The 48719-nt window shown below is 40.2% G+C and carries 53 protein-coding genes and 1 pseudogene (1 of these 54 cut by a window edge); 35 read left to right on the top strand and 19 right to left on the bottom strand.

The genetic code is table 11. From position 1 onward, the window contains the following. From WD019_RS08560 to WD019_RS08575, 4 genes and pseudogenes are all read left to right on the top strand, one after another. Positions 1–362 carry the 3' end of a hypothetical protein gene (locus WD019_RS08560; protein ID WP_425711216.1) on the top strand. It extends 562 nt beyond the left edge of the window, so the window shows 362 of its 924 coding nt (coding positions 563–924); the start codon falls outside the window, past its left edge; it ends in the stop codon at positions 360–362. Between the two features lie 238 nt (positions 363–600). Next, on the top strand, positions 601–2952 hold the full coding sequence (locus tag WD019_RS08565) for an immune inhibitor A domain-containing protein (RefSeq protein WP_425711239.1): 2352 nt from the start codon (positions 601–603) through the stop codon (positions 2950–2952). Positions 2953–3317: 365 nt separating this feature from the next. Continuing rightward, positions 3318–4377 (top strand): annotated as a pseudogene (gene rsgA / locus WD019_RS08570) (ribosome small subunit-dependent GTPase A). A 186-nt stretch (positions 4378–4563) separates the two neighbouring features. Next, a complete protein-coding gene (locus tag WD019_RS08575) occupies positions 4564–5064 on the top strand; it encodes a hypothetical protein (protein ID WP_051291593.1) in 501 nt (166 codons plus the stop codon). A 36-nt stretch (positions 5065–5100) separates the two neighbouring features. Here WD019_RS08575 and WD019_RS08580 read toward each other — a convergent pair whose 3' ends face one another. Next, positions 5101–6207 carry a hypothetical protein gene (locus WD019_RS08580; protein ID WP_425711217.1) on the bottom strand — a complete coding sequence of 369 codons (1107 nt, stop codon included), beginning with the start codon at positions 6205–6207 and terminating at the stop codon, positions 5101–5103. Positions 6208–6435: 228 nt separating this feature from the next. Between WD019_RS08580 and WD019_RS08585 the strand changes: the two genes are divergently transcribed. Next, positions 6436–6906, top strand: coding sequence for a low molecular weight protein-tyrosine-phosphatase (locus tag WD019_RS08585; RefSeq protein ID WP_425711218.1), 471 nt, complete (start codon positions 6436–6438; stop codon positions 6904–6906). 42 nt (positions 6907–6948) lie between these two features. Here WD019_RS08585 and WD019_RS08590 read toward each other — a convergent pair whose 3' ends face one another. Then, on the bottom strand, positions 6949–7215 hold the full coding sequence (locus WD019_RS08590; protein WP_026679093.1) for a GlsB/YeaQ/YmgE family stress response membrane protein: 267 nt from the start codon (positions 7213–7215) through the stop codon (positions 6949–6951). A gap of 208 nt (positions 7216–7423) precedes the next feature. On the opposite strand from WD019_RS08590, the gene WD019_RS08595 reads away from it, so the two are divergent. From WD019_RS08595 to queC, 6 genes are all read left to right on the top strand, one after another. After that, on the top strand, positions 7424–8299 hold the full coding sequence (locus WD019_RS08595; protein WP_425711219.1) for a YihY/virulence factor BrkB family protein: 876 nt from the start codon (positions 7424–7426) through the stop codon (positions 8297–8299). Positions 8300–8529: 230 nt separating this feature from the next. Then, entirely contained in the window at positions 8530–10161 is a 1632-nt protein-coding gene (locus WD019_RS08600) for an acetolactate synthase large subunit (protein ID WP_425711220.1), read from the top strand. A 123-nt stretch (positions 10162–10284) separates the two neighbouring features. Beyond that, the gene (locus WD019_RS08605) at positions 10285–10773 is read left to right on the top strand and encodes a VanZ family protein (RefSeq protein ID WP_081412740.1); all 489 of its coding nucleotides are present in this window, start codon (positions 10285–10287) and stop codon (positions 10771–10773) included. Positions 10774–11009: 236 nt separating this feature from the next. Beyond that, entirely contained in the window at positions 11010–11489 is a 480-nt protein-coding gene (gene queD / locus WD019_RS08610) for a 6-carboxytetrahydropterin synthase QueD (protein ID WP_026679096.1), read from the top strand. Beyond that, a complete protein-coding gene (locus tag WD019_RS08615; RefSeq protein ID WP_425711221.1) occupies positions 11479–12210 on the top strand; it encodes a 7-carboxy-7-deazaguanine synthase QueE in 732 nt (243 codons plus the stop codon). The genes queD and WD019_RS08615 overlap by 11 nt, the downstream gene beginning before the upstream one ends. 3 nt (positions 12211–12213) lie before the next feature. Next, a complete protein-coding gene (queC, locus tag WD019_RS08620; RefSeq protein WP_425711222.1) occupies positions 12214–12885 on the top strand; it encodes a 7-cyano-7-deazaguanine synthase QueC in 672 nt (223 codons plus the stop codon). A gap of 102 nt (positions 12886–12987) precedes the next feature. Here queC and WD019_RS08625 read toward each other — a convergent pair whose 3' ends face one another. Together WD019_RS08625 and WD019_RS08630 are read right to left on the bottom strand one after the other, a co-directional pair. After that, positions 12988–13437: a TlpA disulfide reductase family protein gene (locus WD019_RS08625; protein ID WP_026679099.1), complete on the bottom strand. Its 450-nt coding sequence runs from the start codon at positions 13435–13437 to the stop codon at positions 12988–12990. Positions 13438–13565: 128 nt separating this feature from the next. Continuing rightward, a complete protein-coding gene (locus WD019_RS08630) occupies positions 13566–14768 on the bottom strand; it encodes an MFS transporter (RefSeq protein ID WP_035351768.1) in 1203 nt (400 codons plus the stop codon). A 124-nt stretch (positions 14769–14892) separates the two neighbouring features. Between WD019_RS08630 and WD019_RS08635 the strand changes: the two genes are divergently transcribed. Next, positions 14893–15690, top strand: coding sequence for a YfkD famly protein (locus WD019_RS08635; protein WP_026679101.1), 798 nt, complete (start codon positions 14893–14895; stop codon positions 15688–15690). A 34-nt stretch (positions 15691–15724) separates the two neighbouring features. On the opposite strand, the gene WD019_RS08640 is transcribed toward WD019_RS08635, so the two are convergent. Continuing rightward, entirely contained in the window at positions 15725–16045 is a 321-nt protein-coding gene (locus WD019_RS08640) for a winged helix-turn-helix transcriptional regulator (protein ID WP_026679102.1), read from the bottom strand. A 119-nt stretch (positions 16046–16164) separates the two neighbouring features. Continuing rightward, positions 16165–17274 carry a radical SAM/CxCxxxxC motif protein YfkAB gene (gene yfkAB / locus WD019_RS08645; RefSeq protein ID WP_026679103.1) on the bottom strand — a complete coding sequence of 370 codons (1110 nt, stop codon included), beginning with the start codon at positions 17272–17274 and terminating at the stop codon, positions 16165–16167. Positions 17275–17462: 188 nt separating this feature from the next. Between yfkAB and WD019_RS08650 the strand changes: the two genes are divergently transcribed. The 4 genes from WD019_RS08650 to rlmD all read left to right on the top strand — a co-directional run bounded on the left by WD019_RS08650 (position 17463) and on the right by rlmD (position 21934). Continuing rightward, positions 17463–17672, top strand: coding sequence for an SE1561 family protein (locus tag WD019_RS08650; protein WP_026679104.1), 210 nt, complete (start codon positions 17463–17465; stop codon positions 17670–17672). A gap of 134 nt (positions 17673–17806) precedes the next feature. Further along, positions 17807–19348: a fumarate hydratase gene (locus WD019_RS08655; RefSeq protein ID WP_425711223.1), complete on the top strand. Its 1542-nt coding sequence runs from the start codon at positions 17807–17809 to the stop codon at positions 19346–19348. 289 nt (positions 19349–19637) lie between these two features. Beyond that, positions 19638–20444: a delta-lactam-biosynthetic de-N-acetylase gene (gene pdaA, locus WD019_RS08660; RefSeq protein WP_026679106.1), complete on the top strand. Its 807-nt coding sequence runs from the start codon at positions 19638–19640 to the stop codon at positions 20442–20444. A gap of 98 nt (positions 20445–20542) precedes the next feature. Then, the gene (gene rlmD / locus WD019_RS08665; RefSeq protein WP_245595286.1) at positions 20543–21934 is read left to right on the top strand and encodes a 23S rRNA (uracil(1939)-C(5))-methyltransferase RlmD; all 1392 of its coding nucleotides are present in this window, start codon (positions 20543–20545) and stop codon (positions 21932–21934) included. Between the two features lie 271 nt (positions 21935–22205). Here rlmD and WD019_RS08670 read toward each other — a convergent pair whose 3' ends face one another. The 5 genes from WD019_RS08670 to WD019_RS08690 all read right to left on the bottom strand — a co-directional run bounded on the left by WD019_RS08670 (position 22206) and on the right by WD019_RS08690 (position 25413). Next, positions 22206–22379 (bottom strand): YfhD family protein, encoded by a 174-nt coding sequence (locus tag WD019_RS08670; protein ID WP_154658046.1) that lies wholly within the window; start codon positions 22377–22379, stop codon positions 22206–22208. Positions 22380–22404: 25 nt separating this feature from the next. Continuing rightward, complete coding sequence (locus WD019_RS08675; RefSeq protein ID WP_425711224.1) at positions 22405–22527, bottom strand: hypothetical protein; 123 nt, start codon at positions 22525–22527, stop codon at positions 22405–22407. Positions 22528–22596: 69 nt separating this feature from the next. After that, positions 22597–23157, bottom strand: coding sequence for a GNAT family N-acetyltransferase (locus WD019_RS08680; RefSeq protein WP_425711225.1), 561 nt, complete (start codon positions 23155–23157; stop codon positions 22597–22599). Between the two features lie 227 nt (positions 23158–23384). Then, a complete protein-coding gene (locus WD019_RS08685; RefSeq protein ID WP_425711226.1) occupies positions 23385–24503 on the bottom strand; it encodes an amidohydrolase in 1119 nt (372 codons plus the stop codon). After that, the gene (locus WD019_RS08690) at positions 24439–25413 is read right to left on the bottom strand and encodes a TIGR01777 family oxidoreductase (protein ID WP_425711227.1); all 975 of its coding nucleotides are present in this window, start codon (positions 25411–25413) and stop codon (positions 24439–24441) included. Before WD019_RS08690 ends, WD019_RS08685 begins: the two co-directional genes overlap by 65 nt. Positions 25414–25521: 108 nt before the next feature. Between WD019_RS08690 and WD019_RS08695 the strand changes: the two genes are divergently transcribed. From WD019_RS08695 to WD019_RS08710, 4 genes are all read left to right on the top strand, one after another. Next, complete coding sequence (locus WD019_RS08695) at positions 25522–27621, top strand: carbon starvation CstA family protein (protein WP_425711228.1); 2100 nt, start codon at positions 25522–25524, stop codon at positions 27619–27621. Positions 27622–27625: 4 nt separating this feature from the next. After that, positions 27626–27829, top strand: coding sequence for a YbdD/YjiX family protein (locus WD019_RS08700; RefSeq protein WP_425711229.1), 204 nt, complete (start codon positions 27626–27628; stop codon positions 27827–27829). Positions 27830–27922: 93 nt separating this feature from the next. Further along, complete coding sequence (gene recX / locus WD019_RS08705) at positions 27923–28735, top strand: recombination regulator RecX (RefSeq protein ID WP_425711230.1); 813 nt, start codon at positions 27923–27925, stop codon at positions 28733–28735. 78 nt (positions 28736–28813) lie between these two features. Further along, a complete protein-coding gene (locus WD019_RS08710) occupies positions 28814–29125 on the top strand; it encodes a YfhH family protein (RefSeq protein WP_026679114.1) in 312 nt (103 codons plus the stop codon). Positions 29126–29163: 38 nt separating this feature from the next. Here the strand turns inward: WD019_RS08710 and WD019_RS08715 are convergent, their stop codons facing one another. From WD019_RS08715 to WD019_RS08725, 3 genes are all read right to left on the bottom strand, one after another. Beyond that, positions 29164–29331 carry a YpzG family protein gene (locus WD019_RS08715; protein WP_081412743.1) on the bottom strand — a complete coding sequence of 56 codons (168 nt, stop codon included), beginning with the start codon at positions 29329–29331 and terminating at the stop codon, positions 29164–29166. 38 nt (positions 29332–29369) lie between these two features. Beyond that, positions 29370–29525: a small, acid-soluble spore protein K gene (sspK, locus tag WD019_RS08720; RefSeq protein WP_026679115.1), complete on the bottom strand. Its 156-nt coding sequence runs from the start codon at positions 29523–29525 to the stop codon at positions 29370–29372. A gap of 151 nt (positions 29526–29676) precedes the next feature. After that, on the bottom strand, positions 29677–30663 hold the full coding sequence (locus WD019_RS08725; protein ID WP_425711231.1) for a metal-dependent hydrolase: 987 nt from the start codon (positions 30661–30663) through the stop codon (positions 29677–29679). 57 nt (positions 30664–30720) lie between these two features. Between WD019_RS08725 and WD019_RS08730 the strand changes: the two genes are divergently transcribed. Next, entirely contained in the window at positions 30721–31044 is a 324-nt protein-coding gene (locus WD019_RS08730; protein ID WP_425711232.1) for a hypothetical protein, read from the top strand. Further along, positions 31041–32153 carry an A/G-specific adenine glycosylase gene (gene mutY, locus WD019_RS08735; RefSeq protein ID WP_425711233.1) on the top strand — a complete coding sequence of 371 codons (1113 nt, stop codon included), beginning with the start codon at positions 31041–31043 and terminating at the stop codon, positions 32151–32153. Before WD019_RS08730 ends, mutY begins: the two co-directional genes overlap by 4 nt. On the opposite strand, the gene WD019_RS08740 is transcribed toward mutY, so the two are convergent. Next, positions 32150–32344, bottom strand: coding sequence for a hypothetical protein (locus tag WD019_RS08740; RefSeq protein WP_425711234.1), 195 nt, complete (start codon positions 32342–32344; stop codon positions 32150–32152). The two genes, mutY and WD019_RS08740, sit on opposite strands and share 4 nt — an antisense overlap. A 139-nt stretch (positions 32345–32483) precedes the next feature. On the opposite strand from WD019_RS08740, the gene WD019_RS08745 reads away from it, so the two are divergent. From WD019_RS08745 to WD019_RS08780, 8 genes are all read left to right on the top strand, one after another. Then, positions 32484–32672 (top strand): gamma-type small acid-soluble spore protein, encoded by a 189-nt coding sequence (locus WD019_RS08745; protein ID WP_026679120.1) that lies wholly within the window; start codon positions 32484–32486, stop codon positions 32670–32672. A gap of 411 nt (positions 32673–33083) precedes the next feature. Beyond that, positions 33084–33611, top strand: a complete 528-nt coding sequence (gene ntdP, locus WD019_RS08750; RefSeq protein WP_026679121.1) for a nucleoside tri-diphosphate phosphatase — start codon at positions 33084–33086, stop codon at positions 33609–33611. A 373-nt stretch (positions 33612–33984) separates the two neighbouring features. Then, positions 33985–35736 carry an ABC transporter ATP-binding protein gene (locus tag WD019_RS08755; protein WP_026679123.1) on the top strand — a complete coding sequence of 584 codons (1752 nt, stop codon included), beginning with the start codon at positions 33985–33987 and terminating at the stop codon, positions 35734–35736. 180 nt (positions 35737–35916) lie between these two features. Next, positions 35917–36927 carry an ABC transporter ATP-binding protein gene (locus WD019_RS08760; protein WP_026679137.1) on the top strand — a complete coding sequence of 337 codons (1011 nt, stop codon included), beginning with the start codon at positions 35917–35919 and terminating at the stop codon, positions 36925–36927. Next, the gene (locus WD019_RS08765) at positions 36902–37870 is read left to right on the top strand and encodes an ABC transporter ATP-binding protein (RefSeq protein WP_026679124.1); all 969 of its coding nucleotides are present in this window, start codon (positions 36902–36904) and stop codon (positions 37868–37870) included. Before WD019_RS08760 ends, WD019_RS08765 begins: the two co-directional genes overlap by 26 nt. Before the next feature lie 64 nt (positions 37871–37934). Then, positions 37935–39539, top strand: coding sequence for an ABC transporter substrate-binding protein (locus tag WD019_RS08770; RefSeq protein ID WP_425711235.1), 1605 nt, complete (start codon positions 37935–37937; stop codon positions 39537–39539). An 81-nt stretch (positions 39540–39620) separates the two neighbouring features. Then, complete coding sequence (locus tag WD019_RS08775; protein ID WP_026679126.1) at positions 39621–40625, top strand: ABC transporter permease; 1005 nt, start codon at positions 39621–39623, stop codon at positions 40623–40625. 12 nt (positions 40626–40637) lie between these two features. After that, positions 40638–41543 (top strand): ABC transporter permease, encoded by a 906-nt coding sequence (locus WD019_RS08780; protein WP_026679127.1) that lies wholly within the window; start codon positions 40638–40640, stop codon positions 41541–41543. A 31-nt stretch (positions 41544–41574) separates the two neighbouring features. On the opposite strand, the gene WD019_RS08785 is transcribed toward WD019_RS08780, so the two are convergent. Both WD019_RS08785 and WD019_RS08790 read right to left on the bottom strand, forming a co-directional pair. After that, the gene (locus tag WD019_RS08785; RefSeq protein ID WP_026679128.1) at positions 41575–42645 is read right to left on the bottom strand and encodes an FUSC family protein; all 1071 of its coding nucleotides are present in this window, start codon (positions 42643–42645) and stop codon (positions 41575–41577) included. A 122-nt stretch (positions 42646–42767) separates the two neighbouring features. Next, positions 42768–44057, bottom strand: coding sequence for a glutamate-1-semialdehyde 2,1-aminomutase (locus WD019_RS08790; protein ID WP_425711236.1), 1290 nt, complete (start codon positions 44055–44057; stop codon positions 42768–42770). Between the two features lie 136 nt (positions 44058–44193). Between WD019_RS08790 and WD019_RS08795 the strand changes: the two genes are divergently transcribed. Together WD019_RS08795 and bcp are read left to right on the top strand one after the other, a co-directional pair. Then, positions 44194–44613, top strand: coding sequence for a potassium channel family protein (locus WD019_RS08795; RefSeq protein ID WP_051291596.1), 420 nt, complete (start codon positions 44194–44196; stop codon positions 44611–44613). Positions 44614–44677: 64 nt separating this feature from the next. Next, on the top strand, positions 44678–45148 hold the full coding sequence (gene bcp / locus WD019_RS08800) for a thioredoxin-dependent thiol peroxidase (protein WP_026679131.1): 471 nt from the start codon (positions 44678–44680) through the stop codon (positions 45146–45148). Between the two features lie 24 nt (positions 45149–45172). Here bcp and WD019_RS08805 read toward each other — a convergent pair whose 3' ends face one another. After that, positions 45173–45352 (bottom strand): H-type small acid-soluble spore protein, encoded by a 180-nt coding sequence (locus WD019_RS08805; protein ID WP_026679132.1) that lies wholly within the window; start codon positions 45350–45352, stop codon positions 45173–45175. Between the two features lie 248 nt (positions 45353–45600). On the opposite strand from WD019_RS08805, the gene WD019_RS08810 reads away from it, so the two are divergent. Together WD019_RS08810 and perR are read left to right on the top strand one after the other, a co-directional pair. Next, the gene (locus tag WD019_RS08810; RefSeq protein ID WP_425711237.1) at positions 45601–46548 is read left to right on the top strand and encodes a D-2-hydroxyacid dehydrogenase; all 948 of its coding nucleotides are present in this window, start codon (positions 45601–45603) and stop codon (positions 46546–46548) included. A 105-nt stretch (positions 46549–46653) separates the two neighbouring features. After that, positions 46654–47091, top strand: a complete 438-nt coding sequence (gene perR, locus WD019_RS08815; protein WP_245595287.1) for a peroxide-responsive transcriptional repressor PerR — start codon at positions 46654–46656, stop codon at positions 47089–47091. Positions 47092–47121: 30 nt separating this feature from the next. Here perR and WD019_RS08820 read toward each other — a convergent pair whose 3' ends face one another. Continuing rightward, complete coding sequence (locus tag WD019_RS08820) at positions 47122–47475, bottom strand: YgzB family protein (RefSeq protein WP_026679135.1); 354 nt, start codon at positions 47473–47475, stop codon at positions 47122–47124. 121 nt (positions 47476–47596) lie between these two features. Here WD019_RS08820 and WD019_RS08825 point away from each other — a divergent pair, with 121 nt between their 5' ends. Further along, complete coding sequence (locus tag WD019_RS08825) at positions 47597–48466, top strand: nucleotidyltransferase-like protein (RefSeq protein ID WP_026679136.1); 870 nt, start codon at positions 47597–47599, stop codon at positions 48464–48466. The last annotated feature ends 253 nt before the right edge of the window (positions 48467–48719 follow it).

A 48719-nucleotide genomic window follows, 5' to 3' on the forward strand; every position in this document is an offset into this window, starting at 1 on the left:
AAGAAGAAAAAGCGCAAAAGGCTGTTCAAAAAAGAGAAGAATTGGCAAAGAAAAAAGCCGTTAAGCTAGAGAAAAAGGCAAAGAAAGTACATTCTTCTCTTCAAAACAAAATCGACTCAGAAGCGGCCGAACATGCAAGCGAAGTGGCAAAAGCCCATGCAGCGGCGAACTCCGCTGTCAAAAAGGTCGCAAATGAAGTAAATCATACGAACGTTGCGGTAACAAACGATTCAAGTGAAAGCGTGAATGTTGATGCGAATGATACAGCCGTAAACGCAGCCGAAGAAACAGATGTTGAAACATTTAAAACTGATGAAGCTGGAGTTACTGTTCAAACATCAGTGCTTCTTTCAAACGAATAATTACTTCAATCCGGAAGAGTTTCTCTTCCGGATTTTTTACTAGAACGATAGTCAGGACTTTATGCCTATTTTTATTTTTGATTAATAGTAAAAAAGTTTAATTCGGAAAAAGAAGGAATATGTTACCTTTATATTGCAACAAATAACTGAATATTATTATTATTTGGAAAGGGAGGAGTTTGTATTGGGGAAATGGAGTAAACGAATAGGTACTTCTATACTTGCTACAGGTTTGTCAATGAGTCTCTGGGCCCCTCAAGCATTTACAAAAGAAAAGGAATCCATCCCGCATTCGGGGAAAACACTTGCTTCTGCGCCGATCGATTTAAATATCATTGATCAAGACCGGCTGGCAAAAGCCTTAAAAGAACGAGGTTTAATTAAGAAGGATGCAACCGCGAAAGAAGTGAAAAAGGCTGTTCAGGCGTATATTCAAAAGAAAGGTGAAAAGGTTCCTGACAGTTCACAGATTAAGACAGTTAAAAGCTTGAAAAAAGGGGACAAGCATAAAATTAATATGGATAAAAAGACGAGAGCGTTTCTCGCTAAACAAAAAAAGGAATTAACAAAGAAACTCAATAACGGGCACGGAGTGATTCCAAAAAAAGATTCCAATAATGGATTTGTCCATGTGAACCCGGCGAAACAAAAAAAATACAATGGCCCTGTACGCAAGGATGAGGTCCTTGTCCTGTTGGTTGAATATTCCGATTTCAAACATAACAATATTGATAAACAAGATGGTTATATGTGGGCAGATGACTTTAACCGCGAACATTATCAAAAAATGTTATTCGGCGATAATGACTTTACGCTTTATAATGGAGACAAAATTAAAACATTTAAGCAATATTATGAGGAGCAATCAGGAGGCAGCTACACGGTTGATGGCTATGTTTCCAATTGGCTGACAGTGCCCGGAAAGGCAAAGGATTATGGAGATGATTCACCGGAAGGTGGACATGATAACAAAGATCCGCTTGGTCCGAGAGACTTAGTCAAAGATAGCTTAAAAGCAGCGGTCGATGCCGGGATCAATCTGGCAAAATACGATAAGCTCGATCCATATGATATCGATGGAGATGGCAATACGAATGAACCGGATGGAATCATTGATCACTTAATGATTCTTCATGCGGGAGTTGGCCAGGAGGCTGGCGGTGGTAGATTAGGAGATGATGCGATCTGGTCACACCGCTGGGTAATCGGCAGCCAGCCATATGCCGTTCCGGGGTCTTCAACGGATGTTTCTTATTGGGGCGGAAAAGTAGCCGCATTTGATTATACGATGGAACCTGAAGACGGAGCTGTTGGTGTGTTTGCCCATGAGTACGGACATGATTTAGGGCTTCCGGATGAATATGATACGCAATATTCCGGCAACGGAGAACCGATTGAATCCTGGTCGATCATGAGTGGCGGTAGCTGGAATGGCAATATCGCCGGAACAGAGCCTACTTCTTTCTCGCCTCAAAATAAAGAGTTTTTCCAGAAAACGATTGGCGGAAATTGGGCGAACATTTCGGAAGTAGATTCATCTAAACTAAAGAAACAGGGCGTTTTTTCAGTAATTGACCAATCCGTCACCAAGTCTAACAATCCAGGAATCGTGAAAGTTAATCTACCGGACAAAGCGGTTAAAGGAATTGAACCGGCCTTCGGACAAAAATATTACTATAGCACGAAGGGCAATAATCTTGATACGACGATGATGACTCCGGAATTTGATTTAACGAATGCCAAGTCAGCTGCATTTAACTATAAAACACAATACGAGGTTGAATACGGATACGACTATCTTAAAGTCAGTGCCATCACGAATGATGGAAATGAAGTGCCGATCGATGTGATCGGTGATGAAAATACGGATAACGGAGCGGATTCAACAAAAGGGCAATGGATCGACAAAACGTATGATTTAAGCCAATTTGCAGGAAAAAAAGTGAAATTGAAATTCGAATATGTAACAGATTCTGGTTTAGCGTTAAAGGGATTTGCGATGGATAACTTATCTTTAACGGTAGATGGAAAAACCGTTTATTCTGATGATGCGGAAGGAACGCCAACATTGACGCTAAACGGAGCGATTGTTTCAGATGGTATTGAGTATAAAAAACATTACTACTATTTAGAATGGAGAAATTATGCCGGAGCAGACAAATCGTTAAATGCCTCCCGCGGTGTTAAATACAATACAGGAATGGTTGTTTGGTACGCTGACGACAGTTTTGACGACAACTGGGTAGGACTTCATCCTGGAGAAGGATTCCTCGGTGTCGTTGATTCACATCCGGAAGCGATCTGGGGTGTAAAAAACGGCAAACCGACCATTGCAAACTCAACAAGATACCAGATTTCAGATGCGGCCTTCTCCTTTGACAAATCGCCGGCCTGGTATGTGAACAGTCCTTCGCGCGGAATCTTTGATTATAAAGGGCTGAAAGGTGTAACGACATTTGACGATTCCAAATCATATATGAATGCAGACATTCCAGATGCTGGCCGCAAAATCCCTCAATACGGCTTAAAGTTCCAGGTTCTTGGTGAAGCAAAAGACAACTCCGCTGGCGCTGTATGGATTCATAAATAAATTTTTTAGAGCCTTTACTTCGGTTAAAGGCTCTATCTTTTTTATTTATATAACCTCTTTACATTTTTTGCATACTATAGTATAGTGGAAGTAATTACCAGATTGTCCGAAGGAGGTATGTATTATGGGATACATTCAAAATCAATCACTCATTGTTAATTTCATAGCACAGCCTTCGGGGAATAAGCTCATTTAAAAGTTTACATTATTGTTTCTCCTTTGATTTATACATTCACCATGGGCTGTGCAAATGTGTCGGTTCATGGTTTTTTAGTTGGGCATTGATTGATGCCTATATCCTGTAGAACCGAAATTTTCTAATCGGTTCTTTTTATTTTTTATAAAAATCATTGGAGGAATCAATAATGAACTTACAGACAATTGGATGGACTTCATTTTTTGAAGAAGCATTTACACCGTTTCATGAAGAAGGGCTTTCAGCAGGAAGGGTAGCCCTTGAACATAAAAGGATGTACCGGGTATTTACCGAGCAAGGGGAACTTCTTGCAGAGGTCAGCGGGAAACTACGTCATCTGGCCGAGAGCCGGGAAGATTATCCGGCAGTTGGTGATTGGGTAGTCATTTCGGCAAGGCCACATGAGAAAAAAGCGACGATTCATGCGATCCTTCCTCGCCAGAGTAAATTTTCACGAAAAGTGTCGGGGCAAACGACGGAAGAACAAATTGTGGCGACTAATATCAACACTGTTTTTCTCGTCAATGCGTTAAATGCCGATTTTAACGTCCGAAGAATTGAGCGGTATTTGTTAATGGCATGGGAAAGCGGGGCAAATCCAGTCATCATATTAAGCAAGTCTGATCTTTGTGATGATACCGGAGAAAATTCGTGAAGTGGAATCGATAGCGTTTGGTGTTCCCATCCACGCAATTAGCGCGGAACAGGGGTTGGGGCTAGAGCAACTCGAACCATATGTTAAACCCGGGAAGACGGTAGCGTTGCTTGGCTCTTCGGGTGTCGGGAAGTCAACGTTAATTAACACACTGCTTGGTGAGCCAAGACAAGAGGTGAAGGACGTTCGTGAGGAAGATGACAAAGGCCGGCATACAACGACACATCGGGAATTAATCGTGCTTGAACAAGGCGGTCTATTGATTGATACTCCTGGAATGCGGGAGCTTCAGTTATGGGAAGCTGATGGAAGTTTCAGCCAAAGCTTTTCTGAAGTTGAGGAACTAATTGAAGAGTGCAGATTTAGAGATTGCACCCATAACAATGAACCCGGTTGTGCTGTTCGAAAGGCAATCGCAAGCGGCATTCTGGATGAATCCCGATATAACAGTTATGTGAAACTACAAAGAGAATTAGCGTTTCTCGCCAGAAAAGAAGATAAGAAAGCTGCGTTAGCGGAAAGATCAAAGTGGAAAAAGATTGCGGGGGACAGAACCCGTTTTCACCGGAAGTAGGGATTCTTTCCGGTACAAATAGATATTTGTAAAGCGATAACAAGAAGCAGGATCTACTGCTTCTTTTTTTCTACTATAGCGCTACCTTGTTAAAAGATAATTTTAGAAAAAGAAGTGAGTTTATATTCTACGTTATCTTTTTTTCTGATAAAATAAATTTAATATATTTTATAGGAGTGAACGATCTTGTTTGATGAAAGAATAGCTTTAAAAATAAGATTAGAACAAATGAATGATGCTGAGGAACGGCTGGCAAGGGAATTTCAAAAAGAAAGAGAAATTATTTTTAACCGATTAAGAGAGTTAGATCAAATGGAACGGTTGCAATATGGGGAAGAGTCGGAAGCGAATGAAGGTGCTAAAGAAATTTTAGCCCATCGTACGGAAAATAATAGAAATGATGAACCGGCTAGCGAGCAGGCTAAACCAGGGAAAAGAGGAAGAAGAAGAGGAAATTCGAACGATGCCGCTCTTGCTGCAGTGAAAATTTTAAAAAATTATACTTCCGCTGTTAAAAGTTCAGATTTAAGAAAAGAAATTGAAAAAGAAATAGGACACGAAATTAGTAATTTCACGTTATTTATGAATCGTGTTATTAATCTTGAGCCGAACATTCAAAAGCCGTATAGAGGCCATTATTTATTCGTTCCAAATGAAGATAAGGAAGAAGTTCAAGTTGCTGAATAATAAAGATTAAAAAGCGCCACCTAAAGGGGGCGCTTTTTAATCGATTACCTCTTTTTCCATAAGCTTTTCCTTCGCTTGAAGTGAAAATTCATAGTACTTCACCGCTTTTTCGAACTGTTTGTTTCTCCTATAAAATCTAGCGAATAATATCGCATATTCTTCCAGGTCAAGCCATTGTTGTTCACTTTGAAAATAAGCAATGCCTTCCAAAAATATCTTTTCCCGTCTGCTTTCTTCTTTTTCTAAAAATAAAGTTTCTAATAATCTTAACTTGATTTGATATTCTTGATTACTCAATTTTTGCGCAAGCATTAAACCTTTGTTTAACCAATCAATCGCTTTTATTTTTTGATTTAATTTAAAATGCTCACGCGACATTAAAAAATAAGTCTTTAAGCGGTAAAGTGGATTTCCTTTTTCAACTTTAAGCGCAAATTGTAAATAAGAAAGTGCCTTTTCGGATTCATTTTGTTCGGCATATAATAACCCAAGATTATAATATATTGAAGTTTCTAATGAGCGATCTCCGCTTAGTTTTGAAAACTCTAAGGCGTTCATATAATAAAAGTTAGCTTGATCAAGTTTTCGCACATCAGCGTAATTTAAAGCTATTAATACACTGCAGTGAGCCCGTTTTTGATAATGGCGCTCATCCGTTTCATACATTTCCAGGGCCTGTTTTGCATGAGTAAGCGATAAATTCGTTTGTCTCATTTGATAATATACAGAAGCAATCATATAGTGAAATTCAGCAATTTGAAAAGGATCGGTAATGGAATGCAGATTTTTATTCGCTTGTTTAAAATCGTTCAATGCTTCAATAAATTTATTTCTATGATAACAATAAAGCCCTTTAAAAAAGTAAAAATAAAACAATTGGTGCGAACTCATTTTTTCTTTATACGTTTCAAGTTTATGAAGAAGTGTTTTAGCTTCGAAAAACTCCTTTTTAATCAAGTAATAACGATAGTGGAACAATAAATAATAAATCGTGAGTGTTTGATTTTCTTCTATACAGTCTATCTGTTCATCAATTTGTTTTTTTAGTTGTTCCGATTGTTTAATATTATTTGCTCTTATATAATCATACCAGGAATAGATTAACCCCATTAAAGAATTGGAATTGGCGCCATCAAAATTCATAGTATCCCCCTAAAATTTTAACTTATCAAACTATGTACCTATGACAATTGTATCACATGTCAGTTTTTTGAATATTGGGGAAAATACTCCTGGGCGGGGGATATACTTAAGGATGCCATCAATTATTTTCCCTATTTTACTAATTTTAAACCTTGCTAAAAAGAATCTTAATTTTTTCTCTACATGGCGGTATACTGTTCTTATTGGTTAAGAAATGAGGGATTGCATATGATAAAAGTACTTTTTGTTTGCCTTGGAAACATTTGCCGTTCCCCAATGGCAGAAGCTATTTTTCGAAAGATTGTTCAACAAAGAGGATGGGAAGATAAAATTTTTGTTGACTCTGCGGGAACCGGAGATTGGCATATTGGAGAGCCGCCGCATAAAGGAACGAGAGAAATTTTAACGAAAAAAAATATTTCAATTGAGGGAAAAAAAGCACGCCAAATTTCACAAAGCGATTTATCGAATTTTGATTATATTATTGGGATGGATGCTGAAAATATCGGAAATTTGCGCCGGATGGCGGGGGCAAAACCTACAGGCCATATCGCAAGGCTTCTTGATTATGTACCTGAATGTTCACAGGAAGATGTACCAGATCCGTATTTTACAGGTGATTTTAATGAAGTGTATGACCTTGTTTCTGAAGGCTGCCAGCATCTTTTAAACGATATTGTTGCCCGTGAAAAATTGTAAAAGGCCGCCGTTAGTTAAATAACGGCAGCCTTATCTTTTGGATTATTTTGCCGCAGTTCCACGAGTTCTCATACCACGCATGATGGCAGAAACGATAAATACGACGACAATCGCACCGATGATAGCAGGTATAATGGCAAAACCGGCAACATGTGGCCCCCAATCTCCAAGAATTAGTGTTCCTAGCCATGCACCGACGAACCCGGCGATGATATTTCCGATAATGCCTCCTGGTACATCACGGCCGATGATAGCACCTGCGATCCAGCCGATAATACCTCCGATAATTAATGACCAAAGAAATGTCATACTATTTCCTCCTTTATTAATGTTCACATTTCAAGGGAAATCCTTGAAATCATCAAGATGCTTAGCAAATGGTAATAGTTCATTTGTTTACTGTTAACTTTCCCAAAGTGAAAAAAAATAATCCATTAATAAACGAACTAGAAAATGTTTAAGGATGTAATTAGCGGGGAAATTAACGAAAAACGCGTATTTATTCGGAGGAGATGGAATGAACGTCTTTAAAGAATTAAATTTCCTTTCACCACGTGCTTTCTTTATTGAGTTTACTCATGGCATGAAACGCGGAGATGTGACGAATTTATCGGCACAGCTTGCCTATTACTTTTTATTGTCTTTATTTCCATTTCTTATTTTTTTATTAACTCTTACCGGTTTTCTTATTACTCCTCAAGAAGCTTTTGCTTTTTTAAAGCAATTTCTTCCAGGTATTTCAATGGATCTTATTTATGAAAACATAAAAAATATTTTAGCGGAAAGAAAAGGCGGTCTGCTATCATTTGGGATTATTGCAACTATCTGGTCAACTTCAACTGGGCTTAACAGTATGATCCGTGCCATAAATAGCGCGTATGGAGTTGAAGAATGCCGCTCATTTATCACAACGAGGCTTTTAGCAATATTTTTGACATTTGGCATCATTTTAGCAATCATTATCGCCCTCGCCCTCCCGGTTTTCGGGAAAGCGATTGAACAATTTGTGTTAGGCCATTTAAATTTGAAAAACCATCTGCTGTACAATTGGAGAATTTTTCGATGGGTTATTAGCTTTGTCGTTATTTCCTTTATTTTTACAATTCTTTATTTTTTTGCTCCATGTAAAAAAGTGAAATTTACTGAAGTCTGGTACGGCGCTGTTTTTGCAACGCTTGCCTGGCAATTAGTTTCATTAGGTTTTGCTTTTTATGTAGATCATTTTGCTAATTATTCTGCCACTTATGGAAGTTTAGGTGCTGTCATTGTTTTAATGATCTGGTTTTATTTAATGGCTTTTGTGATTATTACGGGCGGTGTCATTAATGCAACCTTTCATAAATTTAAAGTGGACCGGGCTTATAAAAAAGGGCTTATTGAAATAAAAAAATAGGGAAATACTAATGTTATCCTAAGGCAAGGGGGAAAAACAATGCCACAAAAAAAGCATTCTCATAATAATAAAAACAATAAAAACGATAGTAAACATAAAACAAGCGGAAGCGCAAACAAAAAGAATAAATTTCATTGACATACGAACAAGCTGCTCATAAAAGCAGCTTGTTTTTTGTCTGTAAAAAAGGGAAAGATAAGATGAACTGTTAATGAAAGGAGAGGTGCAAAATGAAAGCAGCTGATTTATTCCTTCGTTGTTTGGAAAAACAAGGAGTGAAGTATATGTTCGGAGTTCCGGGGGAGGAAAATCTTGAACTTATGGATGCGATAAAAGATTCACCGATCCAGTTTATTGTGACAAGGCATGAGACGGATGGTGCTTTTATCGCTGGTGTGATGGGCTATTTCACTGGTACACCTGGGGTTTGTTTAGCTACACTGGGCCCGGGGGCAACCAATATGGTAACCGGTGTTGCAACGGCTAATATGGACGGAATGCCGCTCGTCGCCATTACTGGCCAGGCTGAATTGAGCAATATGCACGAAGAGTATCACCAATATTTTGATTTAGTCGAACTTTATAAGCCAGTAACAAAATGGAGTTCATCGGTAAAAACGGCTGAAGGAATACCTGAGATTATTGGAAATGCATTTTTAAAAGCGTTAAGCGGACGAACGGGAGCGGCGCATATTGAATTGCCAAAAGACGTTGCAGCTATGCCCGTTCAAGCGGATCCACTGCCGAAAGCAATTGTTCCATCCGTAACAACGGTTGCGGATGAAGTAGGTATCCGGGAGGCGGCCAAAGCGATAGATGAGGCAAAGTGCCCGCTCGTTTTAATTGGAAAAAATGTCGTAAGGGAAGACGTTAGCACGGAAATTGCTTCATTGCTTGAAAAAATCAATGCGCCGTTTACCGAAACATTCATGGCAAAAGGGGTAATGCGGGCGGATCATCCGTTCCATTTGCAAACGACTGGAATTCCGCAAAAAGATTTTATCCATTTAGCGTTTGAACATGCGGATCTTATCATTACGATTGGCTATGATATGGTTGAATACGGTCCGAAAAAATGGAACAGCACGTTTACTCCCGTTGTGCACATTCATACAATGGAAGCCGAAAAAGATCGATATTATCCTATAAAAGCGAGCCTTTTAGGAAATATAAAATCCAATTTAGATCGTCTTGCCCAAATGGTGAAGCGAAAAGAAAAGAAAGATCCCTTCTATGATGACTTGAAAAAAAGAATCGATGAAGATGCCCGCTTGCATGTCGAAAGTGATGCGTTTCCAATGGTTCCTGAACGAATTATAGCAGATATTCGATCAGTTCTTGCCGAAGACGATATTTTACTTTCCGATGTTGGTGCCCATAAAGTTTGGATTGGAAGGCATTATAACGCATTTAAACCGAATACGTGCATCATTTCAAATGGACTTGCAACGATGGGAATTGCGCTTCCAGGTGCGATTGGGGCCAAATTGGCAAATCCGGATAGAAAAGTAGTGGCAGTTTGCGGGGATGGTTCATTCGTCATGTCTTCACCTGAAATTGAAACGGCGGTAAGGCTTAACCTGCCGATCGTCATTTTAGTCTGGCGTGATGGAAGATATGGCTTAATTGAGTGGAAGCAAATGAATGAATTTCATCGAGCTTCAAATATTGAATTTGGCGATCCGGACTTTGCAGCGCTTGCAAAAGCTTATGGTGCTACAGGGTATAAAATTTCAAAAGCTGATGAATTCAAACCGACTTTACAAAAAGCGCTTTCCCATGAAGGACCAGTCATTATTGAGTGTCCCTATGACTATAAAGAAAATTTCCGGTTAAGCGAGCGCTTGAAAAAATTACAATAACATAATTTTTTTCTACTATTTGTGGACGCTTTTCAATATGTTATAATAGCACACATTGAAAAGCGTTTTTGTTGTGCAAAAAATTTTTAAATCGGACATGCGTTTTGGAATGGGGTTTAACGAATGGGTGCAGGAAATACATCATATAATGGGAAGAAAGTTCGCTTGCAATGGAGAAACTACAGTTTTTTCGTATTTTTTATTTATTTTTCAATTTTAATTTATACGACCCTGTTTACATTCAACCATTACGTTTACGGTAAATCATTCAACCTTGTTTTATTTGATAGCATTCGGCTGATGTGGCGAAGCGGCAGCTATTGGTTGATTTTTAAAAATATAATTGGCAATATTCTTCTCTTTTTCCCATTAGGTTTTTTACTCCCTCTCATCAGTAGATGGTTTGCAAATTGGCAAGTGATGATCGTTATCGGTTTCGGTACAAGTTCTATAATTGAAATTTTGCAATATAAATATTTCGAGAGAATTTTTGATATTGATGACATTTTATTAAATGGGCTAGGGACGTTAGTTGGACTTATGTTGTTTAAAGTTTGCCGTTTTATTTATCGAGTAGTCGAGCGGAATTTATTCAAATATAAACGGAAATAAATTTATGCTTCTATTTCTTTTTTATTTTTGTTATTATAATAAAGCAATTGAAACGGAGGGTTCGAAATTCCCACCCCTCTTTAAACAAAACTAGGGAGCGTGAAAAATAATAATTGCAGATAAAGGCGGACATCTTTATTTAGAGCCACCTTTTATTTTTCTTTCACTCTCTCAGGTACATTGATGTATTTGGGAGTTTTTTTATTTTTCACGTTCTTTCGAAAGGACGTGTTTCAATGAACTTTGAAATTCCGAAAAAAGTTCAACAATTAGGTCAGGACATTAGACGCAACGAATTAAAATATCACCGTAAACGGGTAGCAGTGACAAAAGAATTCACGTTTGACGCTGCCCACCATCTTCACTGTTATGAAGGAAAATGCAAAAGCCTTCACGGACATACGTATAAGCTTATTATAACAATCAGCGGCTTTGTCGATGAAAGAGGGCTTGTGATTGATTTCACCGATGTAAAGCGAATATATAAAGAGGTGATTGAGAGCAGATTGGATCATCGTTATTTAAACGAAGTATTGCCGAAAATGAACACAACAGCCGAGAATATGATTGTCTGGATGTGGGAGGAACTTGATCGAAAATTGGCTGAAGAAGGGTTGGATAAAACCGGTCTCAGGCTGGAAGAACTTGTTTTATATGAAACACCCACAAGCTATGCAACATTAAAACGGGAGTGGATGGAAGAAAATGAATCGTAACTTTACTCTCCCGGCAAAAGAAACATACATGAAATGGAGCCTTCCGATGGTTGAAATCTTTGAAACGGTCGAAGGAGAAGGGATGGCAGCCGGATTCCCTACCATATTCGTGAGGGTATTCCACTGTAATTTGCGGTGTACCTGGTGTGATACGACATACAGTTATGCCCCGGCAAAACCGGAATTTGAAGCATCAATTGAGGAAATTGTAGATCAAATCAAGCAATATAACGCGAAACGAATCTGTTTTACTGGTGGCGAACCGTTAATTCACCGGGAAAAATCGGCGGCTCTATTGCTTGCGATGGCTGATCTAGATTCGATCATCGATATCCATATTGAAACGAATGGGGCGATTGACATTAAGCCGTTTCAGAAACTCAGGTCCAATCATAAAAAGCTTTCTGAAAAAATGCGTTTTGTAATGGATTATAAATTGCCGGCATCCGGTGAAATGGAAAAAATGATCATGGGAAATTTTAAAGAATTATTGCCTCAGGATGAAATAAAGTTTGTCATCGGAAGCGATGAAGACTTCGAAATTGCAGTAAATGTTGTCCGGAATTACCATGAGTATGGCCAGGTGCTCTTTAGCCCGGTCTGGGAAACGATGCCTCCGAGAAAACTTGTGGAAAAAGTTCTCAGAGAGCCGCTTCCGGACGTGAAAGTAAGCATGCAGCTGCATAAAGTTATCTGGCATCCCGATGAGAGAGGAGTTTGACGTATGAAAAAAGCTGTCATTGTTTTAAGCGGTGGTTTAGATAGCACAACATGTATGGGAATTGCGCAGGAAGAAGGATATGATCTTTATCCGATTACGTTTCATTACGGTCAGCGCCACAACCGTGAAGTGATCCAGGCGCAGAAAATCGCACAGTATTACAATGTTAAAGATCATAAAATTGTTAATATCAATTTCTTGAATCAAATTGGCGGAAGTGCCTTAACGGATGAAACGTTGGAAGTCCCCACTGAGGGAGTAAGTGACGAAATTCCAGTAACGTACGTTCCGGCAAGAAATATGATTTTTCTCGCACTTGCCAGCGCCTATGCGGAAGTCATCGGTGCGGAGGCGATTTATATTGGCGTATCGGCCGTTGACTATAGCGGCTATCCTGACTGCCGGCCAGAATTCATTCAGAGCATGAATGAAACTATTAACCTGGCGACGAAAGCAGGAACGACTGGGGAGAAGATGGCCATTAAAGCACCGCTTATTTCTATGACAAAGAAGGAAACGATTGAAACCGGCCTTCGTTTAAATGTCCCGTACGAGCTGACGACGTCATGCTATAACGGAGAGGAAGAAGCGTGCGGCAAATGTGACAGCTGCCTGCTCAGATTGAAAGGGTTTCAAGAGGCGGGCGCCAAAGATCCAATTGCTTATAAAAAATAATAGTAAAAGGCTGCAATTCTGCAGCCTTTTACTATTGAAAGGTAAGAAAGCGGGTAATGGTGAGCGTGCGCCCAGCCCCTCGAGTCGCTTACGCTTTTCTTATTATTTCGTTTCTTTTCCAAGTACGCGGTTGACGCGTTTCGTGAGCATTTTCATCCCTTCTCCGCCAGCCTGGAAGTGACGGAGCATGCCATCTTTATCAAATACATAATAGGCAGGCACATATTCGTTTTGAAAAGCGTCAACAATGTTGTGTTCATTATCAACGGCAATCGGCTGGGTGATGCCATGTTCTTTCGCAACTTCAACGACCTGGTCGATATCAAGATCTTTTTCCGAACGAGGCATATGAATGGCAACCACATTTAATTCATCTTTATAATCATCTCGGAAAGCATTGATGTTTGGCATTGCTTCTTTACATAAACCGCAGCTGACGGACCAAAAATGAATGAGAGTCGGCTTTTCTCCAATTAAATCGCTTTTCGTTACCTCTCCATTTAACCATTTTGTTGCTCCATTTAATTCAGGCATTTGATCGCGCAATTTCACAACTATCTCTCCTTTTTATCTGAAAAGTTATTTATAATTATTATTAACTAAAGTCTATTCTAATTATAGGAAAGCAATAGGAAAAAGTCAATGGACATGCTTAGCTTAATCAATAAGAGCTTATTTTATCACTCGACTGCCTGATACAAACGTTTTTGCCGAAATGAGATCATGGCGACAAAAAGAAGGAAAAGAATGGCGCCGATAATATGGAAAAAGCTAATGCTTTTAAAAAACTGGATAAATAAGCCGCCGATAAAAGGACCACCCAGGCTTCCGATGCTGAAAAATATGCCGCACATTAAATTTCCGGTCGGCAATAAAGATTTTGGCATTAAATCTGCCATATAGCTGATCCCGAGTGAAAACGTAGAACCGACAAGCATTCCGGAGGCAAAAAGGCAAATGGTCAACCCGGTTTGCGAATGTTCTAAAAAGCTTGCGATGGTAAAGGTTACAAAGCCAAGAAAAAGGATAGAAGACAGAATCGTACGCCTGCCCAATTTATCACTAAGTATGCCAAGTGGGAGCTGAAAGATAATGCCTCCAATTGAAAAGGCGGTGAGCAGGATTGAAATCTGCCCGACGTCAAACCCTATTCTTAGCCCATAAACAGGAAAGTTCCCATTTAAAGACGACTCTAAAAATCCGTAGCCTAATGGTGGCAAAAAAGCGACCCAACTATATTTCCATGCGTTTGAAAAACGCTTTATCGTCTCCTTTAAGGAATGGACGGCAACCTCTTGCTCGGGATAATCGTTTTTCAATGTGAATAATAACAGCCATCCTAAAAAACAGAGTACGGAGGATAAAATAAAAGGAAGCGATTCGTTAATCTTGACAAGTGGTGTCAACAGTGGCCCTGTCGCGAAACCGATCCCAAAAAACAATCCATATAGCGAAAGATTCCGACCTCTTTTGTTTTCAGGTGAAAATGACGTAATCCATGTTTGGGTGCTAAAATGAAGGGCATGATCGCCTATGCCGATCAAAAGGCGCAAGACAAACCAGAATAAAAATGATTTCCAAAATGGAAAAAGAGCAAGAGCTAAAAAAACAAGGAATCCTCCAGCTATAATGACAGGCTTATACCCATATTTCCTTAATGGCTGTTCCATAAATGGGGAAATCAGCAGGATGCCGACGTACAGTCCAGTTGCATTTAAACCATTCAAAGACGAAGAGATGCCGCTTTTTTCAAAAATTACGGCAATAAGCGGAAGAAGCATTCCTTGTGAAAAACCGGAAATTGCCACAATACTAATTAAAATCCAAAACCGAAAATATTCTTTTTTAACGGAAGGTTGATGTTGTAATTGAGAATTGATCATTTTTTTCTCCTCAGGCGAAAGATATCTACTAACCAGTTTATCGGTGACATTTATGACTTACAAGATTTTAGAATGGATAAATTTTTTCACAGTGAAAAAAATAGGAATATGAAAGGAGGAGCACATGAAAAAGTTAAGCGTAAGTTTATGTTTGATTTTGTTTATCATTTTTCCTATGGAAGCTTTTGCAAAGAAAGATGCTGTAAAGACAAATACTGTAATAAAAATTCCGAATTCGGTTGTAAGCATTTCAAAGGAAAATACGTATCCTAATTCCGCTCAAGATTTGCCGTATCTCGAGCCGAGCAAATTGGCAAAGGAAATGTTGAAAACATCGAATGTTCCGATCACCAACCCGGACTTAATCCGAATTTTAAACGAGTCAAGCATCTCTCCTTCAAAGATTGCTATCGGATATCGTGCGAAAATTTATCTTGGGCAATGGCCGCTATCTTATCAATCGACGGAAACGAGTGCGAATTGGGAATATCAACAAATCAATGTGAATCGTCTGGACAACCGCGGCGGAAAAACGGCTGGAAAACTGCACTATGTTCAGCAAGCCCATAAGCGTATATCAGGAGGCCTAACGGCTAACATTCCAAACAGTGATGCGGTGAAAAAGATGATGATGATTGCTGCCGCAGAAAAAACGAAACTGCCTCTTTCCTTCCAAACAACGGTCGGGGGAGGAACGAAAAAAAATAATAGTTATCATGTTTCGCCAAAACAAGTCGGATATCTATATGCGTACGTCCCTGCTGTAAATGAAAGAGGGCGGGTAACGTATGGAGAAGTTTACATCGTTTTAAAAGGAAGCAAGCGAAAAATTGAAGTTCAGAACGTAACGCAACAGGGAATCGGAGCTTATATTCCGATCCAGGAACATATTTCATTTAAATACCATCCTTCGAGCATGTGAAAAATAAACCAGAGTGGACAAGTCCGACTCTGGTTTATTCTTTGCATTCTATCCAATTTTCGCCCCATTGCTGAATGGCATCGATGACCGGTTTAAGGGAACTTCCTTTTTCCGTCAACACGTACTCAATACGGACGGGAGTTTCCGGATAGACGTTGCGTGCTACAATTCCTTCAGCTTCTAATTCCTTCATTCGCTCCGTTAACATTCGGTCACTCATCTCTGGAATTTGTTTTTTTATATCTTTAAATCGTTTCGCTCCGCCAAGCAATACACGGATGATTAATCCTGTCCATTTTTTTCCGAGAATTTCAACGGTTGCTTCATATTTGGGACACATGCAATTGTAATCCATCATGATCACCTCAAATTGCTACGATAAAAACTTTATTGCATGAACGTTTTTAATTATAGGTAGTCTTTCCTATGATGATACTCTTTAAACTTACTTTTGTAAAGTGATATTAAAATCATTTAAAGATGGGATGACAATTTGGAAAAATCAACATCTTTATAGTACGTATCTTTCACTAGTAAATTCGGGCCAAGACATTTTACGTTTGGACAATGGCAGTTTAAGCTTTTGGCGGTCTTGCTTTCTGACCATTTCGCATACGCATCCATCAAAGAGGTATCTCGAATATTGCCAAGTGAAGGGGTATCGCCAAAGTCGGTTACGATAATTTCACCGTCAAATATATTGATATTCAGTCTTGAACGCCCATCAGGATCGTTGCGAACCGTAATATTGGGTTCTTTAAACAATCGTTGTAAAAGCTTTAAATCTTCTTGATTCGACGAGCATGCGTAAAACGGCAATGTTCCAAAAAGCATCCATACATCTTTGTTGCGAACATCAAGAAGACGGTGAATGGCCTCCCTCATTTCCTCTAACGTTAAAACTTCTAAGCCGCTTGCGAAATCGCTCGGGTACATCGGATGAACTTCATGTCTTATACAGCCCATTTCAATGATGTGCTGATGTATTTTTTCCAAATACGGAACGGTGCTTTTATTAAGCATCGTTTCAGCCGAAATGGCCACGCCCCGCTTAGAAAGCTCACGGGCGTTTGTTGTCATCCGCTCAAAAAGAGCCGCACGCTGCTCAAAAGAAGGCTTCTTCTCCATAACAGCAAACCCAACATTCGCAAATTCTTCGACCGTTCCCCAATTATGGGAAATATGTAATACATCAAGGTAAGGAATAATTTGCTCATAGCGTGACAATTCTAATGTTAAATTTGAATTGATCTGTGTGCGTGCCCCGCGCTCCCGTGCATATTTCAAAAGAGGCAAAACGTAAGATTCAACCGATTTTTTTGACAACATCGGCTCTCCTCCGGTAATACTAAAAGCGCGAAGCAAAGGAATTTCATCAAGCCTTTTGATCAATAATTCAAGTGGAAGCGGTTCAGGATCTTTTACTTGCAATGTATAGCCTACGGCACAATGGGCGCATCGCATATTGCACAAAGTTGTCGTCGTCACTTCAATATTCGTTAATTGCATCGATCCGAATTGCTCAACATCCATATATGCTTCCCACGGGTCATACGCAGGCGAAATCGGTGTTTTTACTTGCATGTTAAGAACTCCTTTAAAAAGATTGACGTGTTTTATTTTATTCTTGCTGGCAGTTTTTAAAGACCATAGCTTATCATAATACAAGTTAGACAAAAGAAAAAGTGGCCGTTGGCAAGAGAAAAGTTACGGTTGGCAAGGGTAACATGGTTTGTTACGCTATAACAGGTACAATGAAAGGAGAGAACAGTTTGGGTAAATCGATTGAAGATAAAGTAATGCAAAAGGAATATATTAAAAATCGGGTCGATATGCTTCTTAAAGTACTTGATTCGATTGATGCGGAAACTGCCGGAGTCGAGGAAATCGACAGAATTATCGGGATGCTGGATGAACTTGAAACAAAATGCAAGCAATTCCGAATTAATTGGGGAGAGGCAGCTCAGCAAGAAATGCGTTAAAACACGCATTTCTTGCTAAACCAGATGCCAGAAGTTTATACATACATTTCCAAATCCGTTCTTTGTCAAGAAGTCGGATTTTTTTGTTATAATAGAAAAGGTTTAGATAACGAAATCAAGGGAGTTATGGAGAAATGGACAAGTTTCAAGAGAGCATGTATAAGTTAATCGTTGAAACGTCTACTAAGCTGCCAAAAGACGTCAGACGAGCCATCGCTCGCGCTAAAGCGAAAGAGAATGCGGGAACGCGTGCGGCGATGTCATTAAGTACGATCACAAACAATATTAAAATGGCGGATGAAAACGTTTCACCAATTTGCCAGGATACAGGGCTTCCGACGTTTAAAATTAAGGTTCCTGTGAATGTGAATCAAATCCAAATGAAAAAGGCGATTTTTGCCGCGATTGCCGAAGCGACGAAAAATGCGAAATTACGCCCGAACTCTGTTGACTCATTAACAGGGGCAAACAGCGGGGATAACCTCGGGGAGGGAACACCTGTCATCAAATTTGAACAATGGGAAGAAGATTACATTGATGTACGCCTTATTTTAAAAGGTGGAGGCTGTGAAAACAAGAATATTCAATACAGTCTTCCTTGTGAATTAGAAGGACTTGGCCGTGCCGGTCGTGATTTGGACGGCATTCGCAAATGCATTATGCATTCTGTTTACCAGGCGCAGGGACAGGGCTGCAGCGCAGGCTTTATCGGTGTCGGAATCGGCGGGGACCGTTCATCCGGCTATGAACTTGCGAAAAATATGTTATTCCGTTCTGCTGATGACGTCAATCCGAACGAAGATCTTCGCAAGTTAGAAGAATATGTAATGGAAAACGCAAACAAGCTTGGCATCGGAACAATGGGATTCGGCGGCGAAACAACGCTTCTAGGCTGTAAAATCGGTGTCATGAACCGGATCCCGGCAAGCTTCTTCGTATCCGTAGCCTATAACTGCTGGGCATTCCGCCGTCTCGGTGTAAAAGTCGATCCGAATACGGGAGACATTACTGAATGGCTTTATCAAGAAGGTGAAGATGTTGATTTCTCAAAAGAGGATCACACAGCCGGAGAACAACAAGCAAAAGAAGAAACGCGCACTGTTGTGCTTGAAGCACCGATTACAGAAGAACAAATCCGCGAACTCCGCGTTGGCGATGTAGTTACAATTAATGGCGCTATGCACACAGGCCGTGATGCGATTCATAAATATTTAATGGACCACGATGCACCGGTTGACTTAAATGGCCACATCATTTACCACTGCGGTCCGGTCATGGCGAAAGACGAAGAAGGCAACTGGGTAGTTAAAGCGGCGGGCCCGACAACAAGTATTCGTGAAGAGCCTTATCAAGGCGATATCATGAAAAAGTTTGGCATTCGCGCTGTCATCGGAAAAGGCGGAATGGGCAAGAAGACACTCCAAGCATTAAAAGAGCACGGCGGCGTTTATTTAAATGCGATTGGCGGTGCCGCCCAATATTATGCAGAGTGCCTTGAAAAAGTAGAAGGTGTCGACTTTATGGAATTCGGCATTCCAGAAGCGATGTGGCACCTTAAAGTAAAAGGATTTACTGCCGTTGTCACGATGGATTCCCACGGAAACAGCTTGCATGAAGATGTGGAAAAATCCTCACTAGAAAAACTTGCTCAATTTAAAGAACCAGTATTTAAATAATGGTGAAAAACTCGGCGTTTGAGAGGCGCCGAGTTTTTTTATGAAAAAATTGACTGATATGCAGATCGAATTGACTGATACACATAGAAAATGGATTGATACAAAAAAATGAATGATACCTTTCTTAAATTGCTCGATATACGCTAATGATTGCCCGATTTCCGTACTGAAAAAACTGATATTATTTAAAAATAAACTGGTGCTCATGTTAGTTTTTCCCTCGAATTCTTTTTACCCGGTAAAGAAAAATAAGGAATGCAGGTTAAATAGAAGAGGAGTGATAGTAATCGTGAAAAAATGGGTCATTCTTTTATTTGTTTTCATTCTTGCGTTTCCGCTATCGATCAATACTGCATCCGCTAATGGCGTTTCCAATAAACGATTCGAATGGTATTTTGAACGAAAAGGAAATGAAGTGCCGCCGACGACGGATAAAAAATATTTGAGCTTGATCAAGAAATATGACAGTTTGTTTATCGGCGATACGTCAAAAAAAGACATTTACCTTACATTTGATAACGGATATGAAAATGGCTATACCGATGACGTTCTTAATACATTAAAGGCAAAAAAAGTGCCGGCTACGTTTTTCGTTACCGGACATTATTTAAAAACAAATCCGGATTTAATAAAGCGGATGGTGAAGGAAGGCCACATTGTCGGTAATCATTCTTACCATCACCCGGATATGACGACGGTCAGCAATGAACGATTGAAAGAAGAATTAGAGAAAGTAAAGGAAGATTATACGAAAATCACAGGCAAGACCGATATGCACTATTTGCGTCCGCCAAGAGGCGTATTTAGTGAACGGACGGTCGCCGAGGCAAAGAAATTAGGATATACGCACGTCTTTTGGTCATTAGCGTTTTTGGACTGGGAAAGAGACCGCCAGCGTGGCTGGGAATATGCCTATAAAAACGTTATGAAACAAATTCATCCGGGCTGCATTTTATTGCTTCATTCGGTTTCCCGGGACAATAGTGAAGCGCTTGGCAAGATCATCGATGATTTGCGAAAAAAAGGGTATACGTTTAAAAGCCTGGACGACTTAAGGGCGGGGCAAACTATTCCGCCGGTTCTGATCAATCCATAAGAAAGCGTCTTTTCATTGGGCGTTTTCTTTTTTTATAAACAGGTCATTAGCTGATTCGTTGCTGCACATGCTATAATGTGACGAAGAAAAAGGAAGAAATGAGTGTTTATATGGCAAACGAGGTTGAACTAAAGACAGGTCAAACCATTCCTGTAACGATCAAACGGCTTGGCATTAATGGAGAAGGCGTCGGGTTTTTTAAACGAAAAATTGTTTTTATACCGGGTGCGCTTCCTGGAGAAGAAGTTGTCGCTGAAATTCAAAAAGTTTATCCGAACCGCGCGGAAGCAAAAGTGAAAAAAATCCGCAAGCGCTCAAAAGATAGAGTGGCTCCGCCGTGCCCCATCTATGAACAGTGCGGCGGCTGCCAATTGCAGCATTTAAATTACGCTGCCCAATTAAAAGAAAAACAAGATATTGTCCGGCAGGCATTTGAACGGTATACAAATATGGAGCACGATCAATTGCCGTTAAAGCCCACGATCGGAATGGATGATCCGTGGGAGTACCGAAACAAAAGCCAGCTTCAGGTGGCCAAACAAAAGGAAAAAGTCATTGCCGGGCTATATGGAATTGGTTCCCATCAATTAATTGACCTGGCAAACTGTAAGGTGCAGCATCCAGAGACAATCCGTGTAACCAATGTTGTAAAACAAATTCTACAGGATTTAAATATTCCGATTTATAATGAGCGAAAACGAAGCGGAATCGTACGGACGATCGTCGTTCGAACCGCTTTTGAAACGGGAGACATCCAATTAGTGCTGATTACCACTCAAGAAAAAATTCCGCGTAAAGAGCTGGTCATTTCTGAAATCAAAAAGCGCCTCCCGGAAGTTACTTCGATTTTGCAAAACGTCAATGAGAAAAAAACATCATTAATTTTTGGGGATAAAACAATTCCGCTTGAAGGACGGGAAACGATTACGGAAAGGCTAGGGGAATTGTCATTTGAGCTTTCGGCGAGAGCCTTTTTTCAATTGAATCCAAAGCAAACGGTGAAACTATATGATGAAGTGAAAAAAGCAGCCCGATTAACAGGGAAAGAAAAAATTGTTGATGCCTATTGCGGAGTAGGCACAATCGGCCTCTGGCTCGCCCCTGATGCGGCTGAAATCCGTGGCATGGACGTTATTGAAGAGGCGATAATAGATGCGAGAGAAAATGCAAAAAAACATGGCATCCACAACGCGGTTTATGAAACGGGAAAAGCAGAAAAATGGCTGCCAAAATGGGTAAAGGAAGGCTGGCGCCCGGACTGTATCATTGTCGATCCACCAAGAACCGGATGCGAGGAATCTTTTTTAAAAACGGTTTTACAGATCAAACCAAAACGAATGGTTTATGTATCATGCAACCCGTCAACCCTCGCAAAAGATGTCCACATGTTGATAACAAAAGGATTTAAGCTCGAATTGATTACCCCTGTGGATATGTTCCCGCATACGGCGCATGTTGAAGTGGTTTGTTCATTGGTGAATGAGAAATAAGAAATGTTAATAAAATAATTTTCAATGAAAAAATTCAGATATATTCACACTATCCACAATGTTATCCACAAATTTGTGAATATATTTGTAAATATACCATTAATAAGTCCTATAAAAATAAGTGAACTATGACAAATTACCTGCCGTTTCGACAAAATATCCACATTACTCACACTGTGTGGAAATTTTTATCCACAGGATATTAACGTTATTCCGGTAAAAGACCTGAAGCTCGGGCTACAGGTCTTTTGTCATAATTTTGTGAAAAATACTAGTGTTTTTTAGAGGATTTTTGCCGTTGATCAGCCGCTTCTGCACGTCCTTTTGCTTCTAAATCATCTTCGTCGGCAAGCTCTTCTGAATATTCGACATCAAGTCCGTCAGAAAGACCTTTATAATTAATTGCACGCTTCAAAAGTTTGTCCATGTCTTGTTTTTTTGTCATTGATGTATGCCTCCCTTAGGTTTTATTATTTTTCCCGATTAGAATGTTGTTTATCGTTAACTGCATTAAACTCTTTTTGATATAAAAATTCCTGCATTTTCGTTAATCCACCAAACCGCTCTTTAGACTGCTGCTTTTTGCTTTTCACGTTTACACCTCCAGGGATTTTACCAAAAATAAAAACACCCGTTTCGCCGGATGTTTTTATTTTGCGCAATTATGCTTCTTTTAATTGATCTTCTTCTTGCAATTCTTGCTTGGCTCGTAAATGATAAAGCATATAATTGTCTTTTTCAACATGATAAAGGTTATAAATATGGCCGTCTTTATTTAAACGGTCAAAGACGTCCTTTCTCGTTTCATTGGCAAGGGTGACATAAGGAATCTTTTCCGCCGCTTTTTGCGATCGAATATTTTCCTTTCGAATGCGCATAAAGACGGTATGAATATCTTTTTCAAAAAAAAGTTCAGAAAGAAATGCTTCTTTGGCTAATTTATTGTAGCCTTTGCCAAAATAGGGCTGGCCAAGCCATGTACCAAGAAAGCCGTTTCCATCCTGGACATCGTATAAATTGATCGTTCCGATTGGGTTATTCCACTCATCAAGTATCGTTCTCGAAATAATATTGCCCCGTTCTTCTTCTTCCATTGTTTGCTTCGTCAAAAACATGTACTCTTCTAAAGAGTATGCTTTTTGGCGCACAAAAGGGAAGACATCCGGGTGCACCATTAAATTGAAAAGAACATGACAATCGTTCAAATCACGTTTTTTTAACAATTTAATCCCTCCTTGAGGGCAGGGGAACACCCACCCTCGAATTAAGTAAAGAAACATTAATTCGGGGTGGGAATCGAACCCACTAAGACCGGATTAACTCCGGTGGCGCACCAGTTGCCTTCCCTAGCGTTTTTATAAGATTTTTATCAACGAATAAAATGCATAGCTTATACTTTATAGTTATATAATAAGACATTTTTTTTAAATTGAAAACAGGATTTTTTTGTCTAATTTTTGTAGATGATGTCGCCATTTATGAAAGTCATTACGGGTCTGGAGGTAAAGTGAAAAGGATGGTCGCTCCATAATGTAAGATCCGCATCTTTCCCGGATTCAAGGCTACCGACAAGATGATCAATGCCGAGGCTCCTGGCGGGGTTGATCGTAATTCCTTCCAATGCTTTTTCCTCACTCAAGCCTTCTCTTACAGCCAGTGCAGCGCATATATTTAAATATTGAATGGGCGTATAAGGATGATCGGTCGTAATGGAAACTTCAACTCCGTGTTCAGTAAGAATTTTATACGTTTCCCATGTTTTATTCGTAAGCTCTATTTTCGATTTCCGGGTTAATGTAGGCCCGACACAAACTTTTAAATTTCGACCGGAAAGTTCGTCTGCAATGAGATGTCCTTCCGTGCAATGTTCAATGCGGAGGTCAAGGTTAAATTCATCCGCGAGCCTGATCGCCGATAAAATATCGTCTGCACGGTGGGCATGAATTCGGACCGGAATTTTCCGTTCCAAAGCAGCCTTTAATGGATAGATTCGCAGGTTCGCCATTGGCGACTGTTTTGCATGATAAAAAGCTTCTCTAAGCATTCCCATAATGCCCATCCGGGTAATGGAATCATTTGAATTTGCGCTATGAATGCGTTTCGGATTTTCGCCAAGGGCGATTTTCAATGCGGCCATTTCTTTTACTAACATTTTTTGGATGTTTTTCCCGTGCGTTTTAATAACGGAAGTCGTTCCCCCAATGACATTGGAGCTTCCGGGCATAATATGAACCGTTGTAATGCCGTACTTTACAGCATCACGAAATGCCATATCAAGCGGATTGCAGCCATCAAGCGCACGGATGTGTGGCGTCAGCACTCCGTGTGTTTCGTTCGCGTCATTGCCCGCCCAGCCGGTTCCTTCATCATAAAGGCCGAGATGGGTATGCACATCGATGAACCCCGGAAGAAGATGAAGTCCATTCACATTTATAATTTCCGCATCAGAAGGAGGCTCGATTTTAGCCTCCACTTTTTCAATTTTCCCATTTACTATCAGCAAGTCACCTTTTTTGAGAATCGGTGAAGTGATCGGATAGATTTTCGCTCCGGTTAGTAATGTTTTCATTTTTCTCACCTGTTAATAAATCTTGTAACGCATGATGAAGGCGAGGATAGGAGAAGTCAAATCCTAGCTGCATCGCTTTTTCAGGATAGACATGCTGCCCTTTTAGTATTAGCATGCTCATTTCCCCGAGTAACATTTTTAAAGGGAAAGAAGGGACTATAAGCCAATGGGGCCGATGGATAACCGTACTTATTTCTTGTCCGAATTGGTCCATTTGAACAGGTTCAGGCGCTGTAACGTTTATTGGCCCTGCAATTTCGCTATTTGAAAGCGCCCAGTCAAGCATTCGGACAGCATCGTCAATATGAATCCAGGATACCCATTGCTTGCCGCTTCCAATCCGGCCGCCGGCATAAAAGCGATACGGGAGAACGATTCTCGGAAGTGCTCCTTCTTCCCTTCCTAATATGACACCAAATCGGGCAAAAACAGTCCGAATTTCTAATTCTTTTATTTTGGCTGCCTCATTCTCCCATCGTTTTACGACCGTTGCTAAAAAATCGTGACCATTTGTTTTAGAGCGCTCAGTAAACCGTTCTATCCCGGAAGTTCCATATATGCCGATCGCCGAGGCGTTTATATACACGGACGGCTTTTTATTTAAGTGAGTAAGAAGTCGGAAAATCTCATGCGTGGCTAATAACCGGCTGTTTAAAATGGCAGTCTTCTTCTTTTTTGTCCAGCGGCCGTTAATCGTTTCACCGGCTAGATTAATTAAAGCATCAATTTCTTTTAAATGATGTTCCGGCTGGCTTTTGGGCGTCAGCCATTCGACATACGTAACGTTTGAACGATTTTCTTTAGTTAGTATATTCCGGGTCAATATGTAGACGTGATGATTTTGAGCAAGTAAATATTTTGTTAACGCTGACCCGACAAAGCCTGTACCGCCTGCAATAGCAATATTCATCAAGTGATCTCCTTTATAATAGAAATGCTTATCCTAAAAATTGAGAATATTTGATATAATGATATTGTTCCAACAAAATATAGTATACATCATTTAGGAGGGGGTAACATGGAGGCAAAGACGAATCTTCCGGTGAAAAGCCGCAATCCTATTTTAAAAACACTCATTTGGATTGTTGTAGCTTTAGCCGGTGGAATCAGCCTGTCAATCATCGCCTTACAAAGGGATGAACAAATTAATGCGGTCTGGTTCATTGTAGCATCTTTAGCTACATATGCAGTAGGTTACCGCTTTTATTCCCGTTTTATCGCCAATAAAATCTTTAAATTGGACAAGATGCGGGCGACTCCCGCAGAACGGTACAATGATGGGAAAGATTTTGTTCCGACAAATAAATGGGTATTATACGGACACCATTTTGCGGCGATCGCAGGGGCAGGTCCGCTTGTAGGACCGGTACTTGCTGCACAAATGGGTTATTTGCCGGGGACGATCTGGTTAATTGCCGGTGCCGTTCTTGCCGGGGCGGTTCAAGATTTTGTCATTCTTATTATATCCATGCGCCGGAAAGGAAAGTCATTAGGAGAAATTGCGAAAGAAGAAATCGGGCCAGTTGGCGGCTTTTTAGCGCTTGTCGGCATTTTTGCCATTATGATTATTTTAATTGCCGTACTGGGAATGGTTGTCGTCAATGCGTTAAAAGGAAGCCCGTGGGGAACGTTTACGATTGCCATGACGATTCCTATCGCCCTATTCATGGGGATTTATATGCGCTTTATTCGCCCGGGACGAGTAGGGGAAGCATCCATCATCGGATTCGCCCTTTTAGTCATTTCATTGATTGCTGGGCAGTGGGTTGCGGATTCAGAGACGCTTGCGCCGCTCTTTACATTTGAAGCAAAAACGATTGCGATTATGATGATCGTTTACGGTTTTCTTGCATCGGTATTGCCGGTCTGGCTGCTTTTAGCGCCGCGCGATTATTTAAGTACGTTTTTAAAAGTCGGTGTCATCGGTCTTTTAGCTATTGGTATTTTAATCGTATTGCCACAAATTCAAATGCCCGCTTTAACAAAATTTGTGGATGGAACAGGCCCGGTTTTCTCGGGGAACTTATTTCCGTTTTTATTTATTACGATCGCCTGTGGGGCAGTTTCCGGGTTCCATGCCTTAATTTCTTCGGGAACGACACCGAAACTCATTGCCAACGAAACACATGCGCCAATGATTGGTTATGCAGGGATGTTAACGGAATCATTTGTCGCAATCATGGCGATGGTTGCCGCCACATTGCTCTCACCGGGCATTTATTTTGCCATTAATTCCCCGGCAGCTGCCATTGGCGTGGACGTTCATGCGGCAGCACAAACGATCAGCTCATGGGGCTTTACGGTTTCAGCAAACGAAATTAATCAGATTGCCCAAAATGTTAACGAACAAACGATTTTATCGCGTACGGGGGGAGCGCCATCGCTTGCTGTTGGAATGGCTCATATTTTTTCAAAAATAATTGGCGGTCCAGAGTTAATGGCCTTCTGGTATCATTTTGCTATTCTTTTTGAGGCTGTGTTCATTTTAACAACAATCGATGCGGGAACACGGGTTGGGCGGTTTATGCTGCAAGATTTGCTCGGCCATATTTGGAAACCGCTCGGGAAAACGGAATCAATACCTGCCGGAGTCTTTACAAGTGCACTTGTAGTTGCTGGCTGGGGTTATTTCCTTGTCGTCGGTGTTACCGATCCGCTAGGTGGCATTAACACGCTATGGCCGCTGTTTGGGATCGTTAACCAGATGCTATCGGCAATCGCTTTAATAGTGGCGACAACGGTTATTATCAAAATGGGGAAAGCGAAACTTTCCTTTGTTACGCTCATTCCTCTTGCCTGGCTGCTTATCGTAACCTTTTCAGCTGCCTGGCAAAAAATCTTTTCAAATGTCCCGAAAATTGGATTTTTAAAGCAGGCGGAAGTGACCAAACAGGCATTAGAAAGCGGGAATTTGCCGCCTACGATTCCTTCGCCTGAAGCGGCAAAGCAAATCATTTTTAACAACCAGCTAGATGCTGCCTTGACCGCTATTTTTATGCTAATTATTATCGGGGTATTAATCGATGCTCTAAGAATCTGGCATAAAACTCTTGTGAAGAAAAAACAAGTAGCGACGTTTGAGGAGCCGTTTGTCCAGACAACCCTTGGCGAGGTGTAAATTCATGAATGAATGGTTTGAAAAAATTGTAAATGGGATCATGATTTTACGAAAAATCGGAAAAGGGGTCTCCAACTTGCCTGATTATGAAGCGTATGTGAATCATTTGAAGACACATCATCCTGAAATCACGCCACCTTCGGAAAAGGAATTTTTCAAGGAGTATTTGGAAAAGAAATATGGTGCGTCAGCACAGCGATGTTGTTAACGATAAAAAGTGCAGGTTGCACTTTAATTCAGAGATGAGCGTACTTTTTACGCCCATCTCTCTTTTTGTTATGATTAAAATGAGGTGATGCAGGTGGCTGTCATTACGAAAATCACAACGCAAAAAAAGAATAAGGATCGTTTTAATATATATATCGATAAGGGTTCAGGGGAAGAGTTTTGGGCCAGTGTGGACGCCGATGTACTTATTGCATTTCAATTAAAAAAAGGACGTCAGCTACCCGAGGATGAGCAAGCTGCCATTCTTTCTGAAGATCATAAAAAACAGGCATTTAATAAAGCGTTAAACTACCTCTCTTATCGAATGAGGGCAGTTAAAGAAATAAAAGATTATTTAAAGAAAAATGAGTATCCCAGTGAGGTAATTGATAGCGTTATCGATAAATTATCCAGTTACGGCTATGTTGATGATACAGAATTCGCTAAAATGTTTGTACGGAGCCGAAAAAATACCACAACAAAGGGACCGCTCGTCATCCATCAGGAACTGCACGCAAAAGGTGTAAGTTCTGGTGACATTCAAAAAGGTCTTAACGAATATCCGCTGCAGGAACAAATTGAGGCAGCAAAGAAATTTGCAGAAAAAAAAGCAATGCATAAAAATCGCGCATCGCAAAAAGAACAAAAACAAAAGATAGCAACCCAATTAATGCAAAAGGGGTTTTCAAAAGAAGTTATTGAGGAAGCACTCCGTGAAGTATCTTTTAGCAGTAGTGAAGAGGAAGAAAGGGATGCGCTTATTCACCAGGCGCGAAAAGCTCATCGGAAATATAAAAAATATGCCGGCTTTGATTATGAAAGACGGATGAAACAATATTTATATGCAAAAGGATTTTCTTTTTCATTAATTGAGGAAATTATGCATTCAGAAGATCTCGAGCAATAAAAAATGAAATGCCTGTGAACTTATCATCATTGTTGTATACTTGTAATGGAAGTGCAATTATAGAAAAAGGTGAATAGAGTGGAAAAACGTTATAGTGAAATGACGAATTACGAATTGAATATAGAAATTTCTGCATTGCAACAAAAAATGCAAAAAGCCGAGCAAATGGGAATGGTAAATGAATTTGCAGTATATGAAAGGAAAATGGCGGTTGCTAAATCCTATTTGCTCGATCCTAAAAATTTTAAACCAGGTCAAACGTATACGATCGAAGGAGACCCTGGTTCAACGTTTGAAATTCTTTATATGAATGGCATTTTTGCCTGGGGCTACCGCAATCATTCAACCGAACTAGAAGCTTTCCCGATTTCATTATTAAAGCCTGAGTAAATTGAATAGAGAAGCGAAACCCGCTTCTCTATCCGGCACTAAGAACGCTTACGTGTTTCAATTTCAAGCACATAGTTGTTTAGCGCTTGCTGGGTTTCCCCGCACACTTGATTATAGGCATGCTTTGGATTCGCCCGCGGCGAGTGAAACGGGTCCTGGTAATGTGCATTGTAAAGGTTCGGCTTAAAATAATCCTTTTTATTCATTTCATTACCCCCCAGTAGAAAATTGATAACCGTAAGAGTTACTGTTCATCTCGGTGTTGATTGGACATAAACATTCGCTCCATTGGATGGTCGCGAATTGTTCCATCTGGCCGTTTCGAAGAAAATTCTTCTTTTGCTCTCGGCTCACCTGAGAAGGAGATCCGATTCGGAAAGTTTTTTGCTTTATTGCGCATAAGTAACCTCCTTTAAATCGGTTCTCTTTTAGTATGAGTTCGGAAAAATACCTTTATGTGAAGGGAAATGAGCAAAATAATGGCTGTACATGAACAAATTTGCTAATCAATTTTTAAGCTGCCAGAGACGTCTCGGCAGCTTATTCATCGCTTAAATATTTCCGGGATTAAAATCCATTTTTTTCTTTAACCGTTCTTTATTATAAACCCAGCCAGTAAAGGATGTTATAATATTGAGGTCCTCATCCAATTGGACAATCGCGGAAAATGGGTAATGTCCTTTACTCCGGTAACGCAAATCGATAAACCGCACTTCGTATCCATACCGGTTTTTTTTCATTTCCCAACGGTATATTGGAGAGAAGGAAAGAAAGGCTGATATGTTTTTATCGCGTTTGGCTGCCTCAATAATTTCCGAATCGGGAACAGGAATGCGATCAAACGTATCAAGAATATGAACCTGTCCTTTTTTTATGTTTCCTACAATAAATTGATGATCGGTTTTTAAAGCCAAATGGTACCGGTCCCAGCTCATTGTCGGTGAAGCGATAATTTCAGTAACTTCCGGTATTGCTTTTTTAACCAATAAGTTGACGGTATGGCGATGATAGATGCGCCAAATATAATAGCCCGCTAAAATAATATAAATGACTAAAAATGTTACTCCAGGATTAAACCTAAAGTACCAGAGAACGAGCCCGATGCAGTGCATAAGAAAAATGAACGGGTCGAATATATTAATTACCCCTAATGCTACCCACTTTTTTGAAAAAGGGGAAAGCGCCTGTGTTCCGTATGCATTAAAAATATCGACAAAAACATGGATGAACACGGCGATCTGTGTCCACAGCCATAAATGAAAACCGTTAATTTCCGGAACGAATAAATAAATAATTAATGAAATAATGGCGGGCCAAAAAAACAAGGCTGGAACAGAATGAGTAATGCCACGATGGTGGCGCAAATAAAGGGCATTATTTTTTAATTTTAATATAGTATCGAAATCAGGAGCCTGGGAACCGATTATTGTACCAATGAGCACACTATGAACCATTACAGGGTCTGAAGCAACAACCGGGTCGAGCATGGCCAAACCGCCTAATCCAAGGCCCATGACGATGTGAGTTCCAGTATCCAAGTGGGAAAACCTCCTTACTAATGGATGAAAAAAGATAACAACTAATTGGAGGACGATATGAAACAACCTGTTACTGTTTTTATTGAGTATAAAATAAATAAAGACATTATAAAACTTTATGAGAAAAATATGAAAGATGTGATTCGTGAATTACAAAATCTAGGTGCCACTCACCTGTCCTGGCTAAAAGCAGCCGATCAAGAAAATTTATATGTTGAAAGCTTTACTGTTCATTCTATATCTTTATATCAGTCGATTAAAGAAAAAAGAACGAATCCGAGTCACCCCATCTTCGGAATGCTTGAAGAATGCATTGAAGGCGGTTTGAAAAAGTTACATTGCTGGGCATTCGAACCATTAAATGTGGAGGAAATACATTGAAACAACAAGTCCGTTCACCATATTTAAACGATTTCGAAATCGAACGTTTTCAGTCAAATTTAATTGATTGGTATAAAGAAAATCATCGAAAGCTTCCATGGCGTAAGACGCGTGATCCATATAAAATCTGGGTTTCAGAAGTAATGCTTCAACAAACCCGTGTAGATACAGTCATCCCTTATTTTAATCACTTTATCGATCAATTTCCGACTCTTCGTTCTCTCGCCGAAGCAGATGAAGAAAAAGTATTAAAAGCATGGGAGGGTCTTGGTTATTATTCCCGTATTCGAAATTTACAAACGGCAGTAAAAGAAGTGTGTGAAAACTATAATGGCCAGGTACCCAATACATCTAAGGAAATTTCAAAATTAAAAGGTGTTGGACCTTATACGGCGGGTGCCATATTAAGTATCGCATACAATGTGCCGGCTCCTGCGGTTGATGGAAATGTTATGCGGGTTCTCTCTCGTATTTTATTCATTAAAGAGGATATTGCGAAAGCGAAAACAAGAACGATTTTTGAGGAAGCGGCAAGTGAGATGATTTCTATAAGTGATCCTTCGTCATTTAACCAGGCGTTAATGGAGCTCGGGGCTTTAATTTGTACACCGAAGTCCCCTGCCTGTCTCATATGTCCTGTTCAACATTATTGTAGAGCTTTTTCTGAAGGATTGCAAAATGAACTGCCAATTAAGAAAAAGAAATTAAAAATAAAAGAAATAGATATTGGCGCAATTATATTGCGAAACAAACAAGGGCAATATTTAATTCATAAACGGCCTAATGAAGGCTTGCTTGCTAACCTCTGGGAATTTCCAAATACCCCGCTTTTAAAAAGAGGGAAAGGATCGAAGGAGGAAATTGCCCGTTTCCTTGAAAAAGAGTGGGGAATACAGGCGAAAATCGGGGATTATATTAGCAATCTCGACCATGTCTTTTCTCATTTGAAGTGGAACATTCAAATTTTTGAAGGGGAATTGTTAAGTTCTTTTGAGAGCAATGAACGGACAAAGCTTGTGACACTTGAGGAAATGGAGGCTTATCCATTCCCTGTCTCGCATCAAAAAATCAGAAAACTCGCGATTGAAGTCGTTAAAGAAACGCCTTAACGTTTCTCTAATGACTTCAATCCTCCGCGGGATTTAATTTCTTCAATAATGTCATTACGGATGGTTGTTCCTTCAGCGTTTAAAAAGGGAGTCATTTGTTGCAGCGAATGATGGTAAAAGCGAAGCTCATCGTCTGTCCAATCTTTGATTGATATCATGCCTAATTCGGTCATGTCTCTTTTGTTATTCATTCGAAAGAACCTCCTCGTGAGTCCTATTTTTCAACAAAAGGAAGAATCTTATTCCAAATTTTATTAATATTATTCCGGAAAAATAAATGTATCCTTTCGCCTAAATCGGGTTACATTAATTGTCGTGGAGGTGATTCTAATGGACAAAAAGCAACAAGCTAAAAACGCTGCTGGAACTAACGCACAACAAGTTCGCCAACAAAATGCTCAATCTCAACAAGCGGGTGCTGGAGCTGGTGCGTTCGGTACTGAATTTGCGAGCGAAACAAACGTTCAAAAAGTTCGTCAACAAAACGCACAGTCTCAACAAAAGAAAACACAACAATAACCTCTATCTATCGATGTCCCTTGCCAAACGCGGCAGGGGGCATTTTGGTTTGTATAGAACGAGAAAATTGGCAATTCGCCAATTTTAATGGTCCCAAGCTTCGTGATTCTCACCTCAACAAAATTGCTTTACCCATTAAGCACAGACGGGCATACTACATAAGGATAAAAAATAGGCGGCAGCTTTTTTCAGAAACAGGGACACTATCATTTCCAAACAATTCTTAAAACGATATAATATAGGAGAGAAAATAAATTTGGATGAAGGTTGGGTTATTGTCGGCAGGAATGACACAACAAATTTTAATTAGATCTACGAAGCTGGTGAACCTATAAGTAAAATAATTAATGAAAGGAGATCAGTTAATATTGGTAAGCCTGGCTTCCGGAATTCTAAAGAAAGGAGAGGCGTATGAGTTTTCCTAAAACCGGAAGTGTCATTAACATCCAAAGTTATAAACATAACGGATTAATCCATCGTAACTGGGAAGATACAGTAGTGTTAAAAGGGACCTCTAATGTGGTAATCGCCGGAAATGATCGAATCATTGTCACTGAAGCGGACGGCCGACAATGGCGAACGAGGGAACCTGCCATCTGTTATTTTAATGCCCATCAGTGGTTTAATATACTTGGTATGCTTCGGGAAGACGGCATATATTATTATTGCAATCTCGGTTCCCCTTTTATGTGGGATGAAGAAGCATTGAAATACATTGATTACGACCTGGATGTCAAAGTTTTTCCTGACATGTCTTATATCTTATTAGACGAAGATGAATATAATTTGCATAGTCGATTGATGAAATATCCACCGGAACTGGATTCAATTATCCGCAAAAATTTAAAAGAGTTAATCTCCATGATTACCCAGAGGAAAGGGCCGTTTGAACCCGGTTTTATTGAGCAGTGGTACGAGCGTTATTTAGAATACAGATAGAAAAGAGGATGTTCAAAAAGTCCGGGAAACATTGCCTACGAATTTCTGCGTCAGCGCGGCTCTAGCTCCTCACGTATTATGCGAGTGTGTTCCGCTGTGCCTGCGTCTACGAGCATTGCTCTGTAGTAGGCTTCCTCGGCACAAGGCTGGATAGAAGTAATTTCTTCGTGGTAGCCTTGCTCGTAGGCTACGCTTCCTTGAACTTCTTGGCCCTGTTTGTCCTCCTTTTTGAACAATACTTAAAATGTAAACCTGTTGGATAAGCGCCTTCAACAGGTTTTGCTTATACGCCCGGATAGTCAAATTGGCAATTTCGCCAGTTTGACTATTTCTCTCTTCTACTATGGCGTCTTAGAAAGACAGGTGAACAACTATGAGCAGCATAAGAAGATATCTTACATTTGTTAAACCGTACATAAAGCAAATTATTTTAACGGTTATTATAGGAGTTATAAAATTTGGGATCCCATTATTGATCCCGCTTATTTTAAAATATGTCGTCGATCATATTGTGACCCCGGCGGATTTAACGACGGGTGAACGAATTCATAGGCTTTTATATGTCATGGCCGGTGCATTTTTTATTTTTGTTGTGCTCAGGCCGCCAATCGAATATTTCCGCCAATATTTTGCCCAATGGGTCGGAAACAAAATTTTATATGACATACGGGATAAGCTATTTGATCATATTCAAAAATTAAGCTTAAAATATTACGCTAACCATAAATCAGGTGAAGTGATTTCAAGGGTTATTAATGACGTTGAACAAACAAAGAGTTTTGTCATTGATGGATTAATGAACATTTGGCTCGATATGTTTACGGTCGCCATCACCATCATCATTATGTGGTCAATGGATTTCTGGCTGACGGTTGTTGCGCTTTTAATGCTTCCGGTCTATGCGGTTTGTGTTAAAGTCTTTTACGGTGGCCTGCGGAAATTAACGAGGGAACGATCACAGGCGCTTGCAGAAGTTCAAGGGCACCTGCATGAGAGAGTGAACGGAATTTCTGTCATCCGCAGCTTCGCATTAGAGGAGCATGAGCAACATCAATTTGATAAGCGGAACTCGAATTTTTTAAAAAAGGCATTAACGCAAACCGCCTGGAACGCAAAGACATTTTCTGTTATTAATACGGTCACCGACATTTCTCCGCTTCTCGTAATCGGGTTTGCCGGGTTTCGAGCGATTGAAGGTGCGATTACGCTCGGGTCGCTCGTCGCTTTTGTCGGTTATTTAGACCGGCTCTATAATCCGCTTAGAAGGCTAGCTACTTCATCAACGACATTAACCCAGTCAATCGCATCAATGGATCGCGTGTTTGAATTTATGGATGAAAAATATGACATTGTCGATAAGCCGAATGCGGAAACATTAGAATCGGTGAAAGGTGAAATTACGTTTGAAAACGTCTCGTTTCGTTACAACGAATCTGAAGCCAACGTTCTTGAACATATCAATTTAACGGCCAGGCAGGGCGAAACGATCGCGCTTGTCGGAATGAGCGGCGGGGGGAAATCGTCACTTGTCGGACTCATACCTCGCTTTTACGATGTAACCGAAGGAAGAATATTGCTTGATGGCAAAGATATTCGCAACTTTAAAGCAAGAAGCCTGCGCAATCATATAGGGATGGTGCTGCAGGATAATATTTTGTTTAGTGAATCAGTACGGTCCAATATATTAATGGGGAAACCTTCTGCGAGTGAAGAAGAAATGATCGAGGCTGCCAAAGCGGCGAATGCGCATGACTTTATAATGGGATTGCCGCAAGGGTATGATACGCAAATTGGAGAGCGCGGCGTAAAGCTTTCCGGCGGGCAAAAGCAACGTCTTGCTATTAGCCGCGTGTTTTTAAAAAATCCTCCCATTCTTATATTGGATGAGGCAACATCGGCACTTGATTTAGAAAGTGAACATCTTATTCAAGAGTCGCTTGAAAAATTAGCGAAAAATAGAACGACATTCATCGTCGCGCATCGGCTGGCGACCATTACACATGCTGACCGGATTGTCGTCATTGAACATGGTAAAATCGTCGAAACGGGAACACATCAACAATTAATGCAAAAAAAGGGAACCTATTATAATTTATTCTCTGTACAGCAATTAGATCAAGTTTAAGCAGACCGGAAAGAATGATTTCTTTCCGGTCTTTTTTAATCAAGGACTAATTGAATAGGCCTTTTTAACTATTATTAAAATATTTGCAAAATTTTTTATTGTCAATCGACAAAAATAATGTCATAATTCCCATAGAGTTGTCATTTTTATCATCATGAGAGGAAAGGAGTGAGTAGGAGGGTGAGGAATCCTGTATTAAAGGTGAAAGACCTGCGAACGTCCTTTTTAACAGACGACGGCGAAATCCCTGCTGTCAATGGGATAAGTTTTGAAGTGAACCCTGGTGAAGTGCTTGGCATTGTCGGTGAATCAGGTTGTGGAAAAAGCGTTACCTCTTTATCTATCATGGGACTTGTTCCAACACCTCCTGGCAAAATACAAGGGGAAATTTTGTATAACAACGAAAATCTCATACGTGCTTCAGAAAAAAGAATGCGTCAAATTCGCGGCAATGACATAGCGATGATCTTTCAAGAGCCAATGACAAGCTTAAACCCTGTTTTCACAATAGGAAATCAATTAATAGAAGCAATACGAATACATAAAAAATGGCCAAAAAATAAAGCGAAAATGCGCGCGATCGAAATATTAAAACAAGTCGGCCTGCCCAGGGCGGAAGAATTAATGAATGAATATCCGCATCAACTTTCAGGCGGAATGAGACAACGGGTCATGATCGCAATGGCCATGGTTTGCGAGCCGAAATTGCTCATTGCAGATGAACCGACGACAGCTCTTGATGTGACGATTCAAGCGCAAATCCTCGATCTTATGAAACGGCTCAATAAGGAAACTGATACAGCTATTATGATGATCACCCATGATCTCGGTGTAGTTGCCCAGATGTGCGAGCGGATTGTCGTCATGTATGCGGGGGAAGTGGTCGAAGAAGCGGATGTTAAAACTATTTTCAAACATCCGAAACATCCTTATACCGTTGGCTTAATTCAATCGGTTCCGGATATGCGTTTGAAGAAGGACCGGCTATATTCCATTCCGGGAAATGTGCCAAAGCCGGGTTCCACCAAAACAGGATGCCAGTTTGCTCCCCGGTGCCCACATAGAAATGAGCGATGTCTGGCCGAAACGCCACCTTTAGATACGTTGGAAACCGGCCAGAAAGTACGATGCTGGCTTTACCAGGAAGGAAAGGGGGTCGAAGCCATTGGCAGAGCCGTTGGTAAAGGTTGAAAATTTAAAAAAACATTTCCCGGTAAACGGCGGGATTTTTGGTAAAAAAATTGGGGAAGTGAAAGCAGTAGACGGCGTTTCATTTTTTATCAATAAAGGGGAAACGCTGGGGCTTGTTGGAGAAAGTGGCTGCGGAAAATCAACCACCGGCCGGATGTTGCTTCGGCTTTTAGAACCGAGTGAAGGAAGCATTTACTTTGAAGGAAGAGACATTACGAAGCTGTCAAAAGGGGAACTGCGCAAAATCCGGCGCGAAATGCAAATGGTGTTTCAAGATCCGTTTGCATCGCTTAATCCCCGGCATACGGTTGAGAAAATTCTTGAGGAGCCGCTTATTGTTCATGGAATGAAAAGCTCAGCCGAACGAAAGAAAAGGGTTCGCGAACTGCTAGAGATTGTCGGATTAAACAGTTATCATGCGAAACGTTATCCACACCAATTTAGTGGAGGACAGCGCCAGCGGATCGGCATTGCAAGAGCGCTTGCTGTCAATCCGAAGCTGATTATTGCTGATGAACCGGTCTCTGCACTTGACGTTTCGATTCAATCACAAGTTTTAAATTTGCTACAAGATTTGCAAGAAGAATTTGACCTTACCTATTTATTTATCGCCCATGACCTTGGCGTCGTCCGCCATATCAGTGATCGGGTCGGTGTCATGTATTTAGGAAGAATTGTTGAACTCTCTGATAGTGAACCATTGTATGAAAATCCGAAACACCCGTACACGAAAGCGTTGCTATCTGCAGTGCCAATTCCTGATGTGGAACATCAGTCGGAGCGTGTCATTCTTCAAGGAGATGTTCCAAGTCCTTCGAATCCGCCAAAAGGCTGTCCATTCCATACCCGTTGCCCTCAGGCAATGGAAGAATGTGCAAATAAGCAACCTTTATTTAAAGAAGTGGAGAAAGGCCATTACGTAGCCTGTCATCTTTATAAATGACAGCACGTTCAATACATATGGCAAATGTTATTTTTTCAAAAAGCAGTACTAAGGGGGAAAAAGCATGAAGAAAACCTGGTCAATCGCTTTTGTTATCATTCTCACTCTTTCGTTAGCGCTTACCGGCTGCAGCTCTTCGAAAAAGAATGGAGCAAGCGGCGGCAATGACGATGGCGGTGGTGGAACACTCATTTATGCCCGCGGCGGTGACTCTGTGAAACTGGATCCGGCGACAGTAACCGATGGAGAGTCGTTTATCGCAACTGCTCAAGTAACGGAGACGCTTGTTGACTATGACAAAGAGAGTACAAAAGTTGTCCCGGGCCTTGCGAAGTCATGGGAAATGTCGAAAGATGGAAAGACGTATACGTTCCATTTAGAAAAAGGCGTAAAATTCCATGATGGAACGCCATTTAATGCAGATGCGGTTGTCTATAATTTTAACCGCTGGTTTAAAAGTAAAGATGCAAAAACATTTGCTTATTTTAAATCTCAATTTAGCGGCTTTGAAGGAGAAAAAGAAGCTGTTATTAAAGAAGTTAAAGCAATCGATGACAATACCGTTCAATTTACGTTAAATCGTCCGCAAGCGCCATTCTTGAAAAATTTGGCGATGTCGCCATTTGCTATATCCTCTCCAGCGGCTATTAAAAAATACGGCGATAAGTATATTGAACATCCTGTCGGCACAGGTCCATTCGTTTTTAAAGAATGGAAGCGAAACGACACGATTACATTAGAGAAAAATAAAGATTACTGGAAAAAAGGCCTTCCAAAACTTGATAAAGTGATCATTAAAGTAATCAAAGATAACTCTGCACGCTTAAACGCTTTAGTTAAAGGAGAAGTTGATTTAATTGATGGCGTGAACCCGAGCGAAGTCGATAAGGTAAAATCCAATAGCAAGCTTCAACTTTTTGAGCGCCCGCCAATGAACATTGGCTATCTCGGCTTTAATGTGGAAAAGAAACCGTTTAATAACAAAAAAGTTCGCCAGGCGCTTAGTTATGCAATAAACAAGAAAGAAATCGTTAAAAACTTCTATGAAGGCACGGCAGAGCCTGCAAAAAATCCAATGCCGCCAACAATTGCCGGATACAATGACAGCATCCAGGATTACGATCTTGATCTTGATAAAGCGAAAAAACTACTTAAAGAAGCTGGCTACCCGAATGGATTTAAAATGGATCTCTGGGCGATGCCTGTACCGCGCCCCTATATGCCAAACGGGCAAAAAGTGGCTGAAGCGATTCAAAGCGATTTCGCCAAAATTGGCGTAAAAGCAAAGATCGTTACAATGGAATGGGCGACTTATTTAGATAAGCTTCAAGATGGTCAAGCGCCAATGTTTATGCTCGGCTGGACAGGTGATAACGGGGATGCGGATAACTTCTTATATGCACTACTAGATAAAGACAGCATCGGTTCAAATAACTATTCCCGTTACAAAAACGAAGAAGTCCATAAGCTATTGCTTCAAGCACAAACGGAAACGGATGAAGCAAAACGAAATGACATTTATAAAAAAGTTCAAGAAATCATTCATAATGACGCACCGTGGGTTCCGCTTGCCCACTCAAAACCTCAGTTGGCAGGCAAAAGCACAATTAAAGGATTCTTCCCGCATCCTACAGGTACACAATCTTTTGCTGACGTCACGATTGAATAAGGTTACAAAGGGGAGTTTCTGAAACTCCCCTTTGTAAATTTAAATCATAATTGTTCTTACACCAAGAAAGAGGTGATGGAGATGTTGACATACACGATCCGGAGGCTGGTCACGCTCATTCCTGTGTTGTTTGGCATGATTTTAATCGTTTTTTCTTTAATTCATGCCATTCCTGGGAATCCGGCGAAAGTCATTTTAGGACAGCAAGCAACAAAAGAAGCGGTAGCGGCACTCTCTAAGGACTTAGGACTGGACAAACCAATACATATACAATTTATTGATTACATTAAGCAATTACTTCACGGTGATTTAGGTGAATCCATTCGGACGAAAGCACCGATTAGTGAGGAAATATGGCCATATTTGGCGGCAACGATTGAGCTGTCAATCGTTGCGATGATTATTGCAATAGTTATTGGTGTAAATGCAGGCATTATTTCGGCCTGGTTTCAAAATTCATGGTTTGACTATATTGCGATGCTTCTTGCTTTAATTGGCGTTTCGATGCCAATTTTTTGGCTCGGCTTAATGGAACAATATACGTTCGCGATTCATTGGGATCTGCTCCCGACGACCGGAAGGGATAATATACGGGATCCGGTTGAAGCGATCACTCATCTCTATTTGTTAGATACGTTACTTCAAGGTCGATTTGATCAATTTATTGAAGTGATTAAACATTTGATTTTGCCTGGTTTTGCCCTCGGAACAATACCGATGGCGATTATTGCCCGGATTACACGTTCCAGTATGCTTGAGGTAATGCGTTCTGATTATATCCGTACAGCACGGGCAAAAGGTTTAGGTTCCTTTTGGGTGGTGTACAAGCATTCGTTGAAAAATGCCCTTATACCTGTCATTACAGTCATTGGCCTACAAACGGGATTGCTTCTTGGCGGCGCGATTTTAACGGAAACGATTTTCGGTTGGCCCGGTATCGGCAGTTATATTTATGAGGCCATCCAAAATCGGGATTATCCTGTTATTCAATCTGGGATACTCGTTATTGCATCTATTTTTGTATTAATTAATCTCGTGGTGGACCTGTTATATGCAGCCATTGATCCACGTATTAAATATCGATAGGAGAGATGATAGATGGCAGAATTAGCGACAAATACCCCTCCTAGCAGCCCGGAAGTGACACCGGAAAATGAAAAAGTGATTTCGCCATGGAAAGAAGCCTGGAAAACGTTTAGGAAAAATAAAATCGCCCTTTTCGGCCTCGGCATTGTTGTTTTTTTTATTTTATTAGCGATATTTGCAGATAGCATCGCTCCTTATGAAATGAACGGGCAAAAATTAGCGGACAAACATTTAGCCCCATCGAGCGAGCATTGGTTTGGTACGGATGACTTTGGCCGGGATATTTTGACCCGTGTCATTTATGGTGCCCGCATCTCATTATGGGTTGGGTTTGTATCCGTTTCAGGTTCCATCATCATCGGATCTTTGTTAGGAATTGTAGCTGGATATTATGGACGTTGGATCGATGGCATCATCTCTCGAATATTTGATATTTTATTAGCCTTTCCGAGCATTTTATTAGCCATTGCCGTTGTGGCGATTCTCGGTCCATCTTTGCAAAACGCACTCATTGCCATTGCGATTATTAACGTACCGACTTTCGGGCGGCTCATTCGCTCAAGAGTCCTATCTGTAAAGGAGGAAGAATATATTACAGCGGCAAGAGCGATTGGGATGAGTGATATGCGCATTTTATTTCACCATGTCCTGCCGAACAGCATGGCGCCCATTATTGTCCAGGGTTCCCTTGCAATTGCGACAGCGATTATTGAGGCAGCCGCCCTCGGGTTTCTTGGTCTCGGCGCACAGGCGCCAACTCCCGAATGGGGGAAAATGCTGGCTGATTCGAAAGATTTTCTTACAGACGCTCCGTGGACGTTGTTTTTTCCCGGTTTAGCCATTATGCTTACGGTTCTTGGCTTTAACTTAATAGGTGACGGCTTGCGTGATGCACTTGATCCGCGAATGAAAAATTAAAAAAAGCAGCCTGGAGAGGCTGCTTTTTGGATTATTCCGCGTTTGTTAATTTCACTTTGTTTTCTGACGTATGGTAAGTTTTAAAGCTTTCGATCAATCGATTTAAATGGTCAATCTGGTCACTATAATCAATGATTAAAGCAAAGACAGGGAAGAGCTGGATCCACAATTCGTTTTTTGGCATATGATAATGTTTCATAAAGACTTCCATCAACTCATGCTTATTTTCACAAAAGTCCTCGGTTTTATGGAGTTCAGAATCGATCCGAATTTTATTTGTGTATTTTAATAACGTTTGTTCATGGTAATTTGTTAAACAATCCAACTGGCTTTGGATGAATTGCTGAAGTTCATCAGGCATCTGATACAGTTCATTTTCATGCCGATGCAAACTTTTTAGCAGTTCAAATGCTTTTCTTGTTGTATAAATCATTTGCCGGTAAATGACGAGTTTACGGCCTTTTTTATGTTGATTTTTCCTGAAATAAGTTCTGTCTTCTTTATACAGCAAATAAAATTGATCGATTTTAATGCTGTTTTCTTTAAAAGTCCCGATTTCATCCTTAATTACGCTATGTTCGGGCGCATGCCGCATCATGATCCTTATCCATTTGATAATTTCGTCGGTTTGATCAGAAATGCTGTAGAACAATTTTGTTTCATATTTAGGCGGAATGAAAATTAAATTGACTAAAAACGCGGCCGCCACTCCAAGCATAATCAACAAAAATCGGTCGATGGCAAATGATATAAAGCTGCCTGTATGGCTTTCCATAATGACAATCGCGGTCACAACGGATAATGAAATTGTTTTTTCAAGTTTAAGCTTTAAGTTGACAACAATGACAACAATGACGACTAAAGCGATAACTAACGGATGGTTGCCAAGCACCAATACAAAAAGAATGGCACAAACCGCACCGATGATATTCCCCTGTGCCTGGTCTAAAATCGTTTGATACGAACGGTAAATAGAAGGTTGGATCGCAAACGTTGCCGAAATGGCGGCATAGACCGGCGGCTGAAGGTGGAAAAATACAGCCAGATAAATCGATAATGCGATTGCTACTCCCGTTTTAATGATTCGAGCTCCAAGTTTCATAAAGGAATCGATTTCCCCTCTTTTTTAAATAATCTCGAAACAATATACAATGATTTACGTTTATTATCAAGTAATATATAGAAAAAAAACCGCACAATATCATGCGGCTTTTTAAGAATCGTTTATACAAGTTTCTGAAAGGCTCGTCCGACAGCATCAATTGTATCCTGGATATCTTTTTCCGTATGTGCAGTCGTTAAAAACATTGCTTCATACTTAGAAGGGGCAAGGTTAATCCCCTCTTCAAGCATTGCCATAAAGTATTTACCGAACATTTCGCCGTCCGTGTTTTCTGCCTGCTCATAATTTTCAATTGGCTGATTTGTAAAATAAACGGTTAAGGCTCCTTTTAGGCGATTGATCGTAATCGGTATGTTATAGTTTTTCGCGTGATTTAAAATCCCTTCTTCTAACATTTTGCCAAGTGCATCGAGCCGGTCATACACTCCTTTTTCTTGCAATACTTCAAGACAGGCAATTCCCGCAGAGATCGACGCCGGGTTTCCCGCCATTGTCCCTGCTTGATAGGCAGGACCTAGCGGTGCAACCTTTTCCATAATTTCTTTTCGACCGCCGTATGCCCCGATCGGGAGACCACCACCGATAATTTTTCCAAGAGCCGTCATATCAGGCTTTATGCCAAGCAGATCCTGGGCTCCGCCGTACATAAAACGAAACGCGGTAATGACTTCATCATAAATGACGAGAGCGCCAGCGTTGTGGGTAATTTCGTTAACGGCTTCTAAAAATCCTTCTTTCGGCTCCACAATTCCGAAGTTGCCGACAATCGGTTCAACAAGCACGGCTGCTACTTGGTCGCCCCATTTTTCCATTGCAGCGCGGTAAGCATCAATATCGTTAAAAGGAACAGTAATAACCTCCTGGGCGATGCTTTTTGGAACGCCTGCAGAATCCGGTGTTCCAAGTGTAGAAGGACCAGAACCTGCGGCAACGAGAACAAGATCGGAATGGCCGTGATAACATCCCGCAAACTTAATGATTTTATCTCTCCCAGTATAGGCACGCGCCACACGAATGGTCGTCATGACCGCTTCGGTTCCTGAGTTTACAAAGCGCACTTTATCCATCGAAGGAATGGCTTCTTTTAACATTTTGGCAAATTTAATTTCAAGATCCGTCGGTGTTCCGTATAATGTGCCATTCTCAGCGGCTTTAGTGATTGCTTTTGTGATGTGAGGATGCGCATGGCCCGTAATGATTGGCCCATACGCCGCTAAATAATCTATGTATTTGTTCCCATCTACATCCCAAAAGTAAGCCCCTTCAGCCCGTTCCATAAATGTGGGAGCTCCTCCGCCAACCGCTTTATACGAGCGGGAAGGACTGTTCACTCCGCCAACAATATGCTCTAATGCTTCTTTATATAAGATTTCTGACCGTTTTCGATTCATATAAAACTCCTCCTATCTTTATCAGTATTGTAGCACTATTTGATGAACTGGTGAGAGCAAGACCTGTCTTAATTCAATGAAATCGAACATAAACTACTGTTAGGACAATTGGACAGCATTTTAATGAGGTGGTTCGGTGGGCAATTTTTTTTACAGCATGCTATTCATTTTTTCTGGTTTTATTGTCGTAAAAAGCTTGCATGCCTTATTTCAGCACCCGGGAATTAAACAGCAAATGATGTCTTTAAACCATCTTTTTGTACTTCTGTTAGTTTATATTAACATCATTCTTGGTTTTGGTTTAATGTATTGTTCATTATTGTTTATGAATTACCATGTATTAAGTGAAAAAGGCTTTATGCTCGAAGGTGGGCTAATTAAAATGATGGAGGGGGCGATGTATTTTAGTGCGGTCACGATGCTTTCCGTTGGTTATGGAGATATTACGCCGCTTGGGGTTGGTCGATGGATTTCCATTACGGAAGCGTTAATAGGCTATTTGCTTCCTGCTGCCTTCGTCATTACATCGGTTATTGACCACCGTAAGATGAAATAGTTGTAGGAAACCGCTTGTTTGGTTACCCTTATGATAGGCAATAAAAATAGCAGGAGGGATACAAATGAGTGTTGAAACCGGAAAAAAAGCACCTGGCTTTACGGCAAAGGCAAGTAATGGGAAAGAAGTTTCCTTATCTGATTTTAAAGGGAAAAATGTTGTCCTATATTTTTACCCGAAAGATATGACCCCGGGTTGTACAACAGAGGCCTGTGATTTTAGAGATCGGCATGAAGAATTTGAACATCTTGATACGGTTATTCTCGGTGTTAGTCCGGATCCGCTAAGCTCACATGAAAAATTCATTGCAAAACATGGGTTGCCGTTTTTACTTTTAGCGGATGAAGACCATCATCTGGCTGAAATGTATGGGGTTTGGAAATTGAAGAAAAACTTTGGCAAGGAATATATGGGGATTGAACGTTCTACGTTTATTATTGATAAAGAAGGTAACCTTGTGAAGGAATACCGTAAAGTAAGAGTGAAAGACCATGTTGCCAATGCGTTGGAATACATTAAAGAAAATTTACAATAAAAAAACCGGCTTATGCCGGGCTTTTTAATGCTCAACAAGTTCTCTTACAGGTACATCCATTTCATTATCGGGTTGATCTGCTGTATATACTCTCGCTGTTTCTTTTGCTTCATCTACTGATTGCAGCCAAACGGGAGTTCCGTTATATAAAACTTCAATTTCTTTCGGTGATTCAATAATCTGTTGTGCTCTAGCAGTATTCATTTCTTTCGCTCCTTTTTTTATTCCGTCTTAGTATGAAACATGCATAAATTCTTATACTTTGATCTAAACGAAATTTTTTACGACAAAGGCGCATGACTATACGGAATGGTTAAAAAATGCATAACTTAAAAGTACCAATAACTCTTCCAATCAATTGAGCGGGATATTCCTCCTGCTCTTTTTTTATGCTTTAAATGGACAAAAGGGTGTACAATACAAATAAAACAATTTCGTAATGGGGTGAAATAATGATTCTTTCATCTGCAAAAATCAGGAGAGACATCAGACACAAACTTTCGGAAAAGTTCCCTGATGAGACATTTATATTTTGCAATGGCATGAATGAAGCGGAGGAACATTTACTAACTGCCGAAATTTTAATTACATATGGGGAAGACTTAACAGATGAATTAATTGAAAAAGCGGCCAACTTAAAATGGATTATGGTCATTTCTGCTGGACTTGATCGAATGCCTTTTGAAGCTATTCGTAAAAAAGGTATTCTTGTAACAAATGCAAGAGGCATACATAAAACGCCGATGGCGGAATATACGATTGCGATGATGCTTCAAGTCGCCCGGCAAACGAAAGTCTTGATCGCGCATGAACAAGAAAGAATCTGGGATCGGCGTGTGAAAATGACAGAAATCTCGGGAAAAACCATTGGAATATTGGGTACTGGTGCGATTGGGTGCGAAATCGCCAGGCTTGCTAAAGCGTTTCATATGCGAACTCTCGGATTTAACAGAAGCGGTCATCAAGCGGATTTTATCGATGAAATCTATGGCAAAGAAACCCTTTCGGAGCTTTTGAAAGAAAGCGATTTTTTAATTTCGGTTTTACCAGCAACACCTGAAACGTACAACTTTTTAACAATGGATCATTTCCGGCAAATGAAAGCTTCATCCGTTTTTATTAACATCGGAAGAGGGACAACGGTAAATGAAGAAGATTTATTAAAAGCTTTAAAGGATGGAATGATTGCTCACGCCGTCCTGGATGTGTTCAAAAAAGAGCCACTTCATTTCGATCATCCATTTTGGAAAATGGAAAATGTAACAGTGACACCACATCTATCAGGCATCTCTCCTCAGTATCAAGAAAGAGCTATAACATTGTTCGAGGAAAATTTGAAAAAATATCGGAATGGAGAACAAAATTTCATTAACATTATTCCGCTTGAGAGAGGTTATTAAAAGCGACATATCACATACTATTATTGACAAAATAAGCATTTAACGTGTACACTATTTATAAATATTATAATGTAAGAATTTTTTTTAGAAGAGAGGTGCATGGCGATGTCTACCGCGCGTATTAATGAAGCAATCGATACATTAAAGCAGTACGGGGTTCGCATAACGCCACAACGTCATGCGATTTTGGAACATTTAATACAATCAATGTCACATCCGACGGCTGATGAAATATATAAAGCACTTGAAGGGAAATTTCCTAATATGAGTGTTGCGACCGTATATAATAATTTACGTGTGTTTAAAGAAGTAGGTCTTGTGAAGGAATTAACTTATGGTGATTCTTCAAGCCGGTTTGATTGTGTCACAACGGAACATTATCATATTATTTGTGACAACTGCGGAAAGATTGTTGACTTCCACTATCCCGGTCTTGACGAAGTGGAGGCACTGGCCGAATCGGTAACGGGGTTTGATATTGCTCATCATCGGATGGAGATCTACGGCCTGTGTCCCGATTGCCAAAAAAACAAGAAACAGTAAATAAGCTGGGCCAGTAGGAACTGGATCAGCTTATTTTTTTGCTCTTTTTTTATTATATTTTTCGTCAAATTCGAGCCCGTCAAGACTTTGATCCAATGTAAGAGGCTGGTTACATGACATGCAGGCGTCCACTCGTCCAAGTACTTTTGTGACTTTATTGCAGTTTGGACAGACCACTTGAACGGCTTTCATCGAAATCATTCCGATCCAAAGATAAACGCCGGCACTTGCAAGGGTTGCTAGAAACCCGATAATCATAAATAGTGACATAATAATAAAATGCGTTCTAAAATAAAGTCCTGCATACATAATGATAATTCCGATAAATACAAGACTTAGTGCAAACGTCCGTATTTTATTTATTTTATTCGAATTCCTTATCATTTGTCTGTCCCTCCTATTTTTTTTCAGTATATCATAAGAAAGGATTTCGAAAAAAAGAAAGGATTTTATGTATTGGCGTTGAAATGTATGACAGTGGATTTTGAAAACGGGAGATGACGTCATGGAAGACTTATTACGCTCACTATATCAGGAAAGAGCGAGCAATGAAGACACCCTTGGTGTGCTTCTAATTGAAAAGCATAAACCGGTAAGCCCTTTAACGGACAACTTTGATTGTGTCTTGTTCGTCATTGTTAAAAACAGCAAGGAAAAGCCGTGGACCATAAAGCATTATGAATTTGCTGATAAAATTGCAGCATTGCATATTGTAACGGAATTCCAACTGAACGAATGGCTGTTGCTCGGGACGAACCGCAGGGCTGCAGATTGGGTCATTAATGGAAAAGTTCTATTTAATCGTAACGAATATATTACAAACTTGCGCGAACGATTGAATGAATTCCCGGTTCATGAACGGACGAAGAAAATTTGTATCGAATATGGAAAGTTACTGCGCCGATTTTTCGAGGGGAAAGAGCTTTTTTCAACTGAGCAATATCTTGATGCTTTTAATAATATTCTTCATGCCTTACATCATCTGGCACGGTTAGCTGTGATCGAACATGGTTATTATCCTGAGGTAACGGTTTGGAATCAAGTAAAACTAATTGAACCACAAGTATATAAGTTATATGAAGAATTAATTACAGGAAATGAATCGATTGAAAAACGGATTGAATTAATTCTCCTCGCCAGCGAATTTTCCATTGCCTCTAAAACGAAGCTTGGGGCAAGTCATTTATTATCTGTTTTAAAAACGAGAGAAGAATGGACGTTTTCAGAACTTATGGATCACGAAGATATTGCTGAGTATGCGATTGATCTGACCGTACTATTAGAGCATTTAATTGAAAAAGGAATAGTTCATGTTATTCGCCGGGAGACAAAAGGAAAAAACCTTTATCATCGGCATTATACAGTTAACTTTTAATGGGTTTTACGAAATAGGATAAAAAACCAATCATATTTTTTCAAAAAAGATGTTGACCATCTATTTTATTCATGTTATATTACTACTTGTCGCTAAAACAACAGCGAAAAACAAATTAAAAAAAGTGGTTGACATCTTCTTTGTAAGATGTTATCCTATAAAAGTCGCCAAAACGAGCGACGGGACAAAAACATCTTTACATGTTCTTTGAAAACTAAACAAAAGCCAGGTAAGTCAGGGATAAACCATCCCG

Origin of the sequence: Fictibacillus sp. Mic-4, assembly GCF_049843615.1 — a bacterium.
Lineage (GTDB): Bacteria > Bacillota > Bacilli > Bacillales > Fictibacillaceae > Fictibacillus_A > Fictibacillus_A gelatini.

Coding starts and splice junctions, on each gene's coding strand:
- WD019_RS08600 (WP_425711220.1), top strand. CDS start 8,530: ATGAAAGCAGCTGATTTATTCCTTCGTTGTTTGGAAAAACAAGGAGTG.
- WD019_RS08585 (WP_425711218.1), top strand. CDS start 6,436: ATGATAAAAGTACTTTTTGTTTGCCTTGGAAACATTTGCCGTTCCCCA.
- WD019_RS08810 (WP_425711237.1), top strand. CDS start 45,601: ATGATTCTTTCATCTGCAAAAATCAGGAGAGACATCAGACACAAACTT.
- WD019_RS08630 (WP_035351768.1), bottom strand. CDS start 14,768: ATGATCAATTCTCAATTACAACATCAACCTTCCGTTAAAAAAGAATAT.
- WD019_RS08565 (WP_425711239.1), top strand. CDS start 601: ATGAGTCTCTGGGCCCCTCAAGCATTTACAAAAGAAAAGGAATCCATC.
- WD019_RS08590 (WP_026679093.1), bottom strand. CDS start 7,215: ATGACATTTCTTTGGTCATTAATTATCGGAGGTATTATCGGCTGGATC.
- WD019_RS08780 (WP_026679127.1), top strand. CDS start 40,638: ATGGCAGAATTAGCGACAAATACCCCTCCTAGCAGCCCGGAAGTGACA.
- WD019_RS08745 (WP_026679120.1), top strand. CDS start 32,484: ATGGACAAAAAGCAACAAGCTAAAAACGCTGCTGGAACTAACGCACAA.
- WD019_RS08640 (WP_026679102.1), bottom strand. CDS start 16,045: ATGGATTACAATTGCATGTGTCCCAAATATGAAGCAACCGTTGAAATT.
- WD019_RS08690 (WP_425711227.1), bottom strand. CDS start 25,413: ATGAATATTGCTATTGCAGGCGGTACAGGCTTTGTCGGGTCAGCGTTA.
- bcp (WP_026679131.1), top strand. CDS start 44,678: ATGAGTGTTGAAACCGGAAAAAAAGCACCTGGCTTTACGGCAAAGGCA.
- WD019_RS08770 (WP_425711235.1), top strand. CDS start 37,935: ATGAAGAAAACCTGGTCAATCGCTTTTGTTATCATTCTCACTCTTTCG.
- WD019_RS08805 (WP_026679132.1), bottom strand. CDS start 45,352: ATGAATACTGCTAGAGCACAACAGATTATTGAATCACCGAAAGAAATT.
- sspK (WP_026679115.1), bottom strand. CDS start 29,525: ATGCGCAATAAAGCAAAAAACTTTCCGAATCGGATCTCCTTCTCAGGT.
- WD019_RS08695 (WP_425711228.1), top strand. CDS start 25,522: ATGGAGGCAAAGACGAATCTTCCGGTGAAAAGCCGCAATCCTATTTTA.
- WD019_RS08580 (WP_425711217.1), bottom strand. CDS start 6,207: ATGAATTTTGATGGCGCCAATTCCAATTCTTTAATGGGGTTAATCTAT.
- WD019_RS08615 (WP_425711221.1), top strand. CDS start 11,479: ATGAATCGTAACTTTACTCTCCCGGCAAAAGAAACATACATGAAATGG.
- queD (WP_026679096.1), top strand. CDS start 11,010: ATGAACTTTGAAATTCCGAAAAAAGTTCAACAATTAGGTCAGGACATT.
- WD019_RS08740 (WP_425711234.1), bottom strand. CDS start 32,344: ATGAATAACAAAAGAGACATGACCGAATTAGGCATGATATCAATCAAA.
- WD019_RS08730 (WP_425711232.1), top strand. CDS start 30,721: ATGAAACAACCTGTTACTGTTTTTATTGAGTATAAAATAAATAAAGAC.
- WD019_RS08670 (WP_154658046.1), bottom strand. CDS start 22,379: ATGACAAAAAAACAAGACATGGACAAACTTTTGAAGCGTGCAATTAAT.
- rlmD (WP_245595286.1), top strand. CDS start 20,543: ATGAGTGTTTATATGGCAAACGAGGTTGAACTAAAGACAGGTCAAACC.
- WD019_RS08595 (WP_425711219.1), top strand. CDS start 7,424: ATGAACGTCTTTAAAGAATTAAATTTCCTTTCACCACGTGCTTTCTTT.
- yfkAB (WP_026679103.1), bottom strand. CDS start 17,274: ATGCAAGTAAAAACACCGATTTCGCCTGCGTATGACCCGTGGGAAGCA.
- WD019_RS08655 (WP_425711223.1), top strand. CDS start 17,807: ATGGACAAGTTTCAAGAGAGCATGTATAAGTTAATCGTTGAAACGTCT.
- queC (WP_425711222.1), top strand. CDS start 12,214: ATGAAAAAAGCTGTCATTGTTTTAAGCGGTGGTTTAGATAGCACAACA.
- WD019_RS08820 (WP_026679135.1), bottom strand. CDS start 47,475: ATGATAAGGAATTCGAATAAAATAAATAAAATACGGACGTTTGCACTA.
- ntdP (WP_026679121.1), top strand. CDS start 33,084: ATGAGTTTTCCTAAAACCGGAAGTGTCATTAACATCCAAAGTTATAAA.
- perR (WP_245595287.1), top strand. CDS start 46,654: ATGTCTACCGCGCGTATTAATGAAGCAATCGATACATTAAAGCAGTAC.
- WD019_RS08715 (WP_081412743.1), bottom strand. CDS start 29,331: ATGAATAAAAAGGATTATTTTAAGCCGAACCTTTACAATGCACATTAC.
- WD019_RS08775 (WP_026679126.1), top strand. CDS start 39,621: ATGTTGACATACACGATCCGGAGGCTGGTCACGCTCATTCCTGTGTTG.
- WD019_RS08635 (WP_026679101.1), top strand. CDS start 14,893: ATGAAAAAGTTAAGCGTAAGTTTATGTTTGATTTTGTTTATCATTTTT.
- WD019_RS08755 (WP_026679123.1), top strand. CDS start 33,985: ATGAGCAGCATAAGAAGATATCTTACATTTGTTAAACCGTACATAAAG.
- WD019_RS08790 (WP_425711236.1), bottom strand. CDS start 44,057: ATGAATCGAAAACGGTCAGAAATCTTATATAAAGAAGCATTAGAGCAT.
- WD019_RS08605 (WP_081412740.1), top strand. CDS start 10,285: ATGGGTGCAGGAAATACATCATATAATGGGAAGAAAGTTCGCTTGCAA.
- WD019_RS08825 (WP_026679136.1), top strand. CDS start 47,597: ATGGAAGACTTATTACGCTCACTATATCAGGAAAGAGCGAGCAATGAA.
- WD019_RS08785 (WP_026679128.1), bottom strand. CDS start 42,645: ATGAAACTTGGAGCTCGAATCATTAAAACGGGAGTAGCAATCGCATTA.
- WD019_RS08685 (WP_425711226.1), bottom strand. CDS start 24,503: ATGAAAACATTACTAACCGGAGCGAAAATCTATCCGATCACTTCACCG.
- WD019_RS08700 (WP_425711229.1), top strand. CDS start 27,626: ATGAATGAATGGTTTGAAAAAATTGTAAATGGGATCATGATTTTACGA.